Below are 57267 nucleotides of genomic sequence, written 5' to 3' on the forward strand. Positions count from 1 at the left end.
GAGCGTGTGGGCCAGGTCCGTCTCCTTGAAGGCGTCGTCCAGTTCGGGAGTGATCCGGGAGGTGTCGCCGACGACCAGCCCGGGGAGCAGTGCCCGGGCGTCCTCCGGCAACCCGTCGGTCGCCTCCCTCAGCCCGGCCCTGAGCCGGCCCGCCAGCCTCTGCGGGCCGCTCGGACCCGCGACGGCCTCCGGCGCCGGCTTGCCGCGCACCCGCAGCACGGCCGCCGTCCGGTCACCGCCGGTCAGGGCGGGCGCCAGCCGCCCGGTCACCCGCAGCCGCGTGGACGGCAGCAGCCCGAGCCAGGCCGGACGCGCCCCGCGGCCGCCCTGCGCGGCGGGCGGGTCCCCGCGGGGTGGGGCCCTCGGTGCCGGGACGTCCCCGTCGACGACCATCAGGACGGGGCTCCGCGTCCGCACCCCGGCCCCGCCGCCCTCCTCGATCCACCGGACCTCGGCGCGGGCCAGGACCGCCACCGGCGCCGCGTGATCACCGCGCACCCGCGGCCTGCTCAGCCAGGGGTCGCCGGTGAGCTCGACCTCGGCGCTCACGGTCGCGAACCGCCGCGCCAGCTCGGGCACCGGTCCGCGCCGCACGTCCGCCCCGTGCAGTCCCGCGGAGGCGGCGGCCGCGGCCACGCAGAGCAGCACGGCGGCGACCGGAGCGCGCGACCGGCCGAGCCGGACGGACGGACGCACCGGCATCCCCTCCCGCCGGGCCGGACTCCCCTCGCTCCCGGCCGACGGAGCCGACCGGGCCGACCGGGCCGACCGGGCCGACAGCAGGAGAACCCCGGCGACCAGGCAGGCGAGGGCGACGCCGGCACTCCAGACCGGTGGAGCGTCGATGACCAGCGCCGCCGTCCCCCAGGCCGCGAGCGCGGGCGGCACCAGTCGCAGATCGGGCGGGACCGGCCGGCGGGCGTCGGCACCGGCGTCCGCCCGCTGCTCGCGGGACGCGTCTCTCCCGGTCCGGCGGCGCCCCGTGCTGGGCGCGTCCGGCGGCCGGTCACGGCGCGTGGCGCCGCGCCCCGGTGGCGTGCCGGGCGCCGGGGCGCTCATGGCCGCACCATGCCGCGCAGGTCGGTGAAGCGGCGGTCGCCGATGCCGTTGACCTGGCGGAGTTCGTCCACCGAGCGGAATCCGCCGTGCCGGGTGCGGTAGTCGATGATGTGCTGCGCCAGCACGGGACCGACGCCGGGCAGGGTGTCGAGCTGGTCAGCGGTGGCCGTGTTGAGGGAGACCTGGCCTCCGGTTCCCGGGCCCGCCGGTCCGGCGCCCGCTCCGGCGCCGGGTGCGGGCGGGGCGGCCGCCGCGGCGGGTGCGCCGACCACGACCTGCTCGCCGTCCACCAGGAAGCGGGCCCGGTTGAGTCCTTCGGTGCTCGCTCCCGGGCGCACTCCGCCCGCGGCCCGCAGCGCGTCCGCCACCCGGGAGCCGGCCGGCAGCCGGCGGATGCCGGGCCTGCGGACCTTGCCGCTGACGTCCACGACGATCTGCCCGGCCGGTGTCCCCGGGGCGGTCACGGCGGCGCCACCGGGCTTCGGGTCCTCGCTCCTCCCGGCGAACGGCGCCCCGGCGCGCACGACTTGAGGAGCCCTCACCGTCTGCGTCCGGCCCGCCCAGAAGTGCTGGACGGCGAAGGCCGCAGCCACCAGGAGCAGCACGCAGAGCGCGACCACGGCCCGCCGCTCGACCCCGCACCGGGCCTGCGCCCACACCGGCAGCCGTTCCCGCAGCGCGAGCGCGGCGCGCTCCCGCAGGTCCGGCGCAAGCGGCTCCAGTGGCTGCAGCGGCTCCGCGGGGTTCGTCCGACGGGTTGCGTGCGTCTCGGGGACCCAGTGCGGGCCGGCTTCGGCAGCCGGCTCTCCCGCGTCTCCCGCCTCCCCCGTCTCGGCCGGGCGTCCCGGGGATGCGGTCACCACGGAGGCCGTCCCGGTCACCGTGGCCGGCTCCGTGGTCGCGGGCGGGGGCGCGGGCTCGAGCGCGGGCGGCTGTTCGTCCGGCGGGGCGTTCCCCGACTCCCGCCACTGCGCCGCTCGTTCGCCGAAGAGGAGTTCCGCGCGGCGCCGCAGTTCCTCCGCGGGTGCGGGCGGGCGGTCGCGGGTGCGGCGGTGCTCGGTGGGGCGGCGGTGACGGATGCGGCCGTCGGAGGCGGGACCGCGGCCCGGCCCGCTGGTCGCGGCGGCGATGCGTGAACCTGATCGAAGTGCCATGCGACGAGGATCGGACATCCCGTCACTTCACGATGATCTTGGTCAATTTCCGGGGACGGGGAGCCGGTTGTGGAAAACTCCGTCACCCGTGAGCGTGAACGCCACCAGGAAGGTGCGGCCTCAGCGCGGCGAGACGACCACGCCCAGCAGCCCGGGTCCGGTGTGCGCCCCGATCACCGCGCCGACCTCGCTGACGTGCAGCTCGGCCAGTTCGGGCACTCGGGCCCGCAGCCGGTCGGCGAGGGCGGAGGCCCGGTCGGGGGCGGCGAGGTGGTGGACGGCGATGTCGACCTCGGCGCCGCCCGCCCGGTCGGCGGCGATCTCCTCGAGGCGGGCGATGGCCCGGGACGCCGTGCGCACCTTCTCGAGCAGCTCGATGCGGCCCCCGTCCAGCTGGAGCAGCGGTTTGACGGCGAGCGCGGAGCCGAGCAGGGCCTGTGCGGCGCCGATGCGGCCGCCGCGGCGCAGATAGTCGAGGGTGTCGACGTAGAAGTAGGCGGAGGTGCCGGCGGCCCGCTTCTCGGCGGCCGTGACCGCCTCGTCCACCGTCCCGCCGGCCTCGGCCGTCTCGGCGGCGGCGAGCGCGCAGAACCCCAGGGCCATCGCGACCATCCCGGTGTCCACCACGCGCACGGGCACCGGCGCCTCGCGGGCCGCGAGGACCGCCGCGTCATGCGTGCCGGACAGCTCGGCGGACAGGTGCAGGGAGACGATGCCGCTCGCGCCTGACTCGGCGACCCTGCGGTAGGTCTCCGCGAACACCTGGGGGTTGGGGCGGGAGGTGGTGACCGGGCGCCGCTTCTGCAGCGCCTGGGCCAGGGCGCGGGTCGAGATCTCGGTGCCCTCTTCGAGCGCCCGGTCGCCGAGGACCACGGTCAGGGGCACCGCGGTGATGCCGTGGCGCTCCATCGTCCGCGGCGGCAGGTAGGCCGTTGAATCGGTGACGATCGCGACATGGCGGGACATGAGCTGGAGGTTACCCGCCGTGGCACCGGCCCGGCAGCCCGGCCCCTGCCCGCCGGGCCGGAACAGGCCCCGTCACGTGGTGCTCTCGGGGCGCGGCTTCTTCTGCCAGGGATGGACGGGGCGGGGCGCCGGCGGGCCGATCGCGGGGTCCGCCGGTTTCCCGGCCGGGCGGGGGGCGCCCGCGTCCTGCCAGGTCTGCGGCCGTGCCGCGGGGGCGTCCCCGGTGGCCGGGGCGTCGGGCCACGGCGGGGGCGCGGCGGTGGCGGGTTCGGTGTGGGTCCAGTGCCGCAGGGCCCCGGCCTCGACGTCGATCTGGGCGCCGAGCACGTCCAGGTCGTCGTCCGAGAAGCGGCGGGCGCGGTCGCGGGCGGCCCAGCGCAGGGAGTCGGCGGACGTGGTGATGCGCTCGGTGCGCCGGCGCAGCTCGGGCAGCCGCGCGGCGAGCGCGGCCCGGTCGGGCTCGGCCTCCAGCCGTTTGAGGTCGGCGTCCAGTTCGCGTCCGTGCGTGCTCAGCCGCTCGAAGAGGCCGAGGGACTCCTTCAGCGACTCGTCCTCGGCGGCGCCCGCGTACAGCGTGTCCTGGGTGGCGCGCATCGAGGTGCGCAGGGTGAGCCGCAGCTGGGCGATCTCGCCGGCCGGTCCGGGCTGGGCGAAGGACTTCGCGCGCAGGGTGTGGTCCTCCACGGTGCGCCTGGCCTGGGCGATCCCGCGGTCCACGCCCCGCTTGGCGGCGCCGACGGCCTTGACCGTGGCGTAGGCGCCCAGGGCCACGAAGAGCAGGAAGAGCAGGGCGAACACGGTGATCACTGCTTCCATGACGCTCCTCCTCGTGCCGGCACGGCTGCGCCGCTGTGCTCTCCACGGTAAACGCAGCGGGCAGGCCCGGGGTTCCAGAAAAACCCCGAACCTGCCCGTAGGGGACTACCCCGACGTCACGCGATGAGCCTGCCGGCCGTCACGCGGTGACGATGTTCACCAGCTTCGGCGCGCGCACGATCACCTTGCGGATGCCCGCGCCGTCCAGCGCCGCGACGACCTTCTCGTCGGACAGCGCCACCTTCTCCAGCTCCTCCTCCGAGATGGCCGGCGGCACCTCCAGACGCGCCTTGACCTTGCCCTTGATCTGCACCACGCAGGTCACGGTCTCGTCCACGACGTAGGCCGGGTCGGCGACCGGGAAGTCCCGGTGGACGACGCTGCCGGTGTGGCCCAGCCTGCGCCACAGCTCCTCGGCGATGTGCGGGGCCAGCGGGGCGACCATCAGCACCAGCGGCTCGGCCACCGAACGCGGCACCACGCCACCGGCCTTGGTCAGGTGGTTGTTCAGCTCGGTGACCTTGGCGATGGCGGTGTTGAAGCGCAGGCCCTCCAGGTCCTGGCGGACGCCGTCGATCGCCTTGTGCAGGGCACGCAGGGTGTCCTCGTCGGGCTCGGCGTCCGTGACGGTGACCTCGCCGGTCGTCTCGTCGACGACGTTGCGCCACAGCCGCTGCAGCAGGCGGTACTGGCCGACCACCGCGCGCGTGTCCCAGGGCCGGGAGACGTCCAGCGGGCCCATGGCCATCTCGTACAGGCGCAGGGTGTCGGCGCCGTACTCGGCGCAGATCTCGTCCGGAGTCACCGCGTTCTTCAGGGACTTGCCCATCTTGCCCAGCAGCCGGGTGACCTTCTCGCCCTGGTGGTAGTAGGCGCCGTCGCGCTCCTCCACCTCGGCGGCCGGCACCGCGATGCCCCGGCTGTCGCGGTAGACGTAGGCCTGGATCATGCCCTGGTTGAACAGCTTGTGGAACGGCTCCGCGGAGGAGACGTGCCCCAGGTCGTACAGGACCTTGGACCAGAAGCGGGCGTACAGCAGGTGCAGCACGGCGTGCTCGGCGCCGCCGACGTACAGGTCGACGCCGCCGTGCGGCAGGCCCTCGCGCGGGCCCATCCAGTACTGCTCGATCTCCGGGTCGACCAGCTCACGGTCGTTGTGCGGGTCCAGGTAGCGCAGCTCGTACCAGCAGGAACCGGCCCAGTTGGGCATGGTGTTGGTCTCGCGGCGGTACTTGCGCGGGCCGCGGCCGTCGCCCAGGTCCAGGGTGACGTGCACCCACTCGTCGTTGCGCGACAGCGGCGTCTCGGGCTGGGTGTCGGCGTCGTCCGGGTCGAAGGTGCGGGGGCTGTAGTCCTCGACCTCCGGCAGCTCCAGCGGCAGCATCGACTCGGGCAGCGCGTGCGCGACGCCGTCCTCGTCGTAGACGATCGGGAAGGGCTCGCCCCAGTAGCGCTGGCGGCTGAACAGCCAGTCGCGCAGGCGGAAGTTGACGGTGCCCTCGCCGATGCCCCGGCGCTCCAGCCACTCGGTGATGCGCGCCTTGGCCTCGACGACGCCCAGGCCGTCCAGGGAGACGTCGTCGTTGGACGAGTTGATGATCTTCGCGTCGTGGGCCGCGAAGGCCTCGTCCCACGCCGAGGTGTCGGTGCCCCGGCCGTCGGTCGGCTCGACCACGCAGGCGATCGGCAGCTCGAAGGCGCGGGCGAACTCGAAGTCGCGGGCATCGTGCGCCGGGACGGCCATGATCGCGCCGGTGCCGTAGCCCATCAGGACGTAGTCGGCGATGAAGACGGGGACCTGGGCGCCGTTGACCGGGTTGGTGGCGTAGGCGCCGATGAAGACGCCGGTCTTGTCCTTCGCCTCGGCCTGGCGCTCGACGTCGGACTTGGCGGCGGCCTGCGCGCGGTAGGCGGCGACGGCCTCGGTCGGGGTGGCGTGGCCGCCGGTCCACACCTCGTGCGTGCCCTCGGGCCAGGCGTCCGGGGTGAACTTCTCGACCAGCGGGTGCTCAGGGGCCAGCACCATGTAGGTCGCGCCGAACAGGGTGTCCGGGCGGGTGGTGAAGACCGTGATGCGCTCGCCGTCCACGGGGAAGTCGACGCGGGCGCCCTCGCTGCGGCCGATCCAGTTGCGCTGCTGCAGCTTGATGGCCTCGGGCCAGTCCAGCTCCGCCAGGTCGTCCAGCAGCCGGTCGGCGTAGGCGGTGATGCGCATGTTCCACTGGCGCAGCTTGGCCTTGAAGACGGGGAAGTTGCCGCGCTCGGAGCGGCCGTCGGCGGTGACCTCCTCGTTGGCCAGCACGGTGCCCAGGCCGGGGCACCAGTTGACCGGCGCGTCGGAGGCGTAGGCCAGGCGGTACTCGCCCAGGACGTCGGCGCGCTCGGTGTCGCTCAGCTCGCTCCACGCGCGCGTGGTGCCCGGGACCGGGCGCTCACCGGACTCGAACCGGGCGATCAGCTCGGCGATCGGCCGGGCCTTGCGCGCCTCGGGGTCGTACCAGGAGTTGAAGATCTGCAGGAAGATCCACTGGGTCCACTTGTAGTAGTCCGGGTCGATCGTGGCGAACGACCGGCGCTTGTCGTGGCCCAGGCCCAGCCGGCGCAGCTGGGCCTTCATGTTCTCGATGTTGGCCTCGGTGGACACGCGCGGGTGGGTGCCGGTCTGCACGGCGTACTGCTCGGCGGGCAGGCCGAAGGCGTCGAAGCCCAGGGTGTGCAGGACGTTGTGCCCGGTCATGCGCTGGAACCGGGCGTAGACGTCGGTGGCGATGTAGCCCAGGGGGTGGCCGACGTGCAGGCCCGCGCCCGAGGGGTACGGGAACATGTCCATGATGAACTTCTTGGGCCGGGCGACCAGCTCCGGGTCGCCCGCCAGGTCGCCCTTGGGGTTCGGCGCCGCGTAGGTGCCGTCGGCGTCCCAGAAGTCCTGCCAGCGTGCCTCGATCTCGGCGGCCAGGGCGGCCGTGTAGCGGTGCGGCGCAGCCACCTCGGCGGTAGCGGGGTTCGTCTCGCTCATGATCCTCAAAGCTCCATCGATCGTCTCTGCCTGCGGAAACGAAAAATCCCCTCGCACAGGAGGGGACGCCGCGCCGATGCCGACCACGGGTTTCGACCGGTGGTCGGTACTGATCAGCGCGGCCCGCTAAGCAGAAGGCGTACGGCACGCATGGCGATAGGGTACCGCAGGCCTTGAGCAAGCCGCGACGCGCTTGCGTATGCGTGGGGGACATGTCACGAAGCCCGCCGACCCCCGAGCCCAGGTCAAAACTTACTCCGCGTAACGCCCCCTAAAGGACAACACCCCAGGCGCATTGTCCTTTGATAACAACGCAATAACTCAAACCACGTACTGATCAGTATGGCGCCACTTAGAGTTCGGCAGCGGGACCGCTTTCCCGAAACTGCTCGGAGTTGCCCCCATGAACCCTCGTTCCCGTAACAGCTCGCTCCCCAGGCCGGGCCGCTCGGCCTACGGCGTGGCGACGGCTGTCGTCCTGCTGCTCATACCCGTGGTGGTGCTGTACGGAGGCAGCTGGCTCCAGGACTTCCTGAACTTCGGTGCGGGCGTCCTGTCCCTGGTCAGCCTCACCAGCTCGGTGATCTGGGGTCTGGTGACCCAGGACCGGATCTTCCTCAACACGCGCCAGCGGATCGTGGCCCAGGGCATCCACCGGGTGCTCGCCGTCGCCTCGATCGCGTTCCTGCTGGTGCACATCACCATCAAGCTGGCGCTGCAGCACACCGTCCTGATCGCCGCGCTGATCCCGTTCAGCCTGGGCGTCTCGGGCAGCGGCGGACTCATCGGCCTGGGCTCGCTGGCCGCCCTGCTCATGATCTTCGTGGGCGTCACCGGCGCCCTGCGCAACCAGTTCGCCACCCCCGCCCCCGTCGCGGCGCGCTGGCGCGCGATGCACATGCTGGCCTACCCGTCGCTGTGCGCGGCGCTGATCCACGGGCTGTTCGCGGGCCGGCCGGCGAAGCCGTTCTTCATGATCTCGTACGAGCTCTGCCTGCTCGGCATCATGGCGGCCCTGGCCCTGCGCGCCGCGCCGCGCCCGTTCAAGCGCAGGGTGGCGGACCGGCTCGTCTCGATGCTGGGCGGCGAGGACCGGCGGGAGCTGGACGACCTGGACGCCGGCCGGGCGAGGGTGGCGGAGGCGGCGGCCGCCGCCTCAACGCTGCCGGGCTACGAGCGGCAGGCGGCGTTCACCGGCACGGGCGCCACCCCGCGCGCGACGCCGCCGTTCACGTCCCTGTACGAGACTCCGGAGCGGCCCGCGGCCCCGGAGGCCGCGCCCGGTTTCGCGGCCGCCTACCGGGCCGTCTCGACGCCCGCGCCGCCCCAGCAGCCCTTCGCGGCCGGGCAGACCACGCGCATGGACATGCAGGCGACGGAGGCGATGCCCCGCGTCGACGGCCCGTCGAGCACCTCGGGCAGCTGGCCCGTCCCGTCCCCGCCGCCGGTCGGCGAGGCGCCCCCGTCGGCGTACGACCCGCTCGCGGACACCGGCTACAACACCATCCCGGTCTACGACAATTCGGGCATCGGCGGGTATGGCGGCAGTGATGTGTACGACACCGGTGAGACGAACGCCCGCTTCGGGACGTACAACTCGAACGACACGTACAACAGCGGTCCCGCCAATGAACCATCCCCTGGGGCGTCCTTCGACGCGCCGGGTTCGGGCGAACCTTGGAACACGCCTTCCGGAGGCTATAGGTGAACGAGGCCCTGCCCGACGTCCCCGAGGTCCGCGTGGTCGGCCTTCCCCAGCTCACGTCGGGCTTCGACCTTGTGGAGCGGCTCGATCTGCCCATGCACCTGAAGGTGCACGGGCCGCTCGACCCCCTGGGCGGCGAGCAGCTCGCCCAGCTCGCGGAGGGCATCAACCTCAAGGGGCGCGGCGGCGCGGGCTTCCCGTTCCACAGGAAGCTGCGCTCGGTCGCCGACTCGGCGATCAAGCGCGGGGTGCGGCCGGTCGTCGTCGTCAACGGCAGTGAGGACGAGCCGGCCTGCCGCAAGGACACGGTGCTCATCAACCGCGCCCCGCACCTCATCCTGGACGGCGCGCTGCTGTGCGCCGAGGCGCTCGGGGCGCGCACCCTCGTCATCGGGGTCACGCGCGAGTCCACCCAGCGCTCCATGGAGGCCGCGCTGGCCGAGCGGGGCCTGAGCAACAGCCGCAGGTCGGCGCTGCGCGCGTGGGTGCAGCGCAACCCGGTCCGCATGGTCACCGGCGCCGCCGCGTCGCTGATCCGCTCGGTGGACGGCGGTCCGGCGATCCCGCCCGGCCGCAAGATCAGCGCCTCGCAGAGCGGCGTCGGCGGCGCGCCCACCCTGCTGTCGAACGCGGAGACCTTCGCGCAGCTGGCCATCGCCGCCCGCATCGGCCCGGAGCGCTACGGCAACACCGGCCTGTACGACGAGCCGGGCACCGTCATGCTCACGGTCTCCGGCGCGGTCGCCCGCCCGATGGTGCTCGAGGTCCCCACGGGCGTGCCGCTGCGCTACGTGCTGCAGCTGGCCGGCGCCCCGCCGGTGCCGCAGGGCGTGCTGACCGGCGGCTACCACGGCAAGTGGATCGACGCGGCCACCGTCAACGAGGCGATCGTCTCGCGCAACTCCCTGGACGCGGTGGGCGGTTCGCTGGGCGCGGGGGCGATCCTGCCGATCAGCCAGGAGACCTGCCCGCTCGGCGAGTCGCTGCGGGTGGCGCAGTGGCTGGCCGAGGAGAGCGCCGGCCAGTGCGGCCCCTGCTACCTGGGACTGCCCGCCGCAGCGCGCGGCATGGAGGACATCCTCAACGGCGGCGGGCCGGCCGCCCTGGAGGCGCTGAAGCAGGTCGCGAAGAACGTGAAGCGGCGCGGGGCGTGTTCGCACCCGGACGGCTCCGCGATGTTCCTGGAGTCGACGATCAAGGCGTTCACCGACGACCTGGCCGCCCACGTCCTCGGGAACGGCTGCGGACGGCCCGTGGAGGGCGTTCTGCCGCTCTTCGAGGGCGGCAGGGCGCCCACGGGCATCCCGGGCGGCGCGGAGCCCGAGGAGACCGGCTCCAGCCGTCAGAAGATCCACGTCGACTGGACGCTGTGCCGGGGCCACGGCCTGTGCGCGGACATCCTGCCGGAGGTCTTCGAACTGGGCGCGGACGGCTTCCCGACGGTGGCGCAGGCGCAGGTGCCGCGATACGCGGAGGCCAAGGCGCTGCGCGCGGTGCGGCGTTGCCCGGCGCTGGCGCTGCGCATCGAGGAGGACACGCGCGGGCAGGCGCCGTCGCGCAACCTCCCGGTCCTGTCCCAGGGACGCGGCCGCCGCGCCCTCGGGCGCTGACACGCGGAAGGCGGGCCATCCGTTCGGATGGCCCGCCTTCCGCTTCTGTGGAGCTAAGGAGAATTGAACTCCTGACCTCCTGCATGCCATGCAGGCGCTCTACCAACTGAGCTATAGCCCCGCGCGGTCACGCGGTGACCCGCGTTTTCCGGCTTTTCCCCCGGGTTTCCCCGGCGGCGAAGCCAACATTACACGGTCACCGGGGTGCACCACCAAATCGGTTTCCGCCCTGCCATGATACAGACATCAATGTCCCTTTTGTTCCACACCTGACACCGAGCCCGACATCGTTGCCACGACGCCGGCCGCGGCCCGGGGTCCGTCACGCGGTGACGAAGGAGTAGAACCTCTTGAGCGTGCAGTGCTCCTCGAGCAGGCGGCCGTAGATCGGCTCGCCCTCCAGCTCGCGGTAGGTCTCGATCGGGTCGCCTTTTATGATCAGCGCCCGCGCGCACTCCTCGCACCAGTACTGGTAGTCGGGATTGACCGGCTCCATGTCGCGGACGATCGGCGTACCGCTGCCGCACCAGTCGCACTTCCGCCTGTGTGCACCCATCGATCAGCTCCAGCTGTGGCCGCAGGCCGTGCACACGTAGGAGATTCCGCCGTTGTCGCCGAGGACTTGCGCCACGTGCGCGGAACCGCAGGAAGGGCAGCTGAGCCGGGTGGTCGTGCCCCGTATCAACGCCGCACCGAGGAGGTGGCCGACCTCCTCACGGATGCTCGCAGGCATCGCTACTCCCTCCCGTCGGGCCGCGCCCCCTTCCGGCCGTTTGATTCTGCCACGGCCGGGCCGATACGGTCAGCGACGCCTCAGTACCGGTCCGGACACGGCCCCCGCAGAGGTATACGCCCGCAGGACCCCGAGTGACTCAAGGCAGAAGCAGAAGATCCCGCCCCCCTGCGGGGACGGGATCTTCATCACCGATCGTTGACGACTCAAGTGAGTGTCGATCTGTGGAGCTAAGGAGAATTGAACTCCTGACCTCCTGCATGCCATGCAGGCGCTCTACCAACTGAGCTATAGCCCCTCGTTGCGTTCTTCCCGCTCGGCGGGGCGAACAAGAAGAACTTTAGCCTGCGACCTGCCGGAAAGTGAAATCCGGGTCCCGGGCGGCTCAGTCGTCGTCGCCGAGGACGGGTTCCGGGAGGGTGCCCGCGTTGTGCTCCAGCAGGCGCCAGCCGCGAGCGCCCTCGCCGAGCACGGACCAGCAGCAGTTGGAGAGGCCGCCGAAGCTCTCCCAGTGCTGGGCCTCCAGGCCGAGGAGCCGGCCGATGGTGGTGCGGATGGTGCCGCCGTGGCTGACCACCACGAGGGTGCCGTCCTCGGGCAGCTTCTCGGTGTGCCGCAGCACGACGGGGGCGGCGCGGTCGGCCACCTCGGTCTCCAGTTCGCCGCCGCCGCGGCGGACCGCCTCGCCGCGCTTCCAGGCGGCGTACTCCGCGCCGTGGCGGGCGATGATCTCCTCGTGCGTCAGCCCCTGCCAGACGCCCGCGTAGGTCTCGCGCAGACCCTCCTCGCGGGTGAGGTCGAGACCGGTGAGGGCGGCGAGCTCGGCGGCGGTGTCCGCGGCGCGCCGCAGGTCCGAGGAGACGATCGCGTCGGGCCGCAGGGAGGCGAGCAGCCGGGCGGCGCGGCGGGCCTGGCCGACGCCGGTCTCGGTCAGTTCGACGTCGGTGGTGCCCTGGAAGCGGCGCTCCACGTTCCAGGCCGTCTGGCCGTGCCGCCACAGGATGATGCGGCGGCCCCGGCCGGTGCGGTCGGTCACCTCGCCGGTGGAGCTCATCGCCACTCACCGTCCGGCTCGTCGGCGGCCTCGGTGGCCTGCAGCCTGGCGTGCTCCTCCGCCTTGCCGCGGGTGGCCTTGGCGTCGGCGGGCAGCTCCAGCTCGGGGCAGTCCTTCCACAGCCGCTCCAGCGCGTAGAAGACCCGCTCCTCGCTGTGCTGGACGTGGACGACGATGTCGACGTAGTCGAGCAGGATCCAGCGGGACTCGCGGTCGCCCTCGCGGCGTACCGGCTTGGCGCCGAGGTCCTTCTGCAGGCGCTCCTCGATCTCGTCGACGATCGCCTTGACCTGGCGGTCGTTCGGCGCGGAGGCCAGCAGGAATGCGTCCGTGATCGACAGGACGTCGCTGACGTCGTAGGCGATGACATCGTGGGCGAGCTTGTCGGCGGCCGCCTGGGCGGCGGTGTGGATGAGCTCGAGGGAACGGTCGGTGGCGGTCACTACGTGGCTTTCGGTCGGCGGTCGGTTGACCTCAAGGGTCTCACGGACCGCCGGGCGCACCCCCACGTGCCGGGCGGCTGCACGCGGGGGCGCCCCGGCCGGGGTCACGAGGAGGAGGGCCGGTAGTCCGCGCCGAGGACGACCAGGACGTCCGCGCCGGAGGACACCTTGCCCTTGGCCACGGAGCCCGCGGGCAGGCCCAGGGTCTTGGCGACCTCGGAGGCGTTCTCCTTGTCGGCGGCGTCGGCGTAGAGCACCCGGGAGGTGGGCCGGGCGCCGGTGGCGGTGCCGCCGTCGAGGAAGGTGAAGCCGCCGTTGAGGAGGACCACGCGGGCCTTGTCGGTGTCGTTCTTCACGCCGGTGGCGTTCTGGACGGAGACCCGGACCGCGGAGCCCGCCGCGGGGCTCTTGGCAGTGCCGCCGAGGATGTCCTTGACGACGCTGTCGCTGGTGCTCGCGCTCAGCGTGCCGTCGGGCCGGACGGGCAGGAGGGCCGTCTTGTAGTCGCCGCCCTTGGCGAGGTCGGCGAGCTTGGCGAGGAAGGCGCCGAGGTCCTTGTCGGTCAGGGGCGGGTCGAGGATCTGCGCGAGGCTCTGCACGGTGGTCGTGGCGTCGGCCGGGTCGGAGGACATCTTGCGCAGCACCGCCTGCATGACCTGGCCGAACCGCTGGAGCTGGGCGTTCTGGGACTCCCCGGCGGCGCGGTAGGTGGCGTAGGCGACGGCCATCTTGCCGCTGAGGGTCTGGCCCTTGCCGCGGTGGACCAGCGGGGCGGTGCCCTTCTTCTTGGCGTCCGGGGCGGGGACGTCGGCGTCGGTGTCGACGTCGACGTTGCCCACGAGGTCGACGAGGTTCTCCAGGTAGGGGGTGTCCAGGCGCCAGGTGCCCTGGATGTCGGTGCCGAGGACGGTGTCGAGCTGGTCGCGGGTGCCGGAGGCGCCGTCGTCGTCGACGGACTTGGCGAGGGTGGTGGTGGAGCCGTCGTCGCCGGTGAGCGCGAGGGAGTTGGGCAGCAGGACGGTGGTGCCCTGCTCGGTGGTGGTGTTGTCCACCAGCAGCGCCGTGGAGGTGCCGCCCTTGCCGGTGTTGTGCAGGTGGACGACGATCACGTCGCGTTTCTGGGCGCCCACCGGGGTCGCCCCGCCCGCCTTGGAACCCGCGGAGGACAGGCCGGGCAGCTTCCCGGCGTACCAGAGGTAGCCGGTACCGCCGACGGCGACGAGAGCCAGGACGACGACGAGCGCGGTGATCCGGCTGCGGGCGCGGCGGCGGGCCTCCTCGCGGCGTTCGGTGCGGTTCTCGGTGAACTTCAGCCAGTCGATGACGTCCTCGGAGTCGCCGTCCGGCTCCTCCACGAAGGCGAACTGCCCGGTGTCGTACTCCGGGTCCCGCAGGTCCGCCCGCTCCTCGCGCTCCCGGGGGGCCGGGGGCTCCTCGACGGGGCCGGCCTGCTGCGGGATGTACGCGGTCTGCTCGGCGACCCGGGGCTGCTGCCCGCCGGCCCCGGTCTGCCCGTAGGGGTGGTAGGGGGCGGCGGCGCCCTGCGTGCCGGTGCCGTACGGGTCGTAGGGGTCGTAGGCGGGTTGGGACGGCTGGGAGCCGTAGGAGCCGTACCCGGGGGCGGCGGGCGGCTGCCCGGTGTCGTGGCCGCCGTAGCCGTAGCCCGCTTGCGCGTACGGGTCGTAGGTCTGCTGCTGGGGAGCCTGCTGCGTGTCCACCCGCTGGTACACGGGCCGGCCGTACTCGTCGTAGCCGACGATCTCGTAGTGGTCGTCCCCGTACCCAGCGTCGTATCGGTCGTTCACCGGTGCCCCTCTCGGCTCACTCGCCGCGGTACAGCTCGCGCTTGTCGATGTAGCGCACGACTCCGTCCGGCACCATGTACCAGATGGGGTCCCCCTTGGCGACACGCGCGCGGCAGTCCGTGGAGGAGATGGCGAGCGCCGGCACCTCGACCAGCGAGACGCCGCCCTCCGGCAGGCCGGGGTCGGTCAGGTGGTGGCCGGGGCGGGTGACGCCGATGAAGTGCGCGAGGGAGAACAGCTCCTCGCTGTCGCGCCAGGTCAGCAGCTGGGCCAGGGCGTCCGCGCCGGTGATGAAGAACAGGTCGGTGTCCGGGTTGAGGGCCCGCAGGTCGCGCAGGGTGTCCACGGTGTAGGTGGGGCCGCCGCGGTCGATGTCGATGCGGCTGACGGAGAACTGCGGGTTCTCGGCGGTCGCGATGACCGTCATCAGGTAGCGGTCCTCGGCCGGGGAGACCTTGCGGTGGGACTTCTGCCACGGCTGGCCGGTGGGGACGAACACGACCTCGTCCAGCCGGAACTGCGCGGCGACCTCACTGGCCGCCACGAGGTGCCCGTGGTGGATCGGGTCGAACGTCCCGCCCATGACGCCGAGGCGGCGCCTGCCCGTGGGCACGGGTCCGCGGCCCGGACGGTACGCCGGGGCGCTCACCGTGCGGGCCGCCGGGTCGGTGCGCCGAGCGGTGTCGTCGGCCGCGTGCCCGGCCGTGTCGTTCGCCGGACCGGTAGGCATGTCCTGCTCTCCCATGCGTGCAGACCCTACCGGCCCCGTCCGGGAGCCCCGGCCGGGGACCGGGTGCTCGGGTCAGCGGTCGCGGTTGAAGCGGGTGGTGATCCACAGCAGCAGCAGCAGGATCGCCAGGGCGCTGCCGCCGGTGACGGCCGGGTTCAGGCTGTTGTGGTTGCCGCCGTGCTCCTGGCCCTCGGCGGCGAGGGTGACCAACTGGGCAGCGGTGCTGTGGAAGCTCATCTTCGGCAGGACCTATCGCGTGTGGGCGGGATAAAGATGTCGGCTCATCGTAAGCGGGCGGCCCGGCGGGCATCACGCCGACTCCGCTGTCGGGGCGGGCGGGGGCGCGGGCCGGGAACCCCGGCGGCCCGTCAGTCGTCCTTCCGCCTGTAGCCGCGCAGCAGGAACCAGGCGGTCAGGACGCAGCCGAGGACCATCACGATCAGGACGATCCGGAGCAGGTTCCCCGTCCCGTGCTGCTGGACGGCGCCGGCGGCGGCTTCGGTCAGCCAGGCGGCTGCGGGGTGGTGCTCCATCACATGGACTCCTTCGGCTGCACTGCCCGTCCACGGTATCTCCGCCTAGGCTGGGCCCCGCCTCGGGGGTACAGGGCACTCACACGCACATGGGGGAAGACGATGTCCGACGACGGCAGCGAGCAGACGGGGCGCGAGCGCGTGCCGAGCAGGCAGCGCAGGCGCTTCCCCGGGATCTCGTCGCGCGCCTACGAGCATCCGGCCGACCGGTCGGCGCTGGTGGCGCTGCGCAAGCTGAGCGGTTTCGACACGGTGTTCAAGGCGCTCAGCGGGCTGCTGCCGGAGCGGAGCCTCAGGCTGCTGTTCCTGTCCGACTCGGTGCGGGTCTCCGAGCGGCAGTTCGCGCACCTGCACGACATGCTGCGGGACGCCTGCTACATCCTGGACCTGGAGAAGGTCCCGCCGATGTACGTCACCCAGGACCCGCAGCCGAACGCGATGTGCATCGGCCTGGACGAGCCGGTCATCGTGGTGACCACCGGGCTGGTGGAGCTGCTCGACGAGGAGGAGATGCGGGCCGTCGTCGGTCACGAGGTGGGCCACGCGCTGTCCGGCCACTCGGTGTACCGCACGGTCCTGCTGTTCCTGACGACGCTGGCGCTGCGGGTCGCCTGGATCCCGCTGGGCAACCTCGCGGTCATGGCGCTCGTGACGGCGCTCAGGGAGTGGTTCCGCAAGTCGGAGCTGTCCGCGGACCGGGCCGGGCTGCTGGTGGGGCAGGACCTGCGGGCCTCGATGCGGGGCCTGATGAAGCTCGCGGGCGGCAACCACCTGCACGAGATGAACGTGGACGCGTTCCTGGAGCAGGCCGAGGAGTACGAGTCCGGGGGCGACCTGCGGGACTCCGTGCTGAAGATCCTGAACGTGCTGCCCCGCTCCCACCCCTTCGCCACCATCCGGGCGGCCGAGCTGAAGAAGTGGGCCGCGTCGCGGGACTTCCAGCGGATCATGGACGGCCACTACCCGCGGCGCAGCGAGGACAAGGACGCCTCGGTCGGCGACTCCTTCCGGGAGTCCGCGGCGAGCTACGCCGAGGACGTGAAGAGCTCCAAGGACCCGCTGATGCGGCTGGTCACGGATCTCGCGGGCGGCGCCGGCGACCTGGGGGGCCGGGTCCGCCGGGGCTTCGACGGGTTCCGCAGCCCGCCCCCGCCGAAGGACGCGCCGCGGGACGGGCAGCAGGACGGACAGGAGTAGCCGAGGGCGCCGGCCGGCGCCTCACACCTTCGGCTGGGCGCCGGCGGCCAGCGTGCCGCACACGGCCGGTGCGCTGTCCATGGCGTAGGGATCCGTGCCGGCCGGCCGGCCGTCGCGGGCGGTCTGCCCGGCCAGCAGGGGGCGCAGGTAGGAGGTGGCGTCCTCGGCGCAGGACAGCGGGCCCGCCTGGGTGGTGGACGTCACCAGCTGGATCTGGCCCACGCGCAGGTCGTCGCGGTCGAAGCGGAAGGTCATCTCGCGGCGGACGGTGAGCAGGGAGGCGGGGCCGCCGGCGGCGCCGGCCCGGCGCAGGGCGTAGACGAGGATCGTGTCGGTGCCGACCTCCAGCGTGGCCGAGTCGGTCTCGGCGGCCCGCAGGGTGCCCTGGACGCGGATCCGGTCGTCCGCGAGCCGGACCAGGGAGGGGTCGAGCCGGACGAGCCAGCCGGTGGGGGCGTGCAGGCCGTCCGCCGCCGGGTGGTCGAAGCTCTGGTCGAACTGGTCGAGCTGGTCGGGGTCGAGCAGGGACCGGGCGGGGTGGACCTGGCGGCCGGTGAGCACCTCGGGGTAGAGGGAGGAGCGGACGAGGTAGTTCCGGGCGATGATCAGGGCGGCCTGGACCTGGCTCTCGGAGAAGTGGGCGGTGGCGCGGTAGACCGGCATCGGGATGCCCTCGGCACCGACCTCGAAGCCGGCGGCGGGGCTGTGCCGGTACAGGTACTCGGCGTCGGCCGCCCCGGGCACCGCGCCCGGCGGGGCGAGCGGCACGACGCTCGTCCGCAGGGGCGCGACGGAGCGCCGGGCCTGCGGTGCGCTGTAGGGGTGGCGGACGCCCATGTAGACGGCGGTGCCGAAGGCGAGGGCGATCAGCACCAGGAGGATCAGGGCCTGCCGGGTCAGTCCCCGGCGCAGCGGCGGGCGGCGGCGTACGGCGGGCGCGTGGTCGGCCATGCGCTCCTGGGCGGAGTACTCCTGGAGGCGGGCAGCACGGACGAACGACTCGTCGAACACGACGGATCGGTATTCGTCCTCGGCACCTCCGGGGCCGCCCTCGGGTGTCCCCTCCGGTGGGTCTCCAGGCCCGCCCATACTTTCAGGGTAGGTCCCGGGAGCGCCGGGTAAACGCCCCGCTGCACCACAACTTCTGACAGGTTCCCAACAGGAGCGGGACGCGGTCGGTCAGGGGGATCTCGGCACCGCCGGGACGGCCGGCGGCAGGGAGTCGGCGGAGGCGGACGGCCGCGCCGCCGCGCCCTGCTCCTGTCCGGTGGAGGGCGGTGACGGCACCCGGTCGCGGGTGCTCGAGGAGGCGCCCCGGTAGACCGCGGCGAAGGCCAGCGCGACCATGCCGATGCCCATCACGAGGGCGAGCAGCCAGGCGACGGCGCGGTGCCAGCGGACCTGCTTGCCGTAGTTCCCGAAGGGGCCGCGGCGGTCACCGAGGACGTAGGGGTCGTCCCGTTCGTCGTCGTCCGGATCGTGGCCGAAACCGGCCGGCCCGGGGCCGTACGCGTCGTCGTAGAGCTCGCCGGTGGCGCGGGCGCGGCGGGCCTCCGCCTCGGAGGCCTCGGCTCTGGCCTGCGCGGCGGCCAGGAGGCGTTCGACGGCGGTCGGCTCGTGCACCACGGCCGCCCGTACGAAGGCCTCGTCGAAGACCACGGAGGCGAACTCTTCGTCCGACACTCCGCGGTCGTGGTCGTCGTCGGGCTCCCAGCCGTCAGGGAACGGCGTGCCCCCCACGTCCTCCGGCACGGGTCCAGAGTAGACCTGGGGGGTCAATTTGGGCAGACGGTATGGAAATTCATCCGCCTGATGAGACGCCTTTCGGTCCGGGTGCGCCGGGCCCCGCGGCGCGCGTCCCGCGGGTCAGCGCCGCACGTGCCCGTCGCCGGTGACGATGTACTTCGTGCTGGTCAGCTCGGGCAGGCCCATCGGGCCGCGGGCGTGCAGCTTCTGCGTGGAGATGCCGATCTCCGCGCCGAAGCCGAACTGGCCGCCGTCGGTGAAGCGGGTGGAGGCGTTGACGGCGACCGTGGTGGAGTCGACCAACTGGGTGAAGCGGCGGGCGGCCTGCTGCGAGGTGGTGACGATCGCCTCGGTGTGGCCGGAGCTCCACAGCCGGATGTGGGCCACGGCCTTGTCGAGGGAGTCGACGACGGCGGCGGCGATGTCGTACGAGAGGTACTCGGTGTCCCAGTCGTCGGGGGTGGCCTCGACGACGGTCGCCTTGGAGTCCTCGGCGTACGCCATGACCCTGGGGTCGGCGTGGACCGTCACGCCGGCCTCGGCGAGCGCGTCCAGGGCGCGGGGCAGGAACGCGGGGGCGATGTCCTGGTGGACCAGCAGGGTCTCGGCGGCGTTGCAGACGCTGGGCCGCTGGGCCTTGGAGTTGATCAGGATGTCGACGGCCATGTCGATGTCGGCGTCGGCGTCGACGTAGACGTGGCAGTTGCCGGTGCCGGTCTCGATGACGGGGACGGTGGACTCGTTGACGACGGTCTGGATCAGCGAGGCGCCGCCGCGCGGGATCAGCACGTCGACGAGCCCGCGGGCGCGCATCAGCTCGCGCACGCTCTCGCGGCTCTCCCCCGGCACCAGCTGCACGGCGTCGGCGGGCAGCCCGGAGCCGCCGACGGCGTCGCGGACGACCCGGACGAGGGCGGTGTTGGACTCGTAGGCGGAGGCGGAGCCGCGCAGCAGGACGGCGTTGCCGGACTTCAGGCAGAGGGCGGCCGCGTCGACGGTGACGTTGGGGCGGGCCTCGTAGATGATGCCGACGACGCCGAGCGGGACGCGGACCTGGCGCAGGTCGATGCCGTTGGGGAGGGTGGAGCCGCGGACGACCTCGCCGACCGGGTCGGGCAGCCCGGCGACGTGGCGGACGTCGGAGGCGATGGCGCGGACCCGCTCGGGGGTGAGGGTGAGCCGATCGACGATGGCCTCGCTGGTGCCGTTCTCCCGGGCCTTGGCCACGTCCTTGGCGTTGGCCTCGACGATCTCGCCGGTGCGGACCTCCAGGGCGTCGGCGATGGCGAGCAGCGCGTCGTCCTTCGCGGCGCGCGGGAGCGGCGCGAGGTCGGCGGCGGCGGCCTTGGCCCGGTAGGCGGCCTGGTTGACCGGGGACATCGAGTCGTACGGCGAGAGCGTGGTCATGGGGGAAGGGTAGTGCGCGGGGCACGGCGGTTCAGCCGTCATCCCACAGCGCGAGACGGGGCAAATCGGGTGACCGTCCGGGGTCCGGCCGGGTGGGGCGGCCCGGGTCAGAAGGGATGGACGCCCACGGGGGTCGCGGGCGCCGGGCCGTACCCCGCGGCGATCCGCTGGTGGTACGTCTCCCGGTCGATGACCTCCAGGCCGACGATCTCCCAGGCGGGCAGCCCGGCGGACTGCCGGTGCTCGCCCCACAGGCGCAGCGCGACGGCGGCCGCGTCGTGCAGGTCGCGGGCCTCCTCCCAGTACCGGATCTCCGCGTGGTCGCTCGCGTACCTGCTGGTGAGCAGGAAGGGGTGGTCGTGGGCCAGCTGCTCCAGGGCGCGCCGCAGGTCCGGCAGCGGGACCTGCGCCCCGGAGACGCTGAGGGTGACGTGCCACAGGCGGGGCAGGTCCCTGGGCTCCTCGTAGGTGTCCCCGGCCGCGACGCTCGTCAGAGCACCGCGGGACGCCGCCCCAGGGCGCACTCGTCTCACCACGGCCTCCTTCTCGCGACGGCCCTCGACGGAACGTGCCCCTTCACCGCACCCCGGGGCGCCTCGCCCGGACGGGACACGTCCCGAGACAAAGTTGAGCAGGCCGCAGGGCTCCGCGTGGTGGTTTTACGGAACGTCCCCCACCGGGGCCGTCCCCGTGCCCCGTCGTACGGGCGCCGCGGCGCGGGTCAGCGGTGCAGCAGTACCAGGTCGTCCCGGTGGACGACCTCGCGTTCGTAGGCCGGGCCCAGCTCGCGCGCCAGCTCCCGGGTCGAACGTCCGATCAGCTGGGGGATCTCCTTGGCGTCGAAGTTGACGAGCCCGCGGGCCACCGCGCGTCCGGTTCCGTCGCGCAGCTCGACCGGGTCGCCGGCGCTGAACTCGCCTTCCACGGCGGCGATCCCGGCGGGCAGCAGCGACGTGCGTCGCTCCACGACCGCGCGGACGGCGCCGTCGTCGAGGGTGAGCGACCCCTGCGGGGTGGAGGCGTGCTGGAGCCACAGCAGCCGGTCCGCGGAGCGCTTGCCGCTGGGGTGGAAGTAGGTGCCGGTGTCGCCGCCGCCGAGCGCCTCCGCGGCGTGGACGGCGCTGGTGAGCACCACGGGGATGCCGGCGGCGGCCGCGATCCGGGCGGCCTCGACCTTCGTGACCATGCCGCCGGTGCCGACCCCGGCCTTGCCGGCGCTGCCGATGTCCACCCCGGACAGGTCGGCGGGCCCGCGCACCTCGGCTATCCGCGAGGTGCCCGGCCGGCTGGGGTCGCCGTCGTAGACGCCGTCGACGTCGGAGAGCAGGACGAGCAGGTCGGCGTGGACGAGGTGGGCGACGAGGGCGGCGAGGCGGTCGTTGTCGCCGAAGCGGATCTCGTCGGTGGCGACGGTGTCGTTCTCGTTGACGACCGGGAACGCGCCCATGGCGAGGAGCTTGTCCAGGGTGCGGGAGGCGTTGCGGTGGTGGGCGCGGCGGCTCATGTCGTCGCTGGTCAGCAGCACCTGGCCGACGCGGACGCCGTAGCGGGCGAAGGAGGCGGTGTAGCGGGCGACGAGCAGGCCCTGGCCGACGCTCGCGGCGGCCTGCTGGCGGGCCAGGTCCTTGGGGCGGCGGCGCAGGCCGAGCGGCGCCAGGCCGGCGGCGATGGCGCCGGAGGAGACCAGCACGATCTCCCGCTCCCCCGCGCCCGCCCGTCTCCCGCCACCACCCTCGACCGAGGCCGTTCGGGCCACCGTCTCGTTCCGGTGCTTGGCGAGGACGTCGACGAGCGCGTCGACGCGGTCGGCGTCCAGGCCGCCCGCGGCGGTGGTCAGCGAGGAGGAGCCGACCTTGACGACGATCCTGCGGGCCTCGCCCACGGCCTGCCTTGCCCTTGCCACCTTGCCTGTCGTCCCCTCGCGCGGTTCCGGCTGCCCTGACCGGCAATCTACGCGAAGGGGATGGTGCGGTGCGCGCCGGTCCAGTCTCCGGACAGCGCGGTCAGGCCGCCGCGGCCCCGGTGCCCGTGCCCGCGCTCGGCAGCATGCGCCGGACCTTGCGCGCGGCCCGGCGCAGGAAGGAGTGGGCGGCGGCCTCCCGGTAGCCCTCGACGGCGCGGGCCTCGCGGGGTTCGGCCAGGTAGGCCTCGTCGGGGACGCCGGCCGCGGCGGAGCGGAAGTGCGGGTAGGCGAGGTAGACGCGGGTGCCGCGCCTCTCCAGGACGGCCTCGGGCCGCTTCTTCGCCCGGACGAACTCCACGACGTCCGGCAGGAGGTCGGTGCGCCGGGTGGCCACCAGGTGCAGCCGCAGCCGCTCGTCGACCTTGAGCCGGCGGGCCACGCCCGGGGTCCAGTAGGCGTCCATCAGCGGCTCGGCCAGTTCGAGCTTGTGCCGGCGCACCTCGTCGCCGTCCTTGAGGAACCTGGGACCGAACTGCGGCAGCAGGGTGATGAGGAAGGGCCGGACCATCAGGGTGTCGCGCCGGGGGCCGGCCGGAACCATCGCGGCGACGAGTTCCATCAGGGCGCGCGCGGAGTCGAAGCGGAGCGTGTAGCCGCCCTGCTTGGTGACGTGGTTGCCGTCCTCGCGGCCGACCAGGTAGTAGCAGGTGTGGTCGGCGAGCACGGAGACGCCGTCGGCCCGCAGATAGGCCTCCATCGTGAACAGGGCGTCCTCGCCGGTCCACAGGGACTCGTCGAACCGGATGCCGTGCCGGTCCAGCAGGGCGCGGCGGAAGAGTTTCTGGGCGCTGAGGGTGAACTTGATGTGGGAGGAGAAGACGTCGGTCCGCTCCAGGTTCCTGCCCCACATGGACTTCGGCGGGACGCGGTTGACGCCCTCGACGCGGCCGAGGACGACGTCGGTGCCGTTGCGGTCGGCCATGGCGACCATGCGCTCCAGGGCCTCGGGCCCGAGCCGGTCGTCGGCGTCCAGGAAGAAGACGTAGCGTCCGGCCGCCTTGCCGAGGCCGACGTTGCGCGGGCCGCTCGGGCCGCCGGAGTTCTCCTGGTGGATCACGGTGACCGGCATGGGCGCGCGGGCCGCGAACTCCTCCAGGTACTCCCCCGTGCCGTCCGTGGAACCGTCGTCGACCGCGACGACCTCCATGCGCCCGGGGTCGATGGTCTGCGCCTCGACGGATGCCAGGCACTCGACCAGGTACGGCATCGCCTCGTACGCCCCGATGATCACGCTGACATCAGGCTGCGTCCCGACGGTCACGTCTCCCCCTTCTCGGCTGAACGAACATTTACCCCGTATCGACTCAACAGCGTCCTGTCAGACGGGCTCCGGGAGGACGCGGTTGTCTCGCCCCGGCCGGCACGTGGGGCAGGTCACACGGCTGGTCCCGCAGCGGCACCGCGGTGCGGACCGGGCGCCACCGGACAGTACGCAGGGCCGGTAAGAGCTGCTCACACCCAAAAGGGCCGGCCCCCGGGACCGCTCCCGGGGGCCGGCCCCGACACGGGGGATAGTCAGCCCGCGTTCACGCCGTCCGTCTCGCCGGCGGACGCCGCCCGCTGTCCGGGCACCGCGTTGGTCAGCTCGGCGGCCTCGGCGGGGTCGATGCTCGCGGCGGCGGGACGGGACTCCTGGCCGAGGTTGCGGGCCCCGGCCTTGAGCGCCAGGTCGGCGACCGCGGCGTCGAACCGGTCGATGGAGGGCGGCACGTCCGGGCCGAGCAGGTACTCCTTCAGCTCGGCGCGGGCCTCGGCCAGCAGGTCGGCGGCCGGGTCGCGCACGGCGTCCAGCAGGCCGCCGAGCTCCTCGGCGCCGTTGGACAGGATGACCGCTGCGCGCACGGCCGTGTTCTGCCGCTTGAACTCCTCCACGCCGAGTTCCGCGGAGTCGGTGACCGCGTACGGCTTGCCGCTGGCGATGAAGTCGGAGACCACGGAGGAGATGTCGGAGACCATGGCGTCGGAGACGTTGAAGCAGTCGTACAGGCGCGGCTCGGCGCCGGTGATCACCCGGTGCTCGTACGCCGGGAAGGAGCGCCAGTAGGCGTCGTTCCACTCGGCGCGCAGCCGGGCGATCTCCGCGTGCTCCGCGAGGTCGACGATCCCGTCGCGGGTGGCCTCGGCCTCGTCGCCCTTGTCGTCGCCGGTTCCGGCCAGCTCGGCGAGGCGGGCCTCGACGCGGGCCAGTTCGGCCCTGGCCCCGTCCTCGGCGGCGGTGTCGGCGGTGAAGCGGGGGTCGGCGGCGCGCTCGGCGGCGGCCTGCTCCACCAGGGCGGTGATCCGGCGGTGCGCGGCGGCGGCCTCGGCGCTGACAGTGCCGGTGAAGGGGTGCGGCTTGTACAGCACCCGGACCGGCGGGTCGGCCGTGACCAGCTTGTTCACGATGTTCTCACCGGCCAGCACGATCGAGGTGTTGCCGGGGTTGCCGTCCCAGCCCTCCCAGGTGGGAGCGTAGAGGACGGTGGGGACGCGTCCGTCCGGCATGTCCTGCCGGCTCCGGATGGGGGCGAGCTGGGGGCGGCCGACCTCGACGATGTCCTCGTCGCGGACGCCGACGTCGGCGATGGCGTAGCGGTCGCGGCCGGCGCGGCCGGCGGTCCACACCTCGTCGTAGACCTTGCTGTACGGGTTGACGCTGGCCAGCTTGTCGCTGTCGCCGTGGCCGATGAAGACGTGCTTCATGGTGGGCACGCGCAGCAGGTGGATGTTCTTGCCGACGTTGGCCGCGTACAGCGCCACGCGCACGGTCGACAGGTCCATGTTCATCAGGTGCACCCCTCCGGGCACGCAGATGACGGGGACCGTGGTGGGCGCGAGGCTGCTCAGGATGACGCGCTCGCGCAGGATGATCAGCGGCCGGCTGTGCAGCTGCTCCATCGTCTCCAGCCACATGTTGACCTGGTACGCGGAGTCCTTGGAGCCGGAGAAGTACAGGACCGTCTCGGGCCGGTAGGCGGCCAGCCAGTCGTCGACGGCGGCGAGGACGTCGTCGGCCTTCGGCGGGATCTTCCGGCCGCGCACGTACGGCACGAGCACGGCGACGTAGAGGCAGCCGAGACCGACGGTGAGGCCGATGCCGGTGAACCCGACGGCGGAGGAGCCCAGCGCCGCGGAGACGAGGATGCCGGCGACCGCGAAGAGGTCCAGGTGGAGCATCTTCTCCGCGGACCGGTGCAGCAGGCCGCGCGGCGGGGCGTCGGGGATGCGGATGCGGGACCTGAGGTCGACGTTCCGGGTGGCGACCGGCATCCGGCGGCGGTTGCGGATCAGGGTGACCAGGGCGCCGTGCGGGGCCTGGAGGCCGTAGAAGGATATGAAGCAGGCGATCGCGCCGTAGAGGAGCAGGCTGCCCGGGATGGCGAGGCGGACCAGCAGGAGCACCAGCAGGAGCTGCCGGATCAGGAACCGGATGGACAGGCCCGCCCGGACCTTGCTCAGACGGTTGATCAGGTAGCTGCCCTTGCGGTGCAGATAGTGGTCCGCCAGGTACGTCACGGCGGCCGCGGCCGCGAAGGCGTAGACGTTCGGGACCAGCGCGGCCAGCATGAGGCCGGGGAAGCCCAGCATCACGAGGAGCGCCGCGGCCAGCTCGGCCGCGCTGCCCACCCGGGCGACGCGAATAGCGGTGGATATCACGGAGGAACCTGCTCTGGGAGGGGAGTGCCGGTTTTGTTCAGTAATGCCGGTTTACGCCGGAATTCCGTCAGGGGTACGGACACAGGCCTCTGCGCATACCCGCCGAACGGGTACCCGCAAAGGCCTGAATTCCCAAAAGCTCGATCGAGCTGATTATCACACGCCGTCCTGGCGGTCCAGCACGGAAGCCAGCGCCTGCTCGAAGCCGGAGGCCTTGGCGGCGCCGGCGGTCGGGTCCTGCTGGCGGACGTCGATGACGTGACCGGTCAGCTCCGACAGCAGCACGTCCAGCGAGGTGCGGGCCACGGCCTCGGAGGACAGCAGGGTGCCCGTCGGCTCCTGCCCGAAGGCCTTGGTGCGCATGGGGGTCGCGGTGCGCTCGGGGTTCACGCAGTTGACGCGGATGCCCTCGGCGGCCCACTCGTCGGACAGCGCCTGGGTGAGGTTCACCATGGCGGCCTTGGTGGAGGAGTAGAGGGAGTACTCGGCGCGGCCGCGCGTGTAGCTGCTGGAGGTGTAGAGCAGCAGCTGGCCCTTGGTCTCCGCGAGGTACTTGTAGGAGGAGCGCGCGATCTGCACCGGGGCCAGGTAGTTGACCTTCAGCGCCTCCTCGATGGTGGCGTTGTCGGTCTCGGCGAGCTTGCCGATGCGCAGCACGCCCGCGGTGTTCACGACGTAGTCGATCCGGCCGGTCTCCGCGTACGCCTTGGACAGCGCGTCGTCGACCTCCTCCGGGTTCTCCACGTGGGTACCGGTGGTGGAGCGGCCCAGCGCGTACACCGCGGCGCCGTAGGACCCGGCGAGTTCGGCGATGTCCTTGCCGATGCCGTAGGAGCCGCCGAAGACGACGACGGTCTTGCCGGTGAGCAGCTCGCGGTAGGCCTCGTCGCCGTTCTGCTCGGGGGCGGCGGTGGTGCCGAGCTGGAAGAGCTTGTCGGCGATGAAGACGTCGACCGGCTGGGTCACCTTCATGTTGTACTCGTCGCCCGCGACGACGTGGATGGGCACGTCCGGCAGGTACTTCAGGACCACCGAGCAGTCGTCCGTGGCCTGGAAGTTCGGGTCGCCGGCGGCGACCTCGTAGGCGCGGCGGATCGTGGACAGCTTGAAGGCCTGCGGGGTCTGGCCGCGGCGCAGCCGGGAGCGGTCCGGGATCTCGGTGATGAACTCGCCGTCCTCGCCGTGCGTGCGCGTGACGATGATGGTGTCCGCGGACGGGATGGCCACGTCCACGGCCTGGTAGCGCTCCAGCGCGGCCACGCAGTCGTCGATGACGCGCTGCGAGAGCAGGGGGCGCACGGCGTCGTGGAAGAGGACGTTGAGGTCCTCGCCCTCGGCCAGGCCCTCGCCGAGCGCGGCGATGGCCCGCTCGGTGGTCTCGTTCCGGGTCGCGCCGCCCTCGATGATCTTCTTGATCTTGGTGAACCCGGCCTTGGCGACGATCTTCTCGACGTCGGGCACGTAGCCCGGCGCCATCAGCACGATGACGTCGTCGATCGAGTCGGCCTTCTCGAAGGTGGTCAGGGTGTGCTCGATGACTGCCTTGCCGGCGATCTTCAGCAGCTGCTTGGGGATCGACAGACCCACCCGCTGACCGGTACCACCGGCCAGGATCACTGCGGTGGTACGGGGCTTGGCTATGTGCTGGGACACAGGTGACCTACCTCAAGACGACAGGGAACCTCGGAAGAGTCCCACTTCGGCCAACCGAGATGCAAGGTGAGCGACCACTCGCGCATATACGAGCGCAACCTGCCATTCACCTGAGACTCCTGATACTTGGGCATGGTTGCGCGAACTGCCGGTGGAATTTCTGTGAGTAAGTCCACAGGTGCCTCAGGCGTTTCAAACGGCGCCGGCCGAGCACCCGTAAGGGTTGCCGCGCCGGTCGCCGACGGCCCGTACGGCCGGGCGCACCGATCTTCCGCCGAGAGGCCGCCAATTCAGCCCGGCGGGCGGTTCATTGCCGCGGAATTCCCCGTCGGAAACTATTCGCGGTGCCCGGAACCAGCCGGGGAAGATTCCCGGTCAGGGCGCGTGCCGTACAGTACGCCCCCCTGTTCAGAAGACGGTAAGAATTCGATCTGAGGAAGGTCTGAGAAGGGTCTGAGAAAAGACCGGGACGGGGCGGGACCCTCCAACGAAAGTGCGGCGCGGAGAGGTTCGGGAACCTCTCCGCGCCGCACGGTCGGCAGCAGCCGCGGGACCAGCCGTCGGACCTACTCGAACGGGTCGAACTCGTCGTAGGCGCGCAGGGAGTCGTCGCGCTCCGCCTGCCGGTCGTGCCGGCGCTGCGCGGCGGGACGCGGCGCGTCGAAGCGGTGGTCCTCGCCACGGCGGCCCAGCATCTCCGCGCCGGCCATGACCGACGGCTCCCAGTCGAAGACGACCGCGTTGTCCTCGGGGCCGATGGCGACGCCGTCGCCGCCGCGGGCGCCCGCCTTCATCAACTGGTCCTCGACACCGAGGCGGTTGAGCCGGTCGGCAAGGTAGCCGACGGCCTCGTCGTTGTTGAAGTCGGTCTGGCGGACCCAGCGCTCGGGCTTCTCGCCGCGCACCCGGAACAGCGGCTCGCCGTCGATCTCCTCGCGGGTGACGGTGAAGCCCGTGTCGTCCACGGCCTTGGGGCGGATGACGATGCGCGTCGCCTCCTCCTTCGGCTTCGCGGCCCGCGCCTTCGCGACGAGCTCGGCGAGGGCGAACGACAGCTCCCGCAGGCCGATGTGGGCCACGGCCGACACCTCGAAGACGCGGTAGCCGCGCTCCTCCAGGTCGGAGCGGACCATCTCGGCGAGGTCCTTGCCGTCGGGCACGTCGACCTTGTTCAGGACGACGATCCGCGGACGGTTGTCGAGGCCGCCGTACTCGCGCAGCTCCGCCTCGATGGTGTCGAGGTCGGAGACCGGGTCGCGGTCGGACTCCAGGGTCGCGGTGTCCAGGACGTGCACCAGCACGCTGCAGCGCTCCACGTGCCGCAGGAACTCCAGGCCGAGGCCCCGGCCCTGGCTGGCGCCCGGGATGAGTCCCGGCACGTCGGCGATGGTGAACACGGTCGAACCGGCCGTCACCACACCGAGGTTGGGCACGAGGGTGGTGAAGGGGTAGTCGGCGATCTTCGGCTTGGCCGCGCTGAGCACGGAGATCAGCGAGGACTTGCCGGCGCTCGGGTAGCCCACCAGCGCGACGTCGGCGACCGTCTTCAGTTCCAGGACGATGTCGCCCAGGTCGCCGGGCTCGCCGAGCAGCGCGAAGCCGGGCGCCTTGCGGCGGGCGGAGGCCAGCGCGGCGTTGCCGAGGCCGCCCCGGCCGCCCTGCGCGGCCACGTACGACGTGCCGTGCCCGACGAGGTCGGCGAGCACGTTGCCCGCCTTGTCGAGGACGACCGTGCCGTCCGGCACCGGCAGGACCAGGTCCTGGCCGTCCTTGCCGGAGCGGTTGCCGCCCTCGCCGGGCTTGCCGTTGGTGGCCTTGCGGTGCGGGGAGTGGTGGTACTCGAGCAGCGTCGTCACGGACTGGTCGACCGTCAGGATGACGTCGCCGCCCCGGCCGCCGTTGCCCCCGTCGGGGCCGCCGAGCGGCTTGAACTTCTCCCGGTGGACGGAGGCACAGCCGTGGCCTCCGTTACCCGCGGCGACGTGCAACTCGACGCGGTCCACGAAGGTGGTCATGGTTGGTGCCTCCAAAAATCAAGGGTGTTTCCTGGGTAACACGCGAAAGGCGGACCCGCCTTCCCGAACGGGAAGTGAGGTCCGCCTCGCGAAAGCGTGCGGTCTGTGCCCGACTCAGGCGACCGGAACGATGTTCACGACCTTGCGGCCACGGTGGCTGCCGAACTCCACCGCACCGGCCTGCAGCGCGAACAGCGTGTCGTCGCCGCCGCGGCCGACACCGGCGCCCGGGTGGAAGTGGGTGCCGCGCTGGCGGACCAGGATCTCACCCGCGTTGACGACCTGACCGCCGAAGCGCTTCACGCCGAGCCGCTGGGCGTTGGAGTCGCGACCGTTCCGGGTGGACGATGCGCCCTTCTTGTGTGCCATCTGTTCTCAGTCCCTTACTTCGCAGCCGTGGGGATCTCAGTGACCTTGATCGCCGTGTACTGCTGGCGGTGGCCCTGACGACGACGGTAGCCGGTCTTGTTCTTGTAGCGCAGAATGTCGATCTTCTGGCCCTTGTGGTGGTCCACGACCTCGGCCTGGACCTTGATGCCGGCCAGCACCCACGGGTCGCTGGTCACGGAGTCGCCGTCGACGACGAGCAGAGCCGAGAGCTCGACCGTGTCGCCGACCTTGGCCGTGGAAATCTTGTCAACCTCAACGATGTCGCCGACAGCAACCTTGTGCTGACGACCACCGCTGCGCACGATGGCGTACACGCGGATCTCTCTTTCGCTCGAAGAACGGCACCCCCGCAGGCCAGCCGCCCGAAGACACCACGGGCGACCTCTCCCGGCCCGCATTGCGCCCGGGAGGAAGAGGTTTACGGGGATGTGGCATGTGCAGTGGACACGCCGACGGCCCAGGGTACGGGCCGTCGGCCGAAGGGGTCAAACCGGGCCCGCCGGGTGTGGGGCCGGTCACGCGGACCGGCCCCGCACCACGGGCGTCAGCCCTCGTCGCCGGCCGCGGAGACCGTGGTGGTCTTCTTGGCCGTCGACTTCGCGGCGGCCGTCTTGGCGGTCTTGGCCGCCTTCTTGGCCGTCGTCTTCTTGGCGGCCGTCTTCTTGGCCGCGGTCTTCTTGGTGGCCGCCTTCTTCGCCGTGGCCTTCTTGGCGGTCTTGCGGGCCGCCTTCTTGGCGGGCGCGGCGTCCTCGGCCGCCTCCTCGGCGGCCGGGGCCTCCTCGGCAGCGGCGTGCGGGGCCTCCGACGCCCGATCCGCCGGGGCGGCCTCCGCCGCGGGCGCCTCCTCCGCCGGGGCCGACGGGACGACCACGACGGCCGTCTCCTCGGCCGCGGTCGGCGCGGTGGCCTTGCGGACGGCACGCCGGCGCGGGCGGGCCGGAGCCGCGCTCTCGGCGGGCGCTTCCTCCGCAGCGGCCGGGGCCGCCTCGGCGACCGCCTCCGGGGCCGGGGCCGCGTGCGCGGTCTCGGGCACCGTCACCACGGCCGCCTCGGCCCCCGCCGGGGAACCGGCCGGCGCGGACACCTTCCGGGTCGCACGACGGCGCGTACGGCCCTTGGGCGCGGCCTCCTCGACCGCCTGCTCCGCCGGAGCCTGCGGGGCGGCCTCGGGGGCCGTCGGGTCCTCGGCGGCGACCGGCTCGGCCAGGGCCTCGGCGGCCGTCTCCGGCTGCACGGGCCGTTCGGCCTCGTCCGCCGGCGTGACGGCCCGGGCCGTGGGCGCCCCGGCCGGCTCGGCGGTGGGGGCGGGCCTGCGGCTCTCGGCCTTCGGCGTGCCGGCCGGGGCGGACGCCCGGCGGCTCGCGCGGCGCCGGGTACGGCCACGGCCGGCCGCCGCCTCCGCCTCGGCGACGCTGCTGTACAGCTCCTCGTCCGGCGTGAACTCGGGCGCCGGCAGGGCCACCGGCTCGGCGAGCTCGGCCGCGACCTCGACCGCGGTCTCGACCTCCGGCTCGACGGCCTCGCCGGGCTCCACGGCCACGGCGGCGGTCTCGTGCACGTGCTCCTGACCGTCACCGCCCCGGCCGCCGCGCTTCTTGCGCTTGCCGCCACCGCCACCGCCGACGGAGGCCGGCTGCTCGATGTGCACGATGACGCCGCGGCCGTTGCAGTGCACGCAGGTCTCGGAGAAGGACTCCAGCAGACCCTGGCCGACCCGCTTGCGGGTCATCTGCACCAGGCCCAGGGAGGTCACCTCGGCCACCTGGTGCTTCGTGCGGTCGCGGCCCAGGCACTCCAGCAGGCGGCGCAGCACCAGGTCGCGGTTGGACTCCAGGACCATGTCGATGAAGTCGATCACGATGATGCCGCCGAGGTCGCGCAGCCGGAGCTGGCGCACGATCTCCTCGGCCGCCTCCAGGTTGTTCCTGGTGACCGTCTCCTCCAGGTTGCCGCCCTGGCCGGTGAACTTGCCGGTGTTGACGTCGACGACGACCATCGCCTCGGTCCGGTCGATGACCAGCGAACCGCCGCTGGGCAGCCAGACCTTGCGGTCGAGGGCCTTGGCGAGCTGCTCGTCGATCCGGTAGGTGGCGAAGACGTCGACCTCGCTGGTCCACTTCGACAGCCGCTCGGCGAGGTCGGGCGCCACGTGCGAGACGTAGCCGTGGATGGTCTGCCACGCCTCGTCGCCGCTGACGACGACCTTGGAGAAGTCCTCGTTGAAGATGTCGCGCACGACCCGGACGGTCATGTCCGGCTCGCCGTACAGCAGCGTCGGCGCGTTGCCGTTCTTCGACTTCTTCTGGATGTCCTCCCACTGCGCCTGCAGCCGCTCGACGTCCCGGCGCAGCTCGTCCTCGCTGGCGCCCTCGGCGGCGGTGCGCACGATGACGCCGGCGTCCTCGGGGACGATCTTCTTGAGGATGGTCTTCAGCCGGGCCCGCTCGGTGTCGGGCAGCTTGCGGCTGATGCCGGTCATCGAGCCCTCGGGGACGTACACGAGGTACCGGCCCGGGAGGGAGACCTGGCTGGTCAGACGGGCGCCCTTGTGGCCGATGGGGTCCTTGGTGACCTGGACGAGCACGGACTGCCCGGACTTCAGGGCGGCCTCGATGCGGCGCGGCCCGTTGGCCATGCCGAGCGCCTCGAAGTTCACCTCACCGGCGTACAGGACGGCGTTGCGGCCCTTGCCGATGTCGATGAAGGCGGCCTCCATCGACGGCAGGACGTTCTGGACCTTGCCCAGGTAGACGTTGCCGACGTACGAGGTCGACTGCTCCTTGTTGACGTAGTGCTCGACGAGCACGCCGTCCTCGAGCACGCCGATCTGCGTGCGCTCGCCGTGCTGGCGGACGACCATCACGCGCTCGACGGCCTCGCGGCGGGCCAGGAACTCCGCCTCGGTGATGATCGGGACGCGCCGGCGCCCCTGCTCGCGGCCTTCCCGGCGGCGCTGCTTCTTGGCCTCCAGGCGTGTCGAGCCCTTGATGGACTGGACCTCGTCGGACGGCTCGGCGGCCTTGCGGGGCTCGCGGACCTTGACGACCGTGCGCTCGGGGTCGTCGGAGGACTGCTCGGCCTCGGTGGAGGCGTCGCCGGCCCGGCGACGGCGGCGGCGGCGACGGCGGCTGGAGCTGGACGAGCCGGACTCCTCCCCGCGGGCCTCCTCGTCGTCGTCCTCCTCCTGCTCGGCGGTGTCCTCGGCGTCCTGCTCGGCCTGTTCGGCGGCCGCGTCCTCGACGTCGGTGTCCTCACCGGCCTCGCCGTCGGCGGCGTCACCACGGCGGCGGCGACGGCCGCCCCGGCGGCGACGGCGGCGCGAACCGGACTCCTCGGCGCCCTCGGCCTCCTCGGTGTCCTCGCCCTCGTCCTCGGCGCTCTCCTCGGGCTCCTCGGCCTCGACGGCGCCCTGCGGCTCCTCGGCGGGCTCGGCTCCACGGCGGCGCCGGCGACGGCGCGCACCGCTCTCGGCGCGCTCGTCCGCGTACGCCTCGGTCTCCTCGTGCTCCTCCGGCTCGGCGGCCTCGGCGGCGGCCTCGGCGGCGGCGCGCTCGGGAGTCTGGAACCTCGGCTCGGTGAACACCGGCGGCTGGAACACGGCGACGGCGGGCCGGGCCGGCCGGCGCGGCGCCTCGGCCTCGGCGGTCCGGGGCTCGGCGGGTGCGGCGAAACCGCCCGCGGCCTGCCGCACGACCCGGCGGCGCCGGCGGGGACCGGCGGCCTCGTCGGAGGTCTCGGCGGCCCGGGGCGCGGTGACCCGCGGTGCTTCGGCGGCGGGGCTGTCCGCGGCGGGCTCGGTGATCTCGGTCTCCTCGGCCTGTGCGGCCTGCTCGGCCGCATCGGCGGCGACCGCGGGGGTCGTCTCCTCGGCGCCGGGGGCGCCGGCGGGCGCGGACACCCGGCGGGTGGCCCGACGGCGGGTACGGCGCGGCGCGGCCTCCTCGGCCACGGGCTCCTCCTCGGCCACGGCTTCCGCGGCGGCGGGCGCGGCAGCGGCGGCCGGGACGACCGTCTCGGCGACCTCGGCCGGCGCCGGGGACGCGGTGGGCGCGGTCGCGCGGCGGGTGGCCCGGCGGCGGGTGGGCCGTGCGGGCGCGGCCTCCTCGGCGGCGGGCGCCTCGGGCTCCTCGGCCACGGGCTCCTGCGCCACGGCCTCGGTGGCGGCGGGCACGGCGGCCGGGACGACCGTCTCGGCGACCTCGGCGGACGCCGGGGACGCGGTGGGCGCGGTCGCGCGGCGGGTCGCACGACGGCGCGTACGTCCGGCCGGGGCGGCCTCGGCCTCGTCGGCGGGGGCGGTCTCGGCCGCTGGGGCGGCTTCGGCCGGGGTCTCGGCGGACGGCACGGCCTCGGCGGCCTTCGGCGCACCGGTGGGAGCGGAGGCGCGCCGGGCGGCCCGGCGACGCGGGCGCGCGGCGGGCTCGGCCTCGTCGGCGGCGACCTGGGGCGTCTCGGCCGCGGTCTCCGGCTGCTCCGCCTTCTCCTCCGGCGCGCTCACGGCCTCGGCCGGTGCCGGGGCTCCGGCGGGCGCGGAGGCGCGGCGGGTCGACCGGCGCCGGGTGCGGGGTGCCGCTTCCTCGTCGGCCGGGGCGGTGTCGGTGGACGCCACGGCCTCGGCGGTGGCGGGCGCGACGGCGGCGGCCGGGACGACCGTCTCGGCGGCCTCGGCGGAGGCCGGTGCCCCGGCGGGCGCGGACGCGCGCCGGGTGGCCCGGCGGCGGGTGGGCCGTGCGGGCGCGGCCTCCTCGGCGGCGGGCGCCTCGGTCTCCTCGGCGATCTCCTCGGGATCCGCGGCCGGTATGGCCGGCACGGTCACCTCGGTCACCTCGGTCCCGGCGGTGGCCTCGGCGGGCGGGCCCGCCGGGCGGGAGGCGGCTCGGCGACGCCTGCGCGGCGGCAGGGTGTCGCTCGGGCTGTTCAGTTCGGAACCCTCGGTGGGTTCGGTCGGTTCGAGCATGCGGGCATTTCTCCCGTCAGGCTCCCGGGCGCCGCGCCTGGTCCGGCGCCGGTCGTTTCGACCGTTCGCCGGTGACGTCCGCGACCCGCGCGATGCGCGGTGGCCGCCTCCGGGGCGCGGGCGCCGCACGGGAGCACTCTGTGTCCTGTCTCGCCGGTTCCGTACGCCTTGTCGGTACGGCCTGGCGAAAGTCTTCTGGTCGGTGCGCTGCCCGACCCAGGTGGCTCCCGAGTACGAGGGCGGCGCTACGACGTCCGTCCTTACGCGGAACCTTCCGGCGCCGGCGCCGTCGCGGCGGCAGCGGCTGTGGCCCTCAGGGCCTCGGCTGCGTCGCGGTCGGGCGCGAGCGGGTCGGTCACCGTGCCGGTCTCTTCATCGAGCAGCCCCTGCGCCAGCCTGGTCACCGCAGCGGGGACCGGCGGCGCCAGGTCGGCCACGGCGCGGAGACCGGACAGGACGTCGTCGGGTCGTACGGCAGGCGTCACGTGCCGAACAACCAGCCGCAGTATCGCACAGGGCTGGTCGGTCGGCCTATCAGCCGGTGAACCGTGCGTTTCCGGACTCGGCGGGCTTTCCAGCCGCACGACCGCGGGGCGGGCGTCGAAGGTGCGGACGCCGTTCTTGGTCATGCGCTGCACCTCGACGGTGTCGGCCTTGGTGAAGGCCTCCACCGCGCGGGCGGCGTCGAGGGGGTCGACGCCGGCCAGCCGCAACTCCCAGACGGAGGCCGTGAGCCGGTCGGCGAGGCCCGAGGTCCGTGCCTCGACCGCGTCGACGATGTCGAGCCCGGGGGGCAGCGACTCGTCGAGGAGGGCGCGCAGGGTCTCGGGGTCGCGCGGCGCGGCCAGCGCGATCTCCAGGTACTCCGCTTCACTGCCCGTGCCGGTGGGTGCGGCATTGGCGTACGACACCTTGGGGTGCGGTGTGAACCCCGCCGAGTACGCCATGGGCACCTCGGCGCGGCGCAGCGCACGCTCGAAGGCGCGCTGGAAGTCTCGGTGGCTGGTGAACCTCAGGCGGCCGCGCTTGGTGTAGCGCAGACGAATGCGCTGCACCGCGGGTGCGGGCGGCGGGCCTTCGGGCTGTCGCTTGCCCAGTGTCCTAGTCCTTCGTGAGAGCGGTCGTACTGCTGTCAAGAGTACGTGTCGCGCGGCCCCGGAGTTCCCGGCGGCCGACGGAGGCCGGCCGGGGCGGCTCGCCGAAGAGCGCGCGCCGCAGGTCGGCGCGGGCCTGCCGCACGGTGTCGCGCGCGGTGGCCAGGGCCTGCCGCACGGACCGCCCCACCCCGCGCGCGGCCTCGGCGGCGGGCCGCAGGACGAGGTCCCGTACGAGGTGCCCGGCGGGGGTGAGGACCGTCCGGTACACCCAGCGCAGCGGCTCCACGAGAATCCACCGGAAGAGGGTGGCGAGGATCCGCCCGACGGCCCGCGAGACGCGGCCCGCGACGCGCCAGGCGTGCCCCAGGGCGTCCCCGATCTCGCGTGCGACGACGGCGAGGGCCCGGCCGGCGGGCGCGAGGAGCCGGCGCCACAGGACGAGGGCGGGCAGCACGAGCAGGACGCGGGCCGTCCGGTACAGAGCGGCCCCGAGGGCGGTGGCGACGGCGCCCACGAGCCACGCCAGGGCCCGTCCGGCCGGGGCTAGGACCCCTGCGTACAGCCACCGCGCGGGGACGACGAGCAGGTACCGGGCCAGCCAGGAGACGGCGGCGTACACGCCCGCGCCCGCGGCGGCGAGCAGCAGGCCGATGCCCCTCAGCAGCCGGGCGGCGCCCCGGCCGGCGGGGGCGAGCACGCGCGCGTACAGCCAGGCGAGACCGGCGCCGGTCCCGCGCGCGAGCCCGGCGAGGGCGTGCCCCAGCGGAGTCAGCAGGTACGTGTACAGCCACCCCAGCGGTACGGCGACGAGGACGCGCCCGAGCCAGGCCAGCGCCTTCCCGGCGGGCACGAGGACCCGGCGCCACAGCGCGGCGCAGGGCAGCACGAGGAGGGCGTGGGCGAGCAGGAGCAGGATCCGGCCGAGTGGCCGCAGCACGGCGCGGTGCAGGAACCGGCCCGCGGCGGCCAGCGCGTCCCACGCCATCCGCACCGGCAGCACGAGCACGAGGGCGACGATCCGCACCGGGACGCGGACGGCGACGGTGAGGCACCCTTCGGGCGGGGGCGGCGGTGGCGGCTTCTGCGGATCCATACCGGAGGAGACGCACCGCACGCGCGTTCCGGATCCGCACTCCCGGTTGCGGTGCCGTCACGGCGAAGGCGGCGAAAGGGTACGGACCGGCCACGTCCTGTCACCGATTGGCGGCAGCCGGGTAACACATTGACCCGCGCACGCCAAAGTCATGGTTTCCGGCCAGCCTGACTGATTCGATGGGCGCGCACGTCAAGAATCCCTGGGGGGACGAGAAAACATGAACTGGTACCTCGAAGTACTCAAGAAGTACGCCGTGTTCAGCGGCCGCGCGCGCCGCAAAGAGTTCTGGATGTTCACGCTGTTCAACCTGATCATCGTCGCCGTGCTGGCCGGCCTCGCGGTCGGCACGAAGTCGGGCGTCTTCTGGGCGCTGTACGGCATCTACGGCCTGGCCGTCCTGCTGCCCGGCTGGGGCGTCACGGTCCGCCGCCTGCACGACACGAGCCGGTCCGGCTGGTGGATGCTGTTCTACATCGTCCCGATCGTGGGCCCGATCACGCTGCTCGTCTTCCTCGCCAGCGAGGGCAAGGCGGAGCCGAACCAGTACGGCCCGAACCCGAAGTACGTCGCGGCCGCCTGAGCCGGACCCGACTTCGCGCAAGGCCCCGCCGGAACCTTCCGGCGGGGCCTTTCCGCCGGCCGCCGCCGGGCGCTACAGGTCCTGTTCGGTCCAGATGGTCTTGCCGGTGGGGGTGTAGCGCGTGCCCCAGCTGTGGGTCATCTGGGCGATGATGAACAGGCCCCGGCCGCCCTCGTCGTCGCTCGCGGCGTGCCGAAGGTTGGGCGTGGTGTGGCCGGTGTCGGAGACCTCGCAGATCAGCGAGCGGTCCCGGATCAGGCGCACCTGGATCGGCCCGCCGACGTAGCGGATGGCGTTGGTGACCAGCTCGCTGACGATGAGCTCCGTGGCGAAGGCCAGCTCCTCCAGGTCCCAGTCCCCGAGCTGTTTGCGGACGGCGGTGCGGATGGTGGCCACCGCCGTGGGGTCCGGGGGCAGTTCCCACTGGGCGAACCGGCTCGGGTCGAGCAGGCGGGTGCGTGCCACGAGCAGGGTGGCGTCCACGTCGACGGGGCCGGGCAGCAGGGTGCTGACCGTGCGGTCGCACAGTTCGTCCAGGGGCCGTCCGCCGTCCGCGAGGACTCCGGCCAGCTGCGCGAGACCGTCGTCGCGGCCGTCGGCCGCCTGCAGCAGGCCGCCCGTGAAGAGCACGACGACGCTGCCCGGCGCCAGCTCCAGCTCCGTGCTCTGGTAGGGCGGGCCGCCGACGCCCAGCGGCGGTCCGGGCGGCAGCCGCGGGAAGCGGACGGCGCCCGTGTCCGGTTCCACCACCGCCGGCACCGAGTCCCCCGCCCGCGCCAGGCTGCACCTGCCGGAGACGGGGTCGTACACCGCGTACAGGCAGGTCACCCCCTCGGCCTCGTCCGAGCGGCGCGCCGGACGGCCCGGGTCGCGGCCGTCCTCGTGCTGCTCGTACGCCGTCTGCTCGACCAGGTCGCCCAGGCGGGACAGCAGTTCGTCCGGGGTCAGGTCCAGCCGGGCGAGGACGCGCACCCCCGTGCGCAGGCGGCCCATGGTGGCCGCGGCGCGCAGGCCGTGGCCGACCACGTCCCCGACGACCAGGCCGACGCGGGTGCCCGACAGCGGGATGACGTCGTACCAGTCGCCGCCGACCCCCGACCCGCTGTCGGCGGGCAGGTAGCGGCTCGCCGTGTCGAGGGCGGTGTGCGGCGGCAGGTGGGACGGCAGCAGGCTCCGCTGGAGCTTGAGGGTCACGCTGTGGCCCCGTGTGACCAGGGGCATCAGCAGCAGGCCGAGCAGCAGGGCGCCGAGCCCCACGGCGGTGACCCCGCCGGTCGGCCCCACCAGCGGCAGGTTCACGCTGGTCGCGCCGTACCCGGGATCGGCGTAGACGAAAGTGGCGTACACGAACAGGCAGGCCATGACCAGCCCGCCCAGACCGGGCAGCACGCCCTTGAAGACCAGGTCCCGGATGCTGCGGGTGAGGACCCCGCGGTGGTACCAGAGGCAGGCGAACCCGGTCAGGGCGTACTGGAACGTGATGGCGAGGCCGACCGAGTCGATCGAGTCGGCCAGCACGTTCCCGCTGAACGAGGACAGCAGGACCAGGAAGCCGATCGAGACCGCGCCCATGCCGACGGTCGACCAGGTCGGCGTCAGGAACCTGCGGTGCACCCGCGCGAACCGGGCCGGCAGGGCCTTGTGGACCGCCATGGAGAACACGGTCCGGGACAGCGGCAGGATGGTGGTCTGGGTGGAGGCGAGCGCCGAGGTCAGCACCATGAGGATCAGCAGTCTCGTCAGCACCAGGCCCACGTCGCTGCCCCCGAAGACGGCGCTGCCCAGCCCCGAGAGCACATCGTCCGAGTTGCCGGGGTCGCCCAGGCCGACGCCCGAGGAGCCGACCCCGGCGAAGGCCTGCGCCGCGGTGGTCACCAGCCCGTACATGACCAGGAGCAGCACGGTCGACAGGATGGCGGCGCGCCCGGGGATGCGGGTGCTGTCGACGGTCTCCTCGTTGATCGAGACCACGGTGTCCCAGCCCCAGTAGATGAAGACGCCCGCCAGGACCCCCGAGGTCAGGGCCCTGGAGGAGGACACCTCGAAGGGGTTGAACCAGGAGGCGGAGACGTGGATCGCCGTCGGGGGCGGGTCGGTGTAGACCCTGGTCAGCGCGGCGACGGCGAAGACGAGCAGCATGCCCGCCTCCAGGCACAGCAGCCAGCGCTGGACGGCGGCCGAGAACTCGATGCCGACGTAGCAGACCGTCGTCATCACGGCGATCCAGACGACGCCGGCCACGGTGGTCCACAGCCGGTCGTCGGCCAGCGCGTCCAGGCCCACCAGGCGGAAGCTGTACGACCCGGCGATCTCGGCGAGGCTCGCCATGACGATGACGTCGGCGACGACGATGCCCCAGCCGCCCATCCAGCCGGTCCGCGGGCCGAAGGCGCGCGTCGCCCAGGTGTAGGTGGTGCCGCAGTCGGCGTCGCTGGCGTTCAGCTCCCGGAAGGCGTACGCGACCAGCAGCATCGGCAGGAACGACAGCATGACGACGATCGGGGACTGCAGCCCGACGGCCACCACGATCAGCCCGAGCGTCGCGGCGAGGCTGTAGGCCGGGGCGGTGGACGCGACCCCGATGACCACCGACGACAGCAGGCCCAGGGCATCGCTCTTGAGCCCCTTGCGGCCGGCCCCCGTTCCCGGAGCGGGACGACCGGCAAACCCGGCGCCACCAAAGTGCCTCACACTTGATTGCAACGCCGCGCCGGTCCCCCGCGCAACCGCGCCCGGGCCGGGTCAGTGGCCGCCGACCGTGAGTTCGTAGTCGCCGATCAGGTCGCCGAGCAGGGTTCCGGCGGTGAGGTCACTGGAGACGTGACCGGCCATGTACAGCCGCGAGTAGAGCACTTCCGCCTGCATCCACCGGTAGTCCTCGGCCCGGTGCGGGAAGAGGGCGCTGAGGAAGGTGACGGCCGCGGCGGACCGGGTGGCGTGCCGGGAGGGGTAGGAGTAGGGGCCCTTGGCTCCGGGCTTGATGTGCTTCTCCGGACGCAGGGAGGGGTCCAGGACGAACGGCGCCGGCTGCTTGTCACGGGCGGCGACCTGGTCGCTGACGGTCTTCGCCAGCTTCAGGGCCGCCTTGAGCTGGGCCTTGTCCGCCGTGCCCTGCGTCTTGGGCAGGAGTTCGCGCTGGTCGTGGAGGTACAGCTTCCAGATGTCCTTCTTGCCGTTGAGCTCCAGCCAGGTGGCCGCCTTCTTCCCGGCGGCCGTGCGGGTCCTGGCGAGCTTCTGGTCCTGCCGGAGTTCGGCGGTGCGCTCCGCGGCGGTGGGCGGCGCCGGGACCTGGCGGGCCGCCCAGGCGACGAACGCCTTGTCGTCGCGGGCGGTGCCGTGCGCCTTCTTCCACTGGGCGAAGAGGGCGTCGGCCTTGGCGCGCTGGGCGGCGGCCTGCTTGCCGATCGCCGCGACGTCGGCGTCCGTGAAGAGGGCCGGGGGCGGGTTCTGCTTGATGCGGTCGGTCGCCGACAGCTTCTTCTTCGAGGCGGCGGCCGCGGGGGCCGAAGCCGGCCGCAGCAGGCCGAACGCGGCGGCCGCCACGGCGAGCAGGGCGATGACGGCGTACTGCCATCTGATGCGGCGCAGGGCGTTCATGCGGCAGGAGTCCTTTCGAGGAGCGGTGCGGGACGTGCCGTTGCGGTGAAGTGGGTACGGGCGAGACGGCGTACGTCGTTGTCGGGCAGGCCCGGGGTGAGCAGGGACTGGCCGACGATGTACTTGGAGAGGGAGACGGGCCGGGCACCCAGGCGCAGCAGCAGCCGGTCGGCCGGGGCCGGCCGGGCGCCGCCCTTGGTCTCGACGAGGACGTGCCCCGGGTCGAGCGCGGCGGTGCGGTCCCCCCGGTGGCAGGTGAGGAGGCCGTCGAGGGTGACGCGCGTTCCGTGGCCGAGGTCGGCGAGGGCCGCGCGGACGTAGCGGATCTCCGCCGCCGGGGAGAGCGACGCGGCGGTGACGGCGACGTCCGCCCGGCGCAGCACGTCGTCGACGAACCCGGCGGCCGTGTCGTCGAGCCGGCCGTAGGCGTGGGCCGGTGCCTTGAGGGCGTGTTTGACGGTGGCGCCGCGGCCGTCCTTCGTCTTCACCTCCACCCGGCACAGCGCGTCCTCGGCGTACAGGCGGGTGCGGACCTTCCAGCGCCGGCGGCGGCGCTGGACGTGGGCCCGCCAGGCGCCGAGCCGCTCGGTGTCGAAGTAGGTGCTGAGGTAGCTCGTCGTACGGCGTCCGCCGAGGTCGAGGACGTGGTGGGTGTCGGCGAGCCCGTCCACGAGGAGGCGTGCCCGGTCCAGGGGCAGCAGGTACTTGCGGTCGGTGCGGTGCTGGAGCGCGGCCGCCGCGTCCACCTCGGCGAGCGTGGCGCCGCGCAGCCCGGCCAGCCCGAGGTCCGCCGCGAGGGGGGAGGCGGGCTTCATCAGGCGGTCACCTGTTCGCGCGGCGCGCCGTCCCCGGCGGGGGCGGGCTCGTCCGGCAGGGCCGGGTAGCGGGCGGAGACCCGGGTGGTCTCGCGGACGTAGTCGACCTCGTCGACCTCGACCGACACCGGGGCCTGCCCGAAGCGGAAGGCGACGTCCTGGGCTATCAGGGACGGATCGTCGTAGACGCGGTCCAGGGTCAGCTTCACCGTGCGGGTCGGCGGCCGGTAGGCGCGGGAGTCGTCGACCAGCAGGACCGCCACCAGGACGACCGCGTCCAGCGCGATGACGAGCCAGCTGTCGCGCTGCGGGAGCCCGGTGCACAGGGCCATGACCAGGGCCACGAAGGTGTAGGCGACGTCGCGCAGGGTGAACGCCGCGCTGCGCAGCCGGACCAGGGAGAGGATGCCGAAGAGGCCGAAGCCGACCCCGGCCGGGAACCTGCCCGCGCTGATCGTGCTCATCGCCGCGAACAGACCGACGTTCAGCGCGACCAGGACCAGCGGCATCGCGGGTGCGCTGGGCCGGCGCCGGTACAGCCAGCCGACCAGGATCAGCAGGGCGACGACGTCGATGCCGCCGCGTGTGGTGAGGTCCGTGGGTGCGATGTGCTGGGTGATGCCCTTGGCGGCGAGCACCAGTGCGTCCATGACTGTGACCGTCCCTTCCGTCCCGGCACGTCGGACGGCGGACCGGCCGCGGTCCGCGGTGGGGCCGCGACTTCGAAGGACGGTAGGGATGTCACATGAACAGACCATGAAGCTTTTCGGTCGTGTCCGGGCGCGTTCGGCAGGCCGTTAGCCTGGCCGGTATGCACTACCTGGTCGTCGACGACGAGACCCGCCTCACCGACCTCGTCGTCCGCTACCTCACCGAGTCCGGACACACCGCCGAAGGCCGTTACGACGGCCCCACCGGCCTGGCCGCCGCCCGCGACCCCCGCCTGGACGGGATCGTCCTGGACGTGATGCTGCCGGGGCTGGGCGGCGTCGAGGTGTGCCGGACGCTGCGCGGCGAGGGCGTCGACGTCCCCGTGATCCTGCTCACCGCGCGCGGCGCGATCAGCGAACGCGTCGCCGGACTGGACGCCGGCGCCGACGACTACCTGGTCAAGCCGTTCGCCATGGAGGAACTGCTGGCCCGGCTGCGCGCGATATCCCGGCGCCGGCCCGACAGCACCGGCCGCCTCCAGGTCGGCGACCTCGTCCTCGATCCCGCGCAGCAACGGGCCTGGCGGGCGGGCACGGAGCTCGACCTGTCCCGGCGGGAGTTCGCCGTGCTGCGGGTGCTGATGGAGAACGCCGGCCGCGTGGTGTCCCGGCTCCAGCTGCTGGACGAGGTCTGGGACGGCGAGACGGACCTGCGCAGCAACGCCATAGACGTCCACGTCTCCAAGGTGCGCGCCAAGGTCGACCGCGCCTTCGGCCGCACGACGATCACGACCCTGCGCGGACGCGGCTACCGCCTGGAGATCATCCCGTGAGCACGCTGGCCCGGCCGCCGGCCTGGTTCGGGCGGCTGCCGGTCGTCACCCGTCTCGTGCTGGCCGTCGCCGTCACCATGTCACTGGTGCTGACCGGGACGGCCGGGCTGGTCTACTGGCGGGTCCAGGCCGCCCTCGACCGGCAGCTGCACGACGACCTGACCGCCTACCAGCATGGCCTGGACCGGGCCGTCCGCGCCGGCACCGCCCTTCCGCCGGGCCCGAGCGGCAGCCACTACCAGGTCCTCGACACCCGGGGCCGTGTCCTGAAGTCCAGCCACGCCGTACGCCACCGGGCCCTGCTCACCGCCGCGGAAGTCCGCTCCGCCGCACGCGGGCACGCCGTCCGGCGGGACATCGGCTCCCTGCTGCCGATCACCCCGGACACGCTGCGCCTCCAGGCCAGGCGCGTCCGGACCGGGGGACGCACGCGCATCGTCGTGGCGGCCGTGCAGCGCGGGCACCGCGACGAGGCGCTGCGGGAACTCCTCGCCCAGCTGGCGATCGCCTCCGGCCTCACGCTGGTCGCCGCCTCCTACGTCGGCTACCGCACCGCCCGCGCCGCCCTGCGCCCGGTCGAGCGCTACCGCAGCGGCGCGGCCACCCTCGCGGACGGCACCCACCACCTGCGCCTGGACGTGCCCACCGACCGCGACGACGAGATCACCCGGCTCGGCCACACCCTCAACCGCATGCTCGACCGCCTGGAGGCCTCCGCGGCCCGCGAGCGCCGGTTCGTCGCGGACGCCAGCCACGAACTGCGCACCCCCCTGTCGCTGCTGCGGGCGGAGGTGGACGTGGCGCTGCACCGCCCCCGCTCGGCCGGGGAGCTCACCGAGACCCTGCGCTCCGTGGACGCCGAGGTGCAGCGGCTGATCGACCTGTCCAACGCCCTGCTGGACCTGGAGGAACTCGGCGGCACCGGCCACATCACCCGGGCGCCGGTCCGGCTCGCCGACCTCGTCGGCACCGCGGTGGCCCCGCACGTGCGCACCGCGGAACGGGCCGGACGCGCCCTGGCCGTCGACGCGGCGGACACCGCGGTCGCCGTCGACGCCCGGTGGCTGGTGCCCGCCCTCGGCAACCTGGTCGACAACGCGCTGCGCCACGGCCGGGGCACCGTCCGCCTCACGGCCGCCGTCCGGGAGGGCCGACTGCGGCTGGACGTCACCGACGAGGGTCCCGGCTTCCCGCCGGAGTTCCTGCCCCGCGCGTTCGACCGCTTCGCCCGTGCCGAGGCGAGCCGTACCGGCGAGGGTTCGGGGCTGGGCCTCGCCTTCGTCCAGGCGGTGGCCACCGCCCACGGCGGCACGGTCCGCGCCGAGAACACCGGCCGGGGCACGGAGGTCGCCCTCGACCTGCCGTACTAGGTCCTGTCCGGACGTACTCGGGTCGGCGCCCGGTGCGGCGAGTGGGGGCACCTCCCACGCCCTTCAGGCAGTGGGGGAGCGTGCATGGCGTCGTGGGGCAGGCGGGAGTTCGACGACAGGGCCTGGGTCCCTAGCTGCTGCGGGCCACCGCCTCGGCTCCCGGGACGGCGTTCCTGCGCTCCTTCAGGTGGGCGTGGCCCATGAGGCCGAGGAGGACCAGCAGGAGCACGGCGGACGAGCCCGCCGTACCGAGGTCCAGACCGCCCTTGGCGACGGGCTTGGTGAGGAAGTCACCCGCGGTGGCGCCGAGCGGGCGGGTGAGCACGAAGGCGATCCAGAACAGCAGGACGTTGGGGACGGCCGGGACCCGCGTGAGCAGCAGGAGCACCACCAGCAGTCCCGAGACCAGGAGCGCGCCGCCCAGGTAGCCGAGCCCGGAGCTGTCGGACAGGAAGTCCCCCATGGACGTGCCGAGCGTGTTGGAGACGAGGATCGCCGACCAGAAGAGGGCCTCGCCGCGGAACGTGGTGATGTCCCGGATGACGAACGTCATCCCGCTGAGCTTCCAGACGGTGAAGATGACGACGAGGACCGAGACCAGGATCGCGGCGCCGGCCGGGTAGCCCAGTCCCAGGCCCTGGGGACCCCGGCCCAGCGAGGTGGCCCCGCCGGAGAGGTACTCGGCACTGGCGTCCCGGTTCATGAAGTCGGACATCGTGGTGCCCGCCATGCTGGTGGACAGGATGACGGTCCAGTAGAAGAAGGGGTTGTACCGCCGGGAGGCGAGCTGGACGACGAGCGTGACCACGAAGACCAGGAACAGGGCGATCGTGGTCAGGAAGTAGCCCAGCCCCATCGTCTGGGAGAAGAGGTCGCCGGCCGTCTCGCCGAGCGTCGTCGCGGCGATCTTCATGATCCAGAAGGCGAGGGTGACCTCCGGCAGCTTCTTCATGACGTAGGTGCCGGTGCCCGCGGCCTCCCGGTCGGTGAGCAGTTCCGAATCGTCCATGGTGCTGACTCCCGACATCGCGGCGAACAGGCGGACTTGGGTGGTTTCGCCTGTCTTCAGCGTCCGCCAGGCCGGCCTGCCGGGCGGGTTGCGACACGGTGCCGGGCCCGCTCGACCACTCGGCCGGGTGGGGTGTCTGGCGCAAGATCCGGAAAGTCACTAACATGCGCACGATCCGGCCACAGTCGGGTCGGTCAGGCAATCTCCCCCGGCAGAACGGGAACGCACTCCGCCGCGCGAGCCCTGTTCGCCTCTAGGAGGGAACGGTGTCGTAGTCCCGTAGGCTCTCAAGTCGCCTCACTGGCTGGTTTCCATCGACCACCCACTACAGGACGTGGCCCATCCGGTCGAGCACCGTTGATCCCTCACAGGGAAGTAGTTCACGCCGCGGCAGGGAGATCTATCTAGTGAAAGACGTCGGGTCGGTGCGAACTGCCGCGTTCCGGGGAGACGAGTCCCGCCCCGGCGCCTTCCAGGCCAGCGCGAGCATCGTGCAGGCGGGCTTCTTCTGCTGGGAGATCGCCACGGGCGAGATCTCCTGCGATCCGCTCACCCTCGCCCTGCACGGCATGCCCGAGCACGGCCCGTCGGACATCACCGACTTCCTGGCCGCGGTGCACGAGTCCGATCTGGCCGACGTGCGCGACGCGTTGGGGCTCATAGCCAAGAGCTGCGGCAACTACCAGATCGAGTACCGCGTCACCTCCGGCGACGGCCGGCACCGGTCCCTGGAGGCCCGGGGCCGCGTCCTGCCCGGCGCCGACGGGCAGCCGGCCCGCATGGTCGGCGTGGTCATGGACACCACGGCCGTCCACGAACGCCACGAGGCGGAGCGACGGCGGTTCCACGAGCGCGCCACCCGTGACCGCTGGATGCGGGAGCTGACCGCGGCCCTGGCCGCCGCGGTGACGGTCAGGGACATCATGGCCGCCGCGCAGGCGGGCCTGCGCGCCTTCGGAGCGGACGCGCTGGCGGTGATCGCCCCGGAGGGCAGCCGGCTGACCGTCGTCGCCTCGTGCGCCGACGACGAGCAGGGCGAGGCCTCCCCGCGCGCCCTCGACGCCACGGCCCGCACCCTCGTGGAGGAGTCCCTCGAGCGCAGGGCGCCCGTTCTCGTCGGCTCCGCGGACGCACTGGTCACCGACCGCCCGCACCTGGCGCCCCTCGCGCGGCCGGCCCCGCAGGCGTGGGCGGCACTGCCGCTCACGGACTCCCGCGGCCGCGCCAGTTCCTGCCTCGTCAGCTTCCCCGAGCCGCAGGAGTTCCTGCCCGAGGAGCGGGCCCTGCTGGTCGCCGCCGTGGGACTGCTCGCCCAGTCACTGGAGCGAGCCGGCATGTACGAGTCGGAACACGCGCTCGCCACCGAACTCCAGCGCGGCATGCTGCCGCGCGGACCGCTCACGGTGCCGGGCGTGACCATCGCCGCCCGCTACCAGGCCGCCACCTCCGGCATGTGGATCGGCGGCGACTGGTACGACGCCATCAGCCTGCCCGACGGCGGGGTGGCCCTGGTCATAGGAGACGTGCAGGGACACAGCGTCCACGCCGCGTCCCTCATGGGGCGGCTGCGCACCGCCGTGCACGCCTACGCGAACGAGGGACACCCGCCGGCGGCCGTGCTGGAACGCACCAACCGCCTGCTGACCGAGCTGAACACCGACCCGGACCGGGCCCTGTTCGCCACCTGCTGCTACATCGCGCTGAACCCTGCCGACGGCACGCTCCGGGTGTGCCGGGCGGGCCATCCCGCCCCGGCCCTGATCACGCCCCGCAGGCCGCCGCGCCTCCTGGAGGTCCCCGGCGGCCTGCCGCTGGGGATCGACCGGGAGCAGCGGTACCCGACCACCCGTCTGCGCGTCGCTCCGGGCAGCGTGCTGGCGCTGACCACCGACGGCCTGCTCGAAGCCGTGGACAAGGACATCGACCAGGGCACCGAGAGGTTCCTGCGGGGTCTGCGGGGCGCCCCCACGGCGGACCTGGAGACCGTCGTCGACGGCCTCCTCGCCGGTACCCGGCGGCCGCACGGCCCGGGCGACGACGTCGCCGTGCTCCTGGCCCGCCTGAACCGGCCCGGCCGCCGCGGCTGACCCGGTCCCGGCCCACCCCCGTCCGCAACAGGCCTGTGCGGCGGGGTACTTGAAGACGTAACGAGACCTCTGTCCAACACCGCCGCCGGGCACGGTAATTTACGTCGGTGGCCGGACTGCCTGGTCATGGCAGGGAATCACCGGGAAGCGAGCTGACGTATGGACACATTCCGGATTCCGGACCTCTGCATACCCGTACCGGCAGCGCTCAATCCGGAGCTCCGGACGGCCACGGCCGCCACCGACGCGTGGCTGGACGAGTTCGGCCTGGTGCCCACCGAGGAGGCGCGCCGCCATGTGCAGCGCACCCGTGTGGACCGGCTCACCGCGTGGCTGTGCCCGAACGCCTCCGCGGAGGCGCTGACACTGATCACCCAGTGGAACGCGTGGCTGTTCCAGTTGGACGACCAGTTCGACGACGACCCGGTGCGCGGTTACCAGCCCGAGCGGTGGCGGGAGGCGTTCGGCCCGTTGTTCGCCGTCTTCGACGGAACCGTCGCGGCCGGGCGGCTGGCGCGGTCCCTGGCCGATCTGTGGCGCCGTACGACGGCCGTCCGATCGTCCGCCTGGCAGCGGCGCTTCGTCCCGCACCTGCTGTGGTACTTCGACAGCTACCGCGCCGACATGATCCACCGCGAGGAAGGGCGCGTACCCGGCCTCCAGCAGTATCTCGCCCACCGCCGCGCCTCGTTCGCGTTCGACGCCGTCCTGGACCTGATGGAGATCGGCACCGGGGTGGACCTGCCCGACCGGCTGCACGCGAACCCGGCGTTCGCGGACATGCGGGAGGCGGTCATCTACGCGAACGCCTGCGTCAACGACCTGTACTCGCTGCGCAAGGAACTCGCGCACGACTACGCGTTCAACGCCGTCACGGTGATCGGCCACCACCACCGGTGCGACCTCCAGGAGGCGGTGGACCGCGTGGCCGCGATGCAGGCCGGATACGTCCAGCGCATCCTCGATCTCGAACAGGTCCTGCCCGAGCGCCTGACGCGGGCCGGCCTCGCCGACGACGTCGCCGACGACGCGCTGCGCTGCGTCAGGGACTTCCACGCGCTCACCGCCGGGAACGTCGCCTGGTCGAAGGAGACCGGACGCTACGCGGAGATAGAGGCCCAACCGACCTATCTGGCAGACCTGTTCATTCCGTAGGAACCGTCGGTCACCGGCCCGGCTCCGGAGCGGCGCGCCCGGCGAACAATTCCGTGCACGCCCCTTGACCCCCCATACCTACCAGTCAGTACGCTCACGCCACCTCAAAGACACCGGTGTCCTCTCCCCTGTGCGGCCACGGCGAACCGGCCTCTCGCCGTGCCGCCGCACGCCCGCCGGCGCACCTCCCGCAACCCGGGAGACGCGCCGGCGCCGTCCCCGCCAGAGGCGCCGCCCAGCGCTTCACGACCCCACCGAGAGTGCATCGTGAACAAGACCCTCATGAGCGCGGCCGCCGCCGCGGCCGGCGCCCTCCTCGCCGTGCAGGCGTCCCTCCCCGCCCACGCCGCGAGCGGCTCCACCTTCGGCTCGACCAGCAACCCCGTGCTGTTCGTGCACGGTTACACCGGTGCCGGCAGCAACTGGGACACCATGGCGAGCCGCTTCAAAACCGACGGCTGGCCGTCCTCGTACCTCGACCAGTGGTCCTACGACTGGCGCCAGTCGAACGCCACGACCGCCCAGCAGCTGTCCACCGAGGTCGACCGCCTCCTCGCGGCCACCGGCGCCACCAAGGTCGACATCGTCAGCCACTCCATGGGCGGGCTGTCCTCGCGCTACTACCTGAAGAACCTCGGCGGAGACTCCAAGGTCGACGCCTGGGTGTCCCTGGGCGGCCCGAACCACGGCACCGACAGCGCCAACACCTGCTTCGACACGTCCTGCACCGAGATGCGCATCGGCTCCAGCTTCCTCACCGCCCTCAACTCCGGCGACGAGACACCGGGCACGCCCCGCTACGCCACCTGGTGGTCGCCCTGCGACACGGTGATCAACCCGGACAGCTCCGTCTCCCTGTCCGGCGCGGCCAACACCCAGACCTCCTGCCTCAGCCACACGGGCCTGCTCACCGACGCGACGGTCTACGCCCAGACCCGGAACATGATCAATTCCTGACCCCTCCATCGGCCTGCCCCAGGTTGCCCGGCCCGCACCCCTCCTTCACGCTCGGTCATGACAGCGCTCACCCGCGACAGAAGGAGAATCCGCATGATCGTCAACTTGCTCGGTGATGTCCTCGCCATCCTGGGCTGCCTGCTCTGAGACAGCCGAAGAACCCCTTCGACGGAACACCGGTCGGCGAGCACCGGTGGACCTGCCCCGGCCGGCCCCGTACGACAGCACGGGGCCGGCCTCGGGCCGTGTCCGACACGGCATCCGGACCGGGTGCTCCCGCCGGTCGGCGGGGGTGACATCAGCCGGTCGGCGGGGTGCTTCCGGAAACTCGCCAGGTCTGGTGGGACGGCCCGTCGGTCATACCTCAGGGCATGACGCTGAACGCACCGTCGGCAGCACCGACAGACGTGTCGAACGACCGCGAGAGGACAGGCTCCCCCGCTTCGACGGGCAGACCCTCGCCCGCCCCCTTCGACGCGATCTCCTTCGTCTTCGCCCAGAGACCGTCCACCGGGCGGCTCGTCGGCATCGACCTCGCGCGCGGCCTCGCGGTCTTCGGCATGTACTCCGCGCACGTCGGCCCGGACGTGACGGTGGGCGGCCCGATGGGATTCCTGCTGGAGGCGGCACGGGGACGGTGCTCCGCCCTCTTCGCGCTGCTGGCCGGTTTCTCCCTGATCATCATCACCGGCCGCCCGTGTCCGCGGACCGGGCGCGCCGGCCGGCAGGCGGTGGCGCGGGTCGTGATCCGCGCCGTCGTCCTGGCGGTGCTCGGCTATGCGCTGACGGCCCTGGACACCGACGTGGCCGTGATCCTCAGCTTCTACGGCCTGCTCTTCCTGGCAGTCCTCCCGCTGCACCGGCTGCGGGCCGGGGCACTGGCCCTCGTCGCCGCCGCGGGCGCGCTGGTCATGCCTCCGCTGCTCTACGTGATCAGGAACTCGATCGAGCAGGGGCACTGGGCGGACGCCGTCATCGCCCGGGATCCGCTGGCCCGTATCACCGGCACGGACGGTTTCGTCGAGCTGCTGTTCACCGGCGAGTACCCGGTGCTCACCTGGATGCCGTTCCTGGTCGCGGGCATGGCCGTGGCCCGGCTGGACCTCACCCGCCCCGGCACGCGCTCCCGGCTGGCCCTCGCGGGAGGGGGGCTGGCCCTGCTCGGCTACGGCGGTTCCTGGCTGGCCCTGCGTCTGGTCCCGCACGCCCTCTCCACCGTCGCGGCCGCCACGGACGGCGGGTCGGCGTCCTCCGCCTGGTGGTCCGACACCGTCGGCGACCCTGTGAACCACACCCCGCTCGACTGGCTGCTGGTGGCGGCGCCGCACAGCCAGACGACCTTCTCCGTTCTCGGGAACACGGGCGTCGCCCTCGCGGTGGTGGCCGGGTGCCTGACCGTCGCCGACCGGATGCCGCGCCTCATGCGCCTGGCCGGACCCGTCGCGGCGGTCGGCACAATGGCGCTGACGGTGTACGTCCTGCACATCGTCGCCCTGTGGTTCCTCACCGACGCCTGGCGCGTGCCGGCGATCGAGGACGGGTCCCTGAACGCCCTGCCGGTACTCCTCGGCTTCATCCTGGCGGCGACGATCCTGGCCATGGTCTGGACTAGTACGTTCCGGCGCGGCCCGCTGGAGTACCTGCTGCACCAGGCCACCCGTCCTGCCCGCTGCGTGGGGCCGAGGGCGACGCGGGCTTCATCACCGGGTCGGGCCGAGCACCTCGTCGGCGCTGCGCGGCTCCGTGCGCGGTTGCTGGTTCAGCTTGTGGCGCGCGATGGAGGACCGCCGGTAGACCTCCTTGCGGGCCCGCATGATGTTGCCGAGGGGAGCGTGCTCGGCGGTGACCCTCCAGGGCGTGAAGGACAGTGAGTCCATCTTCTCCAGGTTCTCCGGGCCGGAGATGTCCTGCCGGGGCAGCCGCAGCTTGGCCACGGTGACGGACGGCGAGAGCCGTTCGGGCCACTCCACCGTGGTGTCCTCCACCGGCATGCGCTCCAGATCGGTGCAGAGCTGGATCTGGATGTCGAAGGTGTAGGGCCGCTCCCGCAGCTCGGCCTCCAGGGCCGGCCGGAACACCTCCGCCGCCGAGGCCGGGTCGACGGCGCGCCGCACCACCGCGGCGGCGGAGTCCGGGTCGGGGGTGATGCGCACCTTGGCGATGTAGTCCCCGTGCCGGACCGCGCCCATCGTCCAGTAGCTCGACAGCAGCAGGTTGGCCGGAGGAGTCTTCGACAGGCGGAGGAAGGCCAGGAACTCGTCCCACGCCCAGTCGTCCTGGTCCAGCGTTCCCTTGCCCGTCACGAACTCGGTGAAGAAGCGGTGCGCTCCGGGCCGGCCCTGGGAGAAGTACGCCGCTGCGTTCAGGAACAGTTCCTGGACGAAGAGGTAGTGCTCGACCGTGTTGCAGAAGAAGACCGGTCCGTTGATGTTGGCGTAGTCGAACGTCCCCGTGTCCGGTTCGTCTTCCAGCAGGGTCGGGCCGGGGATGTCGAACATCTTCAGTGCCAGTCCGGTGGCGGCGCCCAGTCGCGCGTCTGCTCCGGCGTGCGGGGAGCCGTTGGAGAAGCGGATGAGCGCGTCGTGGGTGCCCGGGGTCGCGTAGATGCCCTGGGCGTACTCGGGGGGCAGCCCGTCCAGGATCTCCACCTCTCCTCGGATCAGTCCGTATCCCTTGGCGTGGGCGTCGCGGAGGGCCCGTCCCGTGCCCCCGGCTTCGACGGACTCGGCGATGTAGTTCTCGGTCTTCTCGATCACCGTCTGCACGTTCCGGTCGAAGTCCGGGTCGTCGACTTCGACGTCCGGCGTGTAGCGGACGAACTGTGCTGGCATGACGTCGACCTCTTCTCGAAGACCGTGACCGGGCCTGAGCGGGTGGGAGTGGCCGTCAGTCCTCCATTTCGGCGAGCCAGCGCAGGGCTCGCAGGCCCGGCACGAAGCAGTACTCGCCGCCGCGCGTGACCACGAAGCTGGGCAGGTTGCGCAGGCGGCGCCGCACCGGCTTGCCGGGGATGGTGACGCTGCCGGTTCCGTCGTGATGTCCGGCCACCGGGTCCTTCTCGCCGGGATAGCCGATGAAGTTGCCGTCGTTGACCCACTCGGCCTTGATGAATTCAAACTGCCGTTCAAGGTGGGCCCCGATGAACACTCCGACCAGGCCGCGGTCGGCACCGTCGTCCTCCAGCACGCCCTCGGGCAGCGGCGGACCGTAGGTGGTGCCGCGACGGATGAGCCGGTGCATCCGTGCGTCGCCGACGATGGTGGCGTCGCGGGGGTTGTTCCGGCGGATGTGCGCGCCGGCCGGGCACCGCAGACCGCGATCGTCGTGCTCGCGGTACAGGAAGTTGTTGACACGCTGCGGATCCGCCGCCAGCTCCGGGTCGTCGTGCTCCGGAGCCAGCGTCAGCGGTGCACCGCTCGGCCAGCGCCCGACCATCTTCGCCGCCAGGAGTGCCTCCTCCTCCGCACTGGAACTGTTGGCGCGCAGATACCGGCGCCACGCCGCCACGTCGGTGTGAATCTTGCGCACGGCCACGTAGGTCCCGTTGCGTCCCAGCACGTCGGGGCGGGGCATGGGCGGCAGATTGCCGGTCTCGTCGGGGTAGCCGAGGATGAACTCGCCGGCCTTGATGGGGGCTTCCTGCGGATTGGAGCCGGGCAGTCCGACGCCCTCGATGTTCGGATGGCTGATGCCGTCCCGGAAGCCGAAGGTGGTGCGCCCGGTCGGAAGCTGGTGGACGTCCTGCTGCCAGATCACCCGGACACCGGGCGTGTCCTCGTAGGCGGCACGGGCCCGTTCCAGCTCCTCGTCCAGCTGTGCCGTATCCGAGGAGAGGGCGCTCAGCGCGATGTGGACGTCGCCCGACCCGAACGGTGCCTCCCAGTGGGCCGGGGCGTTCGCGCCCACATCGCCGATCCGTTCCGCCCTGGCGGCCATGCCCTCACGGAAGGCCCGCGGAAAGCTGTCCAGCGAATCCTGAGGTACCCCCAGGGCCCGCAGCCCCTGATGGGTGAACGCCACGGCCACCCAGGCGTCCCGGCTCAGGTCGGCGCTCGGCAGGCCGCCCGAGGTCACCGGGAGCAGTCGTCGCAGCAGGGCACGTCCGGCGTGGCGGTCGTCGACGCGCAGGAAGACGAACTTTCCCTCGTAGGGCACGGGCCGCGGGCGCAGCGCCCCGCTCTGGACGTCCTCGATCTCTACGCGCACACCGGCCGAGCCGCCGCTGTCTGCCGTGTTCATGATTGTTCGTGCCTCCGCATCGGTCCCGGTTGGTCCAGACAGGCCCACAGCGACGGGTGGGCGAGGGGTGCGCGCCCGCCGACGCGGCTCACCGTTGTGGGGCCGGCTCTGAGTCGTGGCTGTGTCCGGCTCCTAGGCCGAGGCTTCTTCCAGCAGCTTCTGGAAGGCGGGCGTGGCCACCAACTCCGCGTTGGCCGGGTTCTCCAGGGCGGCGCGGAACTCAGGGGTGTCCAGTACCTCCTCGAACGCCTCTTCCACGCGGTGGTCCTTGTAGATCTGCTGAACGGTCAGATCGGGATAGGCGCTGACGAAGACTCCCGCGGGGGCCTGGTGGGCGACGAACCAGTCCTTCACCCCCGGATCGGAGATGCCGGGGAACCCTTCGCTGTGCGAGAAGACCTTGTCGAAGCGTTCCCCGACCACCGTCTTGGCGAAGTCGTCGATGTAGGCGTCCCAGGAGCCGTCGAAGACGCTGGCGAACATGAACCGGGTGTCGTTGTCGAAGATCACGTGGCGGGCGTCGTGCAGGGTGCCGATCTGGCGCACCGCCGCGTGCACTCGCTCGTCGTCCGCCGCGTCGGCGAGCGTCGCGAGAACCTCGCGCAACGCGTCGGCGTGGCCGGGCTTGATCTCGGTGAAGACGGTGAACTCGCTGCAGACCCCGTCCGACCTGCCCGGACGCTCGGGGTGAGCGGACCGGGACGGTTGTGCCGTTGCAGTCATCGTGAGACTCCCCTGCCACGGATCGGTGCGAGGGTCACCAAACGCCGGAGCACGGGGCGCCATCGCCCTCACCACTCCATCCTCACCACCGATGCGCAGGCGCCGCATCTCGGCACCTGAGGAAGGACAACCGGGGTACGGGGCGGCCGATGCCCACCTTCGCGGCGCCCGAGGCTCCCGAGGCTCCCGAGGACAGATCGAGCCATGAGCAGGAGGATGGTACTGAGGCGTGCGCGCTGAGCACCGGGGCGTCACCTTTCGGTCAGTCTCTCCCGCTGGGCACTGAAACCGCTGCGCAACCGACCGCACGAGCCCCCTCCTGCCGCCCAGGCGGTCGGGGCGCCGGGCTCCGCCGGACCTCGACCGGATCGCCGCCCGACCCCGGCTGGAGGCAACCATGGGCGCAGTTCTCGGTGACGTGCTGGGCTTCGCGGCCGCCGTCGCGGTCAGCCCCCTCCCGATCATCGCCGTCATCCTGATACTCGCCACGCCTCGGGGACCTCTCAACGGCGTCCTTTTCACCCTCGGCTGGATCCTGGGCCTGTCCGCACTGGGCGCGGTGATGCTGGCGATCGCCTCCCCCGCGAGCGCCTCCGCGAACAGTCATCCGGCCACCTGGGTGGGAGCCCTCAAGCTTGCGCTGGGCCTGTTCCTCGTCCTCTTCGGTGCCCGGAAGTGGCATCGCCGCCCGAAGGACCCCTCGCAGGCCCAGCTGCCGAAGTGGATGAGCGCGATCGACCGCCTCACACCGGTCAAGATCTTCGCGCTCGGACTCGCCCTGGCCGCGCTCAACGCCAAGAACGCGCCGCTGACCATCGCCGCGGGCGCCACGATCGGCTCGGCCGGACTGCCGGTGGCGCAGCAGGTCGCATCGCTCGCCGTCTTCGTCCTGATCGCCACCCTCGGCCTCCTGGCTCCGCTGGGAGTCTTCCTCCTCGGAGGAGAGCGAGCCAGGGCCACACTCGGCAACTGGAAGGACTGGGCAGCTCAGCACAATGTCGCCGTGATGGCCGTCCTGTTCTTCGTTCTCGGGTTGAAGCTGCTCGGTGACGGCATCTCCGTTCTCGTCTCCTGACAGAGCTACGAGGGTTAACGCACGTGCGGCAGACCGGTGTGCCGCACCTCGAACCAGACGGTCTTGCCGGTCGCCGTACGGCTGCTGCCCCAGGCGTCCGCGAGCAGGTCGAGGAGTTCGGTGCCGCGACCACCTTCCGCGTCCGCATCCACGACGTTGCGCACAGGGCCGGCGGACTCGGTGTCCTCGACCTCGCACAGCAGGCAGGAGCCGCACAGCCGCAGGTTGAGCCGCAGCGGGCCCCGCGTGTGACGCAAGGCGTTGGTGACCACTTCGCTGACCAGCAGCTCGACGGCGTCGGCCAGGTCGTCCACGGACCAGTCGCCCAGTTGCCTGGTCACCAGATGCCGGGCCTGGCGCACGGAAGTGAGTTCCCGCGGCAGCGGCCAGGAGGCATCCCATGCGGAGGCCCGGCCGCGCGGCGCGTCCAGCGGCCGCAAGGGTGCGAGCATCCGGGACCACAGGACCCACTGCGTGGCAAGCCACGAGCGCGTGACGGAGCGAGAAGACCGACCCCTGCGACGGGCGAGGGGGCGGCCTACGGCCTGGGGCATCACGGGGTCCAGTTCCTTCCGGGGCGGGGTGGACGAGCCGCCGGTGGACGCTCCGGGGTATTCGCCGGACCCGTACATGTAGCGGTCGCTACGACCAATATAGACGTAGCACCTGCTACGGTAAATACCTCCCCAAAAGGTCCATGACGGACAACAGACGGCTACCGTCTCCCCACACATCCGGGAACCCGCATGCCTCGCCCACCCGACCCGGCCAAACGCCGCGACCTTCTCGACCGGATCCGCGCGTACGTGCTGCGCAACGGCCTCTCGGATCTCTCCCTGCGCCCGTTGGCCCGCGCCCTGGGCACCAGCGACCGCATGCTCCTGTACTACTTCGGCACCAAGGAACGCATGGTCGCCGAAGCACTCGCCGTCTACGAACGCCGCCCCCTGCTGCGCGCCCGCGAACTGCTGGAGACCGTCGGCCCGCCCACGGACCCGGCAGGCCTGCGCCGCTTCATGGAGGAAGTCTGGCGCCAATTCCGAGCCTCGGACGTGCGCGCCTCACTCCCTCTCTACCTCGAGATCATGAGTGCCGGCGTGCTGCACCCGGACCGCTACGGGCCGGTGATGCGCGACATCGTCACCGGATGGACGGAGCTGCTCGCCTCCGTCTTCCGTGAACTAGGCATGACACGAGACGGAGCCCGGACACAGGCCACCGTCCTGGCCGACGCCGCCTTAGGCCTCCTGATCGCCCCCCTCGCCGACGGCCACTGGGACAGGGCGGACACAGCCTTCCGCACCCTCCTGGACGCCCTGGAGCCCGGATGGCACGCCCGGGAGTGACGGCCCCGAGGGCACACGGCTACGACCGACCAGGAGACCTCGGAGACCCC

Annotated in this window: 47 protein-coding genes and 2 tRNA genes (1 of these 49 only partly in view); 12 read left to right on the forward strand and 37 right to left on the reverse strand. The window is 72.6% G+C overall.

Annotation, left to right across the window (positions count from 1 at the left end; all coding sequences use genetic code 11):
• The 5 genes from AQJ66_RS18370 to leuS form a co-directional block, all read right to left on the reverse strand.
• Nucleotides 1-1059, reverse strand: the beginning of a protein-coding gene (locus tag AQJ66_RS18370) for a ComEC/Rec2 family competence protein (protein WP_079060275.1). Its footprint begins 1647 nt before the window's first position; 1059 of the gene's 2706 nt are visible here — the first part of the coding sequence; its start codon is at nt 1057-1059; the stop codon falls past the left edge of the window.
• Nucleotides 1056-2213, reverse strand: coding sequence for a ComEA family DNA-binding protein (locus tag AQJ66_RS18375; RefSeq protein ID WP_063804054.1), 1158 nt, complete (start codon nt 2211-2213; stop codon nt 1056-1058). Before AQJ66_RS18375 ends, AQJ66_RS18370 begins: the two co-directional genes overlap by 4 nt.
• Nucleotides 2214-2333: 120 nt before the next feature.
• Nucleotides 2334-3179 (reverse strand): DegV family protein, encoded by an 846-nt coding sequence (locus AQJ66_RS18380; protein ID WP_061922903.1) that lies wholly within the window; start codon nt 3177-3179, stop codon nt 2334-2336.
• 72 nt (nt 3180-3251) lie between these two features.
• Nucleotides 3252-3995 (reverse strand): hypothetical protein, encoded by a 744-nt coding sequence (locus AQJ66_RS18385; protein WP_061922906.1) that lies wholly within the window; start codon nt 3993-3995, stop codon nt 3252-3254.
• Nucleotides 3996-4134: 139 nt separating this feature from the next.
• Nucleotides 4135-7011: a leucine--tRNA ligase gene (gene leuS / locus AQJ66_RS18390; protein ID WP_061922909.1), complete on the reverse strand. Its 2877-nt coding sequence runs from the start codon at nt 7009-7011 to the stop codon at nt 4135-4137.
• A gap of 403 nt (nt 7012-7414) precedes the next feature.
• Between leuS and AQJ66_RS18395 the strand changes: the two genes are divergently transcribed.
• Nucleotides 7415-8719: a cytochrome b/b6 domain-containing protein gene (locus AQJ66_RS18395; protein WP_244162854.1), complete on the forward strand. Its 1305-nt coding sequence runs from the start codon at nt 7415-7417 to the stop codon at nt 8717-8719.
• Nucleotides 8716-10326, forward strand: coding sequence for an NADH-quinone oxidoreductase subunit NuoF family protein (locus AQJ66_RS18400; protein WP_061922913.1), 1611 nt, complete (start codon nt 8716-8718; stop codon nt 10324-10326). Before AQJ66_RS18395 ends, AQJ66_RS18400 begins: the two co-directional genes overlap by 4 nt.
• Nucleotides 10327-10374: 48 nt before the next feature.
• On the opposite strand, the gene AQJ66_RS18405 is transcribed toward AQJ66_RS18400, so the two are convergent.
• From AQJ66_RS18405 to AQJ66_RS38335, 10 genes are all read right to left on the reverse strand, one after another.
• Nucleotides 10375-10447, reverse strand: a tRNA-Ala gene (locus AQJ66_RS18405).
• Between the two features lie 201 nt (nt 10448-10648).
• Nucleotides 10649-10882: a hypothetical protein gene (locus AQJ66_RS18410; protein WP_003976229.1), complete on the reverse strand. Its 234-nt coding sequence runs from the start codon at nt 10880-10882 to the stop codon at nt 10649-10651.
• Nucleotides 10883-10885: 3 nt separating this feature from the next.
• Complete coding sequence (locus AQJ66_RS38330) at nt 10886-11059, reverse strand: hypothetical protein (RefSeq protein WP_107118965.1); 174 nt, start codon at nt 11057-11059, stop codon at nt 10886-10888.
• Nucleotides 11060-11284: 225 nt separating this feature from the next.
• Nucleotides 11285-11357 (reverse strand) — tRNA-Ala (locus AQJ66_RS18415).
• Between the two features lie 87 nt (nt 11358-11444).
• Nucleotides 11445-12113, reverse strand: coding sequence for a histidine phosphatase family protein (locus AQJ66_RS18420; protein ID WP_061923325.1), 669 nt, complete (start codon nt 12111-12113; stop codon nt 11445-11447).
• Nucleotides 12110-12556: a ribosome silencing factor gene (gene rsfS, locus AQJ66_RS18425; RefSeq protein WP_061922915.1), complete on the reverse strand. Its 447-nt coding sequence runs from the start codon at nt 12554-12556 to the stop codon at nt 12110-12112. The genes AQJ66_RS18420 and rsfS overlap by 4 nt, the downstream gene beginning before the upstream one ends.
• 104 nt (nt 12557-12660) lie before the next feature.
• Nucleotides 12661-14361, reverse strand: a complete 1701-nt coding sequence (locus AQJ66_RS18430; protein ID WP_061922918.1) for an LCP family protein — start codon at nt 14359-14361, stop codon at nt 12661-12663.
• Nucleotides 14362-14377: 16 nt separating this feature from the next.
• On the reverse strand, nt 14378-15106 hold the full coding sequence (nadD, locus tag AQJ66_RS18435) for a nicotinate-nucleotide adenylyltransferase (protein ID WP_061922921.1): 729 nt from the start codon (nt 15104-15106) through the stop codon (nt 14378-14380).
• 57 nt (nt 15107-15163) lie between these two features.
• Nucleotides 15164-15328, reverse strand: a complete 165-nt coding sequence (locus AQJ66_RS39405) for a hypothetical protein (RefSeq protein WP_167359168.1) — start codon at nt 15326-15328, stop codon at nt 15164-15166.
• Between the two features lie 131 nt (nt 15329-15459).
• Nucleotides 15460-15624, reverse strand: coding sequence for a hypothetical protein (locus tag AQJ66_RS38335; RefSeq protein ID WP_107118966.1), 165 nt, complete (start codon nt 15622-15624; stop codon nt 15460-15462).
• Nucleotides 15625-15726: 102 nt separating this feature from the next.
• Here AQJ66_RS38335 and AQJ66_RS18440 point away from each other — a divergent pair, with 102 nt between their 5' ends.
• Nucleotides 15727-16821 (forward strand): M48 family metallopeptidase, encoded by a 1095-nt coding sequence (locus tag AQJ66_RS18440; protein WP_061922924.1) that lies wholly within the window; start codon nt 15727-15729, stop codon nt 16819-16821.
• A gap of 21 nt (nt 16822-16842) precedes the next feature.
• Here the strand turns inward: AQJ66_RS18440 and AQJ66_RS18445 are convergent, their stop codons facing one another.
• The 14 genes from AQJ66_RS18445 to AQJ66_RS18510 form a co-directional block, all read right to left on the reverse strand.
• On the reverse strand, nt 16843-17910 hold the full coding sequence (locus tag AQJ66_RS18445) for an SCO2583 family membrane protein (RefSeq protein ID WP_061922927.1): 1068 nt from the start codon (nt 17908-17910) through the stop codon (nt 16843-16845).
• A 90-nt stretch (nt 17911-18000) separates the two neighbouring features.
• Nucleotides 18001-18573, reverse strand: coding sequence for an SCO2584 family spore wall biosynthesis protein (locus tag AQJ66_RS18450; RefSeq protein ID WP_061922930.1), 573 nt, complete (start codon nt 18571-18573; stop codon nt 18001-18003).
• A gap of 114 nt (nt 18574-18687) precedes the next feature.
• On the reverse strand, nt 18688-19974 hold the full coding sequence (locus tag AQJ66_RS18455; protein ID WP_061922933.1) for a glutamate-5-semialdehyde dehydrogenase: 1287 nt from the start codon (nt 19972-19974) through the stop codon (nt 18688-18690).
• Between the two features lie 107 nt (nt 19975-20081).
• A complete protein-coding gene (locus tag AQJ66_RS18460) occupies nt 20082-20507 on the reverse strand; it encodes a hypothetical protein (RefSeq protein ID WP_061922936.1) in 426 nt (141 codons plus the stop codon).
• A 188-nt stretch (nt 20508-20695) separates the two neighbouring features.
• Nucleotides 20696-21856: a glutamate 5-kinase gene (gene proB, locus AQJ66_RS18465; RefSeq protein WP_061922939.1), complete on the reverse strand. Its 1161-nt coding sequence runs from the start codon at nt 21854-21856 to the stop codon at nt 20696-20698.
• Between the two features lie 121 nt (nt 21857-21977).
• Entirely contained in the window at nt 21978-23198 is a 1221-nt protein-coding gene (locus AQJ66_RS18470) for a glycosyltransferase family 2 protein (RefSeq protein ID WP_061922942.1), read from the reverse strand.
• Nucleotides 23199-23452: 254 nt separating this feature from the next.
• A complete protein-coding gene (locus AQJ66_RS18475) occupies nt 23453-25543 on the reverse strand; it encodes a hypothetical protein (protein WP_061922945.1) in 2091 nt (696 codons plus the stop codon).
• Between the two features lie 186 nt (nt 25544-25729).
• On the reverse strand, nt 25730-27226 hold the full coding sequence (locus tag AQJ66_RS18480) for a bifunctional cytidylyltransferase/SDR family oxidoreductase (RefSeq protein WP_061922948.1): 1497 nt from the start codon (nt 27224-27226) through the stop codon (nt 25730-25732).
• Nucleotides 27227-27792: 566 nt separating this feature from the next.
• A complete protein-coding gene (obgE, locus tag AQJ66_RS18485; RefSeq protein ID WP_061922953.1) occupies nt 27793-29241 on the reverse strand; it encodes a GTPase ObgE in 1449 nt (482 codons plus the stop codon).
• 114 nt (nt 29242-29355) lie between these two features.
• On the reverse strand, nt 29356-29610 hold the full coding sequence (gene rpmA / locus AQJ66_RS18490) for a 50S ribosomal protein L27 (protein WP_061922958.1): 255 nt from the start codon (nt 29608-29610) through the stop codon (nt 29356-29358).
• Nucleotides 29611-29624: 14 nt separating this feature from the next.
• Nucleotides 29625-29945 carry a 50S ribosomal protein L21 gene (rplU, locus tag AQJ66_RS18495; RefSeq protein ID WP_061922961.1) on the reverse strand — a complete coding sequence of 107 codons (321 nt, stop codon included), beginning with the start codon at nt 29943-29945 and terminating at the stop codon, nt 29625-29627.
• A 230-nt stretch (nt 29946-30175) separates the two neighbouring features.
• Nucleotides 30176-34588, reverse strand: coding sequence for an Rne/Rng family ribonuclease (locus tag AQJ66_RS18500; protein WP_208611391.1), 4413 nt, complete (start codon nt 34586-34588; stop codon nt 30176-30178).
• A gap of 260 nt (nt 34589-34848) precedes the next feature.
• The gene (locus tag AQJ66_RS18505; RefSeq protein WP_061922964.1) at nt 34849-35643 is read right to left on the reverse strand and encodes a TIGR03936 family radical SAM-associated protein; all 795 of its coding nucleotides are present in this window, start codon (nt 35641-35643) and stop codon (nt 34849-34851) included.
• Nucleotides 35644-35689: 46 nt separating this feature from the next.
• A complete protein-coding gene (locus tag AQJ66_RS18510; protein ID WP_061922967.1) occupies nt 35690-36778 on the reverse strand; it encodes a hypothetical protein in 1089 nt (362 codons plus the stop codon).
• Nucleotides 36779-36998: 220 nt separating this feature from the next.
• Between AQJ66_RS18510 and AQJ66_RS18515 the strand changes: the two genes are divergently transcribed.
• Nucleotides 36999-37361, forward strand: coding sequence for a DUF805 domain-containing protein (locus tag AQJ66_RS18515; protein ID WP_061922969.1), 363 nt, complete (start codon nt 36999-37001; stop codon nt 37359-37361).
• A gap of 72 nt (nt 37362-37433) precedes the next feature.
• Here AQJ66_RS18515 and AQJ66_RS40095 read toward each other — a convergent pair whose 3' ends face one another.
• The 4 genes from AQJ66_RS40095 to AQJ66_RS18535 are packed head-to-tail and all read right to left on the reverse strand — an operon-like array spanning nt 37434 to nt 42423.
• Nucleotides 37434-40052, reverse strand: a complete 2619-nt coding sequence (locus tag AQJ66_RS40095; RefSeq protein ID WP_079060276.1) for an amino acid permease — start codon at nt 40050-40052, stop codon at nt 37434-37436.
• A 51-nt stretch (nt 40053-40103) separates the two neighbouring features.
• Nucleotides 40104-40958 (reverse strand): phosphatase PAP2 family protein, encoded by an 855-nt coding sequence (locus AQJ66_RS18525; RefSeq protein WP_061922975.1) that lies wholly within the window; start codon nt 40956-40958, stop codon nt 40104-40106.
• On the reverse strand, nt 40955-41773 hold the full coding sequence (locus AQJ66_RS18530; RefSeq protein WP_061922978.1) for a VTC domain-containing protein: 819 nt from the start codon (nt 41771-41773) through the stop codon (nt 40955-40957). Before AQJ66_RS18530 ends, AQJ66_RS18525 begins: the two co-directional genes overlap by 4 nt.
• The gene (locus AQJ66_RS18535) at nt 41773-42423 is read right to left on the reverse strand and encodes a DUF4956 domain-containing protein (protein ID WP_061922981.1); all 651 of its coding nucleotides are present in this window, start codon (nt 42421-42423) and stop codon (nt 41773-41775) included. Before AQJ66_RS18535 ends, AQJ66_RS18530 begins: the two co-directional genes overlap by 1 nt.
• 161 nt (nt 42424-42584) lie before the next feature.
• Here AQJ66_RS18535 and AQJ66_RS18540 point away from each other — a divergent pair, with 161 nt between their 5' ends.
• Together AQJ66_RS18540 and AQJ66_RS18545 are read left to right on the forward strand one after the other, a co-directional pair.
• Nucleotides 42585-43256: a response regulator transcription factor gene (locus AQJ66_RS18540; protein ID WP_061922984.1), complete on the forward strand. Its 672-nt coding sequence runs from the start codon at nt 42585-42587 to the stop codon at nt 43254-43256.
• Nucleotides 43253-44626 carry a HAMP domain-containing sensor histidine kinase gene (locus AQJ66_RS18545; RefSeq protein ID WP_061922986.1) on the forward strand — a complete coding sequence of 458 codons (1374 nt, stop codon included), beginning with the start codon at nt 43253-43255 and terminating at the stop codon, nt 44624-44626. Before AQJ66_RS18540 ends, AQJ66_RS18545 begins: the two co-directional genes overlap by 4 nt.
• Before the next feature lie 130 nt (nt 44627-44756).
• Here the strand turns inward: AQJ66_RS18545 and AQJ66_RS18550 are convergent, their stop codons facing one another.
• Nucleotides 44757-45635, reverse strand: coding sequence for a COG4705 family protein (locus AQJ66_RS18550; protein ID WP_061922989.1), 879 nt, complete (start codon nt 45633-45635; stop codon nt 44757-44759).
• Nucleotides 45636-46060: 425 nt separating this feature from the next.
• Between AQJ66_RS18550 and AQJ66_RS18555 the strand changes: the two genes are divergently transcribed.
• The 4 genes from AQJ66_RS18555 to AQJ66_RS37370 all read left to right on the forward strand — a co-directional run bounded on the left by AQJ66_RS18555 (nt 46061) and on the right by AQJ66_RS37370 (nt 51705).
• On the forward strand, nt 46061-47722 hold the full coding sequence (locus AQJ66_RS18555) for a SpoIIE family protein phosphatase (RefSeq protein WP_159052581.1): 1662 nt from the start codon (nt 46061-46063) through the stop codon (nt 47720-47722).
• Between the two features lie 159 nt (nt 47723-47881).
• On the forward strand, nt 47882-48877 hold the full coding sequence (locus AQJ66_RS18560; protein ID WP_061922997.1) for a terpene synthase family protein: 996 nt from the start codon (nt 47882-47884) through the stop codon (nt 48875-48877).
• Nucleotides 48878-49159: 282 nt separating this feature from the next.
• A complete protein-coding gene (locus AQJ66_RS18565) occupies nt 49160-49834 on the forward strand; it encodes an esterase/lipase family protein (protein WP_061923330.1) in 675 nt (224 codons plus the stop codon).
• Nucleotides 49835-50205: 371 nt separating this feature from the next.
• The gene (locus AQJ66_RS37370; protein WP_244162858.1) at nt 50206-51705 is read left to right on the forward strand and encodes a DUF418 domain-containing protein; all 1500 of its coding nucleotides are present in this window, start codon (nt 50206-50208) and stop codon (nt 51703-51705) included.
• Nucleotides 51706-52720: 1015 nt separating this feature from the next.
• Here AQJ66_RS37370 and AQJ66_RS18575 read toward each other — a convergent pair.
• On the reverse strand, nt 52721-54073 hold the full coding sequence (locus tag AQJ66_RS18575; protein ID WP_061923003.1) for a Dyp-type peroxidase: 1353 nt from the start codon (nt 54071-54073) through the stop codon (nt 52721-52723).
• Nucleotides 54074-54205: 132 nt separating this feature from the next.
• On the reverse strand, nt 54206-54796 hold the full coding sequence (locus tag AQJ66_RS18580) for a hypothetical protein (protein WP_244162859.1): 591 nt from the start codon (nt 54794-54796) through the stop codon (nt 54206-54208).
• Nucleotides 54797-55193: 397 nt separating this feature from the next.
• Between AQJ66_RS18580 and AQJ66_RS18585 the strand changes: the two genes are divergently transcribed.
• Nucleotides 55194-55871: a GAP family protein gene (locus AQJ66_RS18585; RefSeq protein ID WP_061923009.1), complete on the forward strand. Its 678-nt coding sequence runs from the start codon at nt 55194-55196 to the stop codon at nt 55869-55871.
• Nucleotides 55872-55885: 14 nt separating this feature from the next.
• Here the strand turns inward: AQJ66_RS18585 and AQJ66_RS18590 are convergent, their stop codons facing one another.
• Nucleotides 55886-56425 (reverse strand): ATP-binding protein, encoded by a 540-nt coding sequence (locus AQJ66_RS18590; RefSeq protein WP_425264284.1) that lies wholly within the window; start codon nt 56423-56425, stop codon nt 55886-55888.
• A 192-nt stretch (nt 56426-56617) separates the two neighbouring features.
• On the opposite strand from AQJ66_RS18590, the gene AQJ66_RS18595 reads away from it, so the two are divergent.
• Nucleotides 56618-57217 (forward strand): TetR/AcrR family transcriptional regulator, encoded by a 600-nt coding sequence (locus tag AQJ66_RS18595; protein ID WP_061923015.1) that lies wholly within the window; start codon nt 56618-56620, stop codon nt 57215-57217.
• Nucleotides 57218-57267 lie beyond the last annotated feature (50 nt).

Source organism: Streptomyces bungoensis, assembly GCF_001514215.1.
GTDB classification, from domain to species: Bacteria; Actinomycetota; Actinomycetes; order Streptomycetales; family Streptomycetaceae; genus Streptomyces; species Streptomyces bungoensis.

Excerpts from the sequence above, each read along its gene's own strand:
- AQJ66_RS18375 (WP_063804054.1), bottom strand. The coding sequence starts at position 2,213 with ATGGCACTTCGATCAGGTTCACGCATCGCCGCCGCGACCAGCGGGCCG.
- AQJ66_RS18380 (WP_061922903.1), bottom strand. The coding sequence starts at position 3,179 with ATGTCCCGCCATGTCGCGATCGTCACCGATTCAACGGCCTACCTGCCG.
- AQJ66_RS18385 (WP_061922906.1), bottom strand. The coding sequence starts at position 3,995 with ATGGAAGCAGTGATCACCGTGTTCGCCCTGCTCTTCCTGCTCTTCGTG.
- leuS (WP_061922909.1), bottom strand. The coding sequence starts at position 7,011 with ATGAGCGAGACGAACCCCGCTACCGCCGAGGTGGCTGCGCCGCACCGC.
- AQJ66_RS18395 (WP_244162854.1), top strand. The coding sequence starts at position 7,415 with ATGAACCCTCGTTCCCGTAACAGCTCGCTCCCCAGGCCGGGCCGCTCG.
- AQJ66_RS18410 (WP_003976229.1), bottom strand. The coding sequence starts at position 10,882 with ATGGGTGCACACAGGCGGAAGTGCGACTGGTGCGGCAGCGGTACGCCG.
- AQJ66_RS38330 (WP_107118965.1), bottom strand. The coding sequence starts at position 11,059 with ATGCCTGCGAGCATCCGTGAGGAGGTCGGCCACCTCCTCGGTGCGGCG.
- AQJ66_RS18420 (WP_061923325.1), bottom strand. The coding sequence starts at position 12,113 with ATGAGCTCCACCGGCGAGGTGACCGACCGCACCGGCCGGGGCCGCCGC.
- nadD (WP_061922921.1), bottom strand. The coding sequence starts at position 15,106 with ATGGGAGAGCAGGACATGCCTACCGGTCCGGCGAACGACACGGCCGGG.
- AQJ66_RS39405 (WP_167359168.1), bottom strand. The coding sequence starts at position 15,328 with ATGAGCTTCCACAGCACCGCTGCCCAGTTGGTCACCCTCGCCGCCGAG.
- AQJ66_RS38335 (WP_107118966.1), bottom strand. The coding sequence starts at position 15,624 with ATGGAGCACCACCCCGCAGCCGCCTGGCTGACCGAAGCCGCCGCCGGC.
- AQJ66_RS18440 (WP_061922924.1), top strand. The coding sequence starts at position 15,727 with ATGTCCGACGACGGCAGCGAGCAGACGGGGCGCGAGCGCGTGCCGAGC.
- AQJ66_RS18445 (WP_061922927.1), bottom strand. The coding sequence starts at position 17,910 with ATGGGCGGGCCTGGAGACCCACCGGAGGGGACACCCGAGGGCGGCCCC.
- AQJ66_RS18455 (WP_061922933.1), bottom strand. The coding sequence starts at position 19,974 with ATGACCACGCTCTCGCCGTACGACTCGATGTCCCCGGTCAACCAGGCC.
- obgE (WP_061922953.1), bottom strand. The coding sequence starts at position 29,241 with ATGACCACCTTCGTGGACCGCGTCGAGTTGCACGTCGCCGCGGGTAAC.
- rpmA (WP_061922958.1), bottom strand. The coding sequence starts at position 29,610 with ATGGCACACAAGAAGGGCGCATCGTCCACCCGGAACGGTCGCGACTCC.
- AQJ66_RS18500 (WP_208611391.1), bottom strand. The coding sequence starts at position 34,588 with ATGCTCGAACCGACCGAACCCACCGAGGGTTCCGAACTGAACAGCCCG.
- AQJ66_RS18510 (WP_061922967.1), bottom strand. The coding sequence starts at position 36,778 with ATGGATCCGCAGAAGCCGCCACCGCCGCCCCCGCCCGAAGGGTGCCTC.
- AQJ66_RS18515 (WP_061922969.1), top strand. The coding sequence starts at position 36,999 with ATGAACTGGTACCTCGAAGTACTCAAGAAGTACGCCGTGTTCAGCGGC.
- AQJ66_RS18525 (WP_061922975.1), bottom strand. The coding sequence starts at position 40,958 with ATGAACGCCCTGCGCCGCATCAGATGGCAGTACGCCGTCATCGCCCTG.
- AQJ66_RS18530 (WP_061922978.1), bottom strand. The coding sequence starts at position 41,773 with ATGAAGCCCGCCTCCCCCCTCGCGGCGGACCTCGGGCTGGCCGGGCTG.
- AQJ66_RS18535 (WP_061922981.1), bottom strand. The coding sequence starts at position 42,423 with ATGGACGCACTGGTGCTCGCCGCCAAGGGCATCACCCAGCACATCGCA.
- AQJ66_RS18540 (WP_061922984.1), top strand. The coding sequence starts at position 42,585 with ATGCACTACCTGGTCGTCGACGACGAGACCCGCCTCACCGACCTCGTC.
- AQJ66_RS18550 (WP_061922989.1), bottom strand. The coding sequence starts at position 45,635 with ATGGACGATTCGGAACTGCTCACCGACCGGGAGGCCGCGGGCACCGGC.
- AQJ66_RS18560 (WP_061922997.1), top strand. The coding sequence starts at position 47,882 with ATGGACACATTCCGGATTCCGGACCTCTGCATACCCGTACCGGCAGCG.
- AQJ66_RS18565 (WP_061923330.1), top strand. The coding sequence starts at position 49,160 with ATGAGCGCGGCCGCCGCCGCGGCCGGCGCCCTCCTCGCCGTGCAGGCG.
- AQJ66_RS37370 (WP_244162858.1), top strand. The coding sequence starts at position 50,206 with ATGACGCTGAACGCACCGTCGGCAGCACCGACAGACGTGTCGAACGAC.
- AQJ66_RS18575 (WP_061923003.1), bottom strand. The coding sequence starts at position 54,073 with ATGAACACGGCAGACAGCGGCGGCTCGGCCGGTGTGCGCGTAGAGATC.
- AQJ66_RS18580 (WP_244162859.1), bottom strand. The coding sequence starts at position 54,796 with ATGACTGCAACGGCACAACCGTCCCGGTCCGCTCACCCCGAGCGTCCG.
- AQJ66_RS18585 (WP_061923009.1), top strand. The coding sequence starts at position 55,194 with ATGGGCGCAGTTCTCGGTGACGTGCTGGGCTTCGCGGCCGCCGTCGCG.
- AQJ66_RS18590 (WP_425264284.1), bottom strand. The coding sequence starts at position 56,425 with ATGCCCCAGGCCGTAGGCCGCCCCCTCGCCCGTCGCAGGGGTCGGTCT.
- AQJ66_RS18595 (WP_061923015.1), top strand. The coding sequence starts at position 56,618 with ATGCCTCGCCCACCCGACCCGGCCAAACGCCGCGACCTTCTCGACCGG.